55 protein-coding genes and 3 pseudogenes (2 of these 58 cut by a window edge) are annotated in these 57,671 nt (G+C 44.0%); 34 read left to right on the top strand and 24 right to left on the bottom strand.

Annotation, left to right across the window (positions count from 1 at the left end):
• On the bottom strand, positions 1–416 hold the start of the coding sequence (gene parE, locus AC4CU2_RS00515; protein ID WP_004978337.1) for a DNA topoisomerase IV subunit B. 1,465 nt of this gene lie to the left of the window's left edge; only the first 416 of its 1,881 coding nucleotides appear in the window; its start codon is at positions 414–416; its stop codon lies beyond the left edge, outside the window.
• A gap of 14 nt (positions 417–430) precedes the next feature.
• Positions 431–1,006 carry a YqiA/YcfP family alpha/beta fold hydrolase gene (locus AC4CU2_RS00510; RefSeq protein ID WP_201706918.1) on the bottom strand — a complete coding sequence of 192 codons (576 nt, stop codon included), beginning with the start codon at positions 1,004–1,006 and terminating at the stop codon, positions 431–433.
• A 240-nt stretch (positions 1,007–1,246) separates the two neighbouring features.
• On the opposite strand from AC4CU2_RS00510, the gene AC4CU2_RS00505 reads away from it, so the two are divergent.
• A complete protein-coding gene (locus AC4CU2_RS00505; RefSeq protein ID WP_078388291.1) occupies positions 1,247–2,578 on the top strand; it encodes a PGAP1-like alpha/beta domain-containing protein in 1,332 nt (443 codons plus the stop codon).
• A gap of 56 nt (positions 2,579–2,634) precedes the next feature.
• Here AC4CU2_RS00505 and AC4CU2_RS00500 read toward each other — a convergent pair whose 3' ends face one another.
• Both AC4CU2_RS00500 and gshA read right to left on the bottom strand, forming a co-directional pair.
• Positions 2,635–3,150, bottom strand: a complete 516-nt coding sequence (locus AC4CU2_RS00500; RefSeq protein ID WP_058870537.1) for a disulfide bond formation protein B — start codon at positions 3,148–3,150, stop codon at positions 2,635–2,637.
• A gap of 19 nt (positions 3,151–3,169) precedes the next feature.
• On the bottom strand, positions 3,170–4,747 hold the full coding sequence (gene gshA / locus AC4CU2_RS00495) for a glutamate--cysteine ligase (RefSeq protein ID WP_004691780.1): 1,578 nt from the start codon (positions 4,745–4,747) through the stop codon (positions 3,170–3,172).
• 225 nt (positions 4,748–4,972) lie between these two features.
• On the opposite strand from gshA, the pseudogene AC4CU2_RS00490 reads away from it, so the two are divergent.
• The 5 genes and pseudogenes from AC4CU2_RS00490 to AC4CU2_RS00470 all read left to right on the top strand — a co-directional run bounded on the left by AC4CU2_RS00490 (position 4,973) and on the right by AC4CU2_RS00470 (position 10,201).
• Positions 4,973–5,507, top strand: a pseudogene (locus AC4CU2_RS00490) (DUF924 family protein).
• 38 nt (positions 5,508–5,545) lie between these two features.
• On the top strand, positions 5,546–6,115 hold the full coding sequence (locus tag AC4CU2_RS00485; protein ID WP_279691142.1) for a CC0125/CC1285 family lipoprotein: 570 nt from the start codon (positions 5,546–5,548) through the stop codon (positions 6,113–6,115).
• A 16-nt stretch (positions 6,116–6,131) separates the two neighbouring features.
• Positions 6,132–7,439 (top strand): DUF445 domain-containing protein, encoded by a 1,308-nt coding sequence (locus AC4CU2_RS00480; protein WP_395474985.1) that lies wholly within the window; start codon positions 6,132–6,134, stop codon positions 7,437–7,439.
• 112 nt (positions 7,440–7,551) lie between these two features.
• Positions 7,552–8,709 carry a methionine aminotransferase gene (locus tag AC4CU2_RS00475; RefSeq protein WP_279663624.1) on the top strand — a complete coding sequence of 386 codons (1,158 nt, stop codon included), beginning with the start codon at positions 7,552–7,554 and terminating at the stop codon, positions 8,707–8,709.
• A gap of 124 nt (positions 8,710–8,833) precedes the next feature.
• On the top strand, positions 8,834–10,201 hold the full coding sequence (locus tag AC4CU2_RS00470) for an MATE family efflux transporter (protein WP_395474984.1): 1,368 nt from the start codon (positions 8,834–8,836) through the stop codon (positions 10,199–10,201).
• A gap of 99 nt (positions 10,202–10,300) precedes the next feature.
• Here AC4CU2_RS00470 and AC4CU2_RS00465 read toward each other — a convergent pair whose 3' ends face one another.
• Positions 10,301–11,140 carry an SDR family NAD(P)-dependent oxidoreductase gene (locus AC4CU2_RS00465; protein WP_005401472.1) on the bottom strand — a complete coding sequence of 280 codons (840 nt, stop codon included), beginning with the start codon at positions 11,138–11,140 and terminating at the stop codon, positions 10,301–10,303.
• A gap of 203 nt (positions 11,141–11,343) precedes the next feature.
• On the opposite strand from AC4CU2_RS00465, the gene AC4CU2_RS00460 reads away from it, so the two are divergent.
• From AC4CU2_RS00460 to phoR, 3 genes are all read left to right on the top strand, one after another.
• Entirely contained in the window at positions 11,344–12,042 is a 699-nt protein-coding gene (locus tag AC4CU2_RS00460; RefSeq protein ID WP_062031860.1) for a TetR/AcrR family transcriptional regulator, read from the top strand.
• A gap of 214 nt (positions 12,043–12,256) precedes the next feature.
• On the top strand, positions 12,257–12,967 hold the full coding sequence (gene phoB / locus AC4CU2_RS00455; protein WP_004691794.1) for a phosphate regulon transcriptional regulator PhoB: 711 nt from the start codon (positions 12,257–12,259) through the stop codon (positions 12,965–12,967).
• A 9-nt stretch (positions 12,968–12,976) separates the two neighbouring features.
• Positions 12,977–14,335 (top strand): phosphate regulon sensor histidine kinase PhoR, encoded by a 1,359-nt coding sequence (gene phoR, locus AC4CU2_RS00450; RefSeq protein ID WP_004691795.1) that lies wholly within the window; start codon positions 12,977–12,979, stop codon positions 14,333–14,335.
• Between the two features lie 95 nt (positions 14,336–14,430).
• On the opposite strand, the gene asd is transcribed toward phoR, so the two are convergent.
• The 3 genes from asd to pncB form a co-directional block, all read right to left on the bottom strand.
• A complete protein-coding gene (gene asd / locus AC4CU2_RS00445) occupies positions 14,431–15,282 on the bottom strand; it encodes an archaetidylserine decarboxylase (RefSeq protein WP_234963304.1) in 852 nt (283 codons plus the stop codon).
• Positions 15,279–16,127: a sulfurtransferase gene (locus AC4CU2_RS00440; protein WP_184117891.1), complete on the bottom strand. Its 849-nt coding sequence runs from the start codon at positions 16,125–16,127 to the stop codon at positions 15,279–15,281. The genes asd and AC4CU2_RS00440 overlap by 4 nt, the downstream gene beginning before the upstream one ends.
• 163 nt (positions 16,128–16,290) lie before the next feature.
• The gene (pncB, locus tag AC4CU2_RS00435; RefSeq protein WP_184117890.1) at positions 16,291–17,502 is read right to left on the bottom strand and encodes a nicotinate phosphoribosyltransferase; all 1,212 of its coding nucleotides are present in this window, start codon (positions 17,500–17,502) and stop codon (positions 16,291–16,293) included.
• 300 nt (positions 17,503–17,802) lie between these two features.
• Here pncB and dtd point away from each other — a divergent pair, with 300 nt between their 5' ends.
• On the top strand, positions 17,803–18,243 hold the full coding sequence (gene dtd / locus AC4CU2_RS00430) for a D-aminoacyl-tRNA deacylase (RefSeq protein ID WP_148825294.1): 441 nt from the start codon (positions 17,803–17,805) through the stop codon (positions 18,241–18,243).
• A gap of 104 nt (positions 18,244–18,347) precedes the next feature.
• On the opposite strand, the gene AC4CU2_RS00425 is transcribed toward dtd, so the two are convergent.
• From AC4CU2_RS00425 to serB, 3 genes are all read right to left on the bottom strand, one after another.
• On the bottom strand, positions 18,348–18,827 hold the full coding sequence (locus tag AC4CU2_RS00425; protein WP_004691804.1) for an SCP2 sterol-binding domain-containing protein: 480 nt from the start codon (positions 18,825–18,827) through the stop codon (positions 18,348–18,350).
• A 150-nt stretch (positions 18,828–18,977) separates the two neighbouring features.
• Entirely contained in the window at positions 18,978–19,313 is a 336-nt protein-coding gene (gene aciT / locus AC4CU2_RS00420) for a ciprofloxacin tolerance protein AciT (RefSeq protein ID WP_004691806.1), read from the bottom strand.
• Positions 19,314–19,723: 410 nt separating this feature from the next.
• Complete coding sequence (gene serB, locus AC4CU2_RS00415) at positions 19,724–20,944, bottom strand: phosphoserine phosphatase SerB (protein ID WP_005401465.1); 1,221 nt, start codon at positions 20,942–20,944, stop codon at positions 19,724–19,726.
• Positions 20,945–21,021: 77 nt separating this feature from the next.
• On the opposite strand from serB, the gene AC4CU2_RS00410 reads away from it, so the two are divergent.
• Positions 21,022–22,275 (top strand): hypothetical protein, encoded by a 1,254-nt coding sequence (locus AC4CU2_RS00410; RefSeq protein ID WP_078425126.1) that lies wholly within the window; start codon positions 21,022–21,024, stop codon positions 22,273–22,275.
• 54 nt (positions 22,276–22,329) lie between these two features.
• On the opposite strand, the gene ppk1 is transcribed toward AC4CU2_RS00410, so the two are convergent.
• The 3 genes from ppk1 to pncA form a co-directional block, all read right to left on the bottom strand.
• Complete coding sequence (gene ppk1 / locus AC4CU2_RS00405) at positions 22,330–24,393, bottom strand: polyphosphate kinase 1 (RefSeq protein WP_438330917.1); 2,064 nt, start codon at positions 24,391–24,393, stop codon at positions 22,330–22,332.
• 145 nt (positions 24,394–24,538) lie between these two features.
• Entirely contained in the window at positions 24,539–25,513 is a 975-nt protein-coding gene (locus tag AC4CU2_RS00400) for a bile acid:sodium symporter family protein (protein WP_490768148.1), read from the bottom strand.
• Between the two features lie 70 nt (positions 25,514–25,583).
• Positions 25,584–26,222, bottom strand: coding sequence for a bifunctional nicotinamidase/pyrazinamidase (gene pncA, locus AC4CU2_RS00395; protein ID WP_490768147.1), 639 nt, complete (start codon positions 26,220–26,222; stop codon positions 25,584–25,586).
• A 587-nt stretch (positions 26,223–26,809) separates the two neighbouring features.
• On the opposite strand from pncA, the gene dapA reads away from it, so the two are divergent.
• The 8 genes and pseudogenes from dapA (at position 26,810) to AC4CU2_RS00355 (ending at position 33,140) form a co-directional block, all read left to right on the top strand.
• Entirely contained in the window at positions 26,810–27,709 is a 900-nt protein-coding gene (dapA, locus tag AC4CU2_RS00390) for a 4-hydroxy-tetrahydrodipicolinate synthase (RefSeq protein ID WP_004691815.1), read from the top strand.
• Positions 27,710–27,722: 13 nt separating this feature from the next.
• Positions 27,723–28,331 (top strand): lipoprotein-34 precursor (NlpB), encoded by a 609-nt coding sequence (locus AC4CU2_RS00385; protein ID WP_490768146.1) that lies wholly within the window; start codon positions 27,723–27,725, stop codon positions 28,329–28,331.
• 36 nt (positions 28,332–28,367) lie between these two features.
• The gene (purC, locus tag AC4CU2_RS00380; protein WP_004691818.1) at positions 28,368–29,087 is read left to right on the top strand and encodes a phosphoribosylaminoimidazolesuccinocarboxamide synthase; all 720 of its coding nucleotides are present in this window, start codon (positions 28,368–28,370) and stop codon (positions 29,085–29,087) included.
• A gap of 244 nt (positions 29,088–29,331) precedes the next feature.
• The gene (locus AC4CU2_RS00375; RefSeq protein ID WP_490768145.1) at positions 29,332–30,012 is read left to right on the top strand and encodes a YrbL family protein; all 681 of its coding nucleotides are present in this window, start codon (positions 29,332–29,334) and stop codon (positions 30,010–30,012) included.
• A gap of 27 nt (positions 30,013–30,039) precedes the next feature.
• Positions 30,040–30,972, top strand: coding sequence for an IS5-like element ISAba12 family transposase (locus tag AC4CU2_RS00370; RefSeq protein WP_063454701.1), 933 nt, complete (start codon positions 30,040–30,042; stop codon positions 30,970–30,972).
• A gap of 52 nt (positions 30,973–31,024) precedes the next feature.
• Positions 31,025–31,645 (top strand): annotated as a pseudogene (locus AC4CU2_RS00365) (ABC transporter permease); the annotation flags it as partial.
• On the top strand, positions 31,642–32,355 hold the full coding sequence (locus AC4CU2_RS00360; RefSeq protein WP_159151826.1) for an ABC transporter permease: 714 nt from the start codon (positions 31,642–31,644) through the stop codon (positions 32,353–32,355). The pseudogene AC4CU2_RS00365 and the gene AC4CU2_RS00360, both read left to right, overlap by 4 nt.
• A gap of 8 nt (positions 32,356–32,363) precedes the next feature.
• Positions 32,364–33,140, top strand: coding sequence for an ABC transporter ATP-binding protein (locus AC4CU2_RS00355; RefSeq protein ID WP_130235499.1), 777 nt, complete (start codon positions 32,364–32,366; stop codon positions 33,138–33,140).
• Between the two features lie 158 nt (positions 33,141–33,298).
• Here the strand turns inward: AC4CU2_RS00355 and AC4CU2_RS00350 are convergent, their stop codons facing one another.
• Positions 33,299–33,757, bottom strand: coding sequence for an Lrp/AsnC family transcriptional regulator (locus tag AC4CU2_RS00350; protein WP_438330913.1), 459 nt, complete (start codon positions 33,755–33,757; stop codon positions 33,299–33,301).
• Between the two features lie 250 nt (positions 33,758–34,007).
• On the opposite strand from AC4CU2_RS00350, the gene AC4CU2_RS00345 reads away from it, so the two are divergent.
• On the top strand, positions 34,008–34,475 hold the full coding sequence (locus tag AC4CU2_RS00345) for a LysE family translocator (RefSeq protein ID WP_438330912.1): 468 nt from the start codon (positions 34,008–34,010) through the stop codon (positions 34,473–34,475).
• A gap of 98 nt (positions 34,476–34,573) precedes the next feature.
• On the opposite strand, the gene AC4CU2_RS00340 is transcribed toward AC4CU2_RS00345, so the two are convergent.
• Positions 34,574–35,851, bottom strand: coding sequence for a replication-associated recombination protein A (locus tag AC4CU2_RS00340; protein ID WP_438330911.1), 1,278 nt, complete (start codon positions 35,849–35,851; stop codon positions 34,574–34,576).
• A gap of 99 nt (positions 35,852–35,950) precedes the next feature.
• A complete protein-coding gene (locus tag AC4CU2_RS00335; RefSeq protein WP_039890724.1) occupies positions 35,951–36,403 on the bottom strand; it encodes a YcgN family cysteine cluster protein in 453 nt (150 codons plus the stop codon).
• A gap of 202 nt (positions 36,404–36,605) precedes the next feature.
• Between AC4CU2_RS00335 and AC4CU2_RS00330 the strand changes: the two genes are divergently transcribed.
• The 8 genes from AC4CU2_RS00330 (at position 36,606) to ahr (ending at position 41,772) form a co-directional block, all read left to right on the top strand.
• Positions 36,606–36,764, top strand: coding sequence for a DUF1328 domain-containing protein (locus AC4CU2_RS00330; RefSeq protein WP_004647174.1), 159 nt, complete (start codon positions 36,606–36,608; stop codon positions 36,762–36,764).
• A gap of 167 nt (positions 36,765–36,931) precedes the next feature.
• On the top strand, positions 36,932–37,672 hold the full coding sequence (locus AC4CU2_RS00325) for a dienelactone hydrolase family protein (protein WP_279733390.1): 741 nt from the start codon (positions 36,932–36,934) through the stop codon (positions 37,670–37,672).
• A gap of 74 nt (positions 37,673–37,746) precedes the next feature.
• Complete coding sequence (locus AC4CU2_RS00320) at positions 37,747–38,109, top strand: HIT family protein (protein WP_058951487.1); 363 nt, start codon at positions 37,747–37,749, stop codon at positions 38,107–38,109.
• A 107-nt stretch (positions 38,110–38,216) separates the two neighbouring features.
• Positions 38,217–39,251: an A/G-specific adenine glycosylase gene (mutY, locus tag AC4CU2_RS00315; protein WP_438330910.1), complete on the top strand. Its 1,035-nt coding sequence runs from the start codon at positions 38,217–38,219 to the stop codon at positions 39,249–39,251.
• A gap of 84 nt (positions 39,252–39,335) precedes the next feature.
• Entirely contained in the window at positions 39,336–39,878 is a 543-nt protein-coding gene (locus AC4CU2_RS00310) for a M23 family metallopeptidase (protein WP_224469376.1), read from the top strand.
• A 15-nt stretch (positions 39,879–39,893) separates the two neighbouring features.
• On the top strand, positions 39,894–40,139 hold the full coding sequence (locus tag AC4CU2_RS00305) for a hypothetical protein (RefSeq protein ID WP_438330909.1): 246 nt from the start codon (positions 39,894–39,896) through the stop codon (positions 40,137–40,139).
• A gap of 19 nt (positions 40,140–40,158) precedes the next feature.
• Positions 40,159–40,713 (top strand): DNA-3-methyladenine glycosylase I, encoded by a 555-nt coding sequence (locus AC4CU2_RS00300; protein ID WP_348957961.1) that lies wholly within the window; start codon positions 40,159–40,161, stop codon positions 40,711–40,713.
• A 36-nt stretch (positions 40,714–40,749) separates the two neighbouring features.
• Positions 40,750–41,772, top strand: coding sequence for an NADPH-dependent aldehyde reductase Ahr (gene ahr / locus AC4CU2_RS00295; protein ID WP_438330908.1), 1,023 nt, complete (start codon positions 40,750–40,752; stop codon positions 41,770–41,772).
• Positions 41,773–41,800: 28 nt separating this feature from the next.
• Here the strand turns inward: ahr and AC4CU2_RS00290 are convergent, their stop codons facing one another.
• Complete coding sequence (locus AC4CU2_RS00290) at positions 41,801–43,252, bottom strand: aminotransferase-like domain-containing protein (protein WP_125273784.1); 1,452 nt, start codon at positions 43,250–43,252, stop codon at positions 41,801–41,803.
• A 99-nt stretch (positions 43,253–43,351) separates the two neighbouring features.
• Here AC4CU2_RS00290 and AC4CU2_RS00285 point away from each other — a divergent pair, with 99 nt between their 5' ends.
• Positions 43,352–43,753, top strand: a complete 402-nt coding sequence (locus tag AC4CU2_RS00285; protein WP_438330906.1) for a hypothetical protein — start codon at positions 43,352–43,354, stop codon at positions 43,751–43,753.
• Between the two features lie 49 nt (positions 43,754–43,802).
• Here the strand turns inward: AC4CU2_RS00285 and AC4CU2_RS00280 are convergent, their stop codons facing one another.
• Both AC4CU2_RS00280 and dapB read right to left on the bottom strand, forming a co-directional pair.
• Positions 43,803–44,450 (bottom strand): START domain-containing protein, encoded by a 648-nt coding sequence (locus AC4CU2_RS00280; protein WP_004691844.1) that lies wholly within the window; start codon positions 44,448–44,450, stop codon positions 43,803–43,805.
• A gap of 58 nt (positions 44,451–44,508) precedes the next feature.
• Positions 44,509–45,330: a 4-hydroxy-tetrahydrodipicolinate reductase gene (gene dapB, locus AC4CU2_RS00275; RefSeq protein ID WP_062031806.1), complete on the bottom strand. Its 822-nt coding sequence runs from the start codon at positions 45,328–45,330 to the stop codon at positions 44,509–44,511.
• Between the two features lie 197 nt (positions 45,331–45,527).
• Here dapB and AC4CU2_RS00270 point away from each other — a divergent pair, with 197 nt between their 5' ends.
• Positions 45,528–45,767, top strand: a complete 240-nt coding sequence (locus AC4CU2_RS00270; protein ID WP_004978423.1) for a hypothetical protein — start codon at positions 45,528–45,530, stop codon at positions 45,765–45,767.
• A 63-nt stretch (positions 45,768–45,830) separates the two neighbouring features.
• On the opposite strand, the gene dnaJ is transcribed toward AC4CU2_RS00270, so the two are convergent.
• The 4 genes from dnaJ to AC4CU2_RS00250 form a co-directional block, all read right to left on the bottom strand.
• Positions 45,831–46,949 (bottom strand): molecular chaperone DnaJ, encoded by a 1,119-nt coding sequence (gene dnaJ / locus AC4CU2_RS00265; RefSeq protein WP_004978425.1) that lies wholly within the window; start codon positions 46,947–46,949, stop codon positions 45,831–45,833.
• Between the two features lie 104 nt (positions 46,950–47,053).
• Positions 47,054–47,431 carry a hypothetical protein gene (locus AC4CU2_RS00260; protein ID WP_004978426.1) on the bottom strand — a complete coding sequence of 126 codons (378 nt, stop codon included), beginning with the start codon at positions 47,429–47,431 and terminating at the stop codon, positions 47,054–47,056.
• 131 nt (positions 47,432–47,562) lie between these two features.
• Positions 47,563–50,700, bottom strand: a complete 3,138-nt coding sequence (locus AC4CU2_RS00255) for an efflux RND transporter permease subunit (RefSeq protein WP_490768144.1) — start codon at positions 50,698–50,700, stop codon at positions 47,563–47,565.
• Positions 50,701–50,702: 2 nt separating this feature from the next.
• Positions 50,703–51,803 (bottom strand): efflux RND transporter periplasmic adaptor subunit, encoded by a 1,101-nt coding sequence (locus tag AC4CU2_RS00250; RefSeq protein ID WP_490768143.1) that lies wholly within the window; start codon positions 51,801–51,803, stop codon positions 50,703–50,705.
• Between the two features lie 150 nt (positions 51,804–51,953).
• Here AC4CU2_RS00250 and AC4CU2_RS00245 point away from each other — a divergent pair.
• The 4 genes and pseudogenes from AC4CU2_RS00245 to AC4CU2_RS00230 all read left to right on the top strand — a co-directional run.
• Positions 51,954–52,580, top strand: a pseudogene (locus AC4CU2_RS00245) (TetR/AcrR family transcriptional regulator).
• 204 nt (positions 52,581–52,784) lie between these two features.
• Complete coding sequence (gene ppc, locus AC4CU2_RS00240; protein WP_490768142.1) at positions 52,785–55,469, top strand: phosphoenolpyruvate carboxylase; 2,685 nt, start codon at positions 52,785–52,787, stop codon at positions 55,467–55,469.
• Between the two features lie 301 nt (positions 55,470–55,770).
• Entirely contained in the window at positions 55,771–57,072 is a 1,302-nt protein-coding gene (locus AC4CU2_RS00235) for a solute carrier family 23 protein (protein WP_058951473.1), read from the top strand.
• A 160-nt stretch (positions 57,073–57,232) separates the two neighbouring features.
• Positions 57,233–57,671, top strand: partial view of a LysR family transcriptional regulator gene (locus AC4CU2_RS00230; RefSeq protein ID WP_490768141.1) — the 5' portion only. 467 nt of this gene lie beyond the right edge of the window; the window shows 439 of its 906 coding nt (coding positions 1–439); its start codon is at positions 57,233–57,235; the stop codon falls past the right edge of the window.

Here is a 57,671-nt window from a genome sequence, read left to right as displayed (position 1 = left end):
GCCATTTGGTAGAGGTTGCCTTGACGCTGAACTTCTACTTCGACTCGGCTAGATAAAGCATTCACCACGGAAATGCCTACGCCATGCAAACCACCTGAAAACTGGTAGTTGTCGGTACTGAATTTACCACCTGCATGCAGCTTGGTCAGGATGATCTCGATCCCGCTTTGACCATATTCGGGGTGAATATCGACAGGCATGCCACGACCATTGTCTTCGACTGAGAGTGAACCATCTTTATAAACGGTGACGGTAATTTTGTTGGCATGACCGGCCAGTGCCTCATCGACTGCATTATCAATAACCTCTTGCGCCAAATGGTTTGGGCGTGTGGTATCGGTATACATGCCGGGACGACGACGTACCGGATCTAAACCAGATAATACTTCAAGCGATTGAGCCGTATATTGAGACACGTTGTACTGTTTCCTTATTTTAAGCAGTCCGATAAAAACTGTAATGCCATCGGTATTTTGTCTGCGAAATCTTCCATCGCATGATTGCCTTGCGTTTCCGAGATCACGAGCGCTGCGCCATTATAATAGCGCTGTGCTTCACGATAATCCAAAACTTCATCGCCTTGTTGCAATAACACTAAAATTTTGTCTGCATCTTGCACAAATGGCAGTTCAATCTGTTCTAAATAGTCCAATTGCGCATCATCGAGCGTCCAATGTTCATTGACTCTATAGGGCAGTTGCGTCGCACCAAATAGATCTCGGAACAAATGCCATGGTTGCATAGCCGGATTGATCAGCACAGCCGGTACTGCCAACTTCGCGACCAGTTGTGTCGCATAAAATCCACCTAAACTACTGCCCACCAGCACTACCTGATCCAACTCCTGAATCAAGGCGGCCAATTTTTCTAAGGCCAAATGTGGCGGCATGTTCAAGTCTGGCAAATGCACGTTCCAGTGTGGACGAGATTCGCAATAGCGTTTCAGCAATTGACCTTTAATCGATAAAGAACTGCTTTGAAAGCCATGTAAATAAATAATATTCATGCTGTACATTTACTCTTCTACATCATTTTTATTGAACTCAAAAGAGGTGGCATCAGCCGACTGTATTATTTTGTATGGATATAAAAATTGTCAGACAAAAAAATAAGGTCATCTGTGTATTCATCGCTATTGTAAAAGTTGTTCGAGATGAATTAGATAAGCTAGAGTGCTAAGAATTTATACCGTGATCGTTGAAAAAAATAAAGTCCCTTTGGACACAGAAACACAAGGGTAGAAAAAATGCCAAGTTTAACGCCTCTGCACGAGACCTATTGTAAATGGGATCGTACTCCTCCCAGCCAAGCCGACCTGCTTGAAGGGATTGCTCAGTTGGTGACAACCCGCTTAGGCGATGTCGTCCACGATTTAATTCAGGCCATTCAACGAGAAATTTTAATCAGTATATTTGGGATGAATGAAACCAGTTCCAAGAAGTTTCTGTCGACACGGTCAATTGAAGAAATTTACCAGTTTTCCTTCAATACCTTGCAAAACTACGGTAGCTATTTATTGGCGCCAAGTTTGCGTCATATCATTGAAAAATTTCCAAATTTGCATCGCAAACCCTTAACCCCAACCATGCATTATTTAGTTGGTGCAATCAACGGCGTTTTGGGCGACTATTTACTGAAATATCACAACCCTGTGGCGCTACCGATGGTGTTTTATGATCATTACGGTGCTATCCAGCAAGGCGAGTTGTCTGGTCGCGTGGTGATTATGGTCCACGGTCTATGCATGAACCATTTGTACTGGAGCACGGCGCGTTATGGCGGTATAGGGGAAAAACTGCTGGCGCAACGTGCACAAAATACCATGCTATATCTCAACTACAACACGGGTCGTCGTATTTCAGCCAATGGGCGTAGCTTTGCCAACTCACTACAAGATTTACTCAACCGCAACCCACGGATTAGCTCGATTGATCTGATTGGGCACAGTATGGGCGGACTGGTTTCGCGCAGTGCGCTGTTCTACGGCAAACAAAATATGCAAAGCTGGATTCATGTGGTGGAAAACATGGTCTGTATTGGTTCTCCGCATCATGGTGCGGCTTTAGAACGTTTTGGCTTTCATTTGCAGGACAAATTGGGACGTTTCCCTTTTGTCAAAATTATTGGGCATATCGTCAACATTCGCAGCAACGGTATTTTAGACTTACGTCATGGCAGTGTGCGGGACGATGACTGGGAACATAATGAAGCGCGTATTGGTCATGTTGATGACAACCGTAAACCTGCTCCATTGCCCTCCCATATCAATACCTTCTTGGTGGCAGGTACCATTGAGTTTGAACATCGAAAATATCGTGCGCTCAATGTGATTGGGGATTATTTGGTCAGTGTGAAAAGTGCCTTAGGCGAGCATATGAATCCACGCTTTCAACTGAAAGTCCCCGATTCACATAAAGCCATTTTCTATGGCTTAAACCATTTTGAGCTACACACCCATGCCAGTGTTGCCGAACAAATCGTCAATTGGTTCTATCCAAATCCAACTGAAACGGAATATGGTCAAGTGCATGAATATATGATCGGGTTGGATGACTTAGAGGGCATTGCGCTCACCTAGGCCCCCTCATTCACCTCATAAAAAAGCCAACATCACGTTGGCTTTTTTTATCTTTATTATTTTTTCTTCGCGTGGCTTGGATATTTACGCAACAATTGCCACAGACTAATCAACGCCAGTGCCACAAAAAACACCAAAGACCACACAGGTAAAGACTGACCCAAGAAAGTCCAGTCTACCAGTGCACATTCACCTGAACCTGTTAAGACTTGCTCAAACACAGCACGCAGCGGCAACGTGTCTAACCAATAATCCAAGCCTGGGCCACAGCTCGGCACTTGATCAGGCGGTAAGCTCTGTAACCAAACGTGACGTGCTGCCACACCAGCCGACCATAAGATCGAGAGGCTGCCTAAAAATGCATAAAAGCGTTTAAAACCATTCGATGCTGGGTTATGCAAAAAGGCAATCAGCGAAATAATCCCCAGTCCAATCAGTCCCACACGTTGGAACACACAGAGTGGACATGGGTTTAACTGTAGCGGGCCATGCTCTAAATACAAGGCAAAGGCCATCCCGATGATACTGGCTAAAACCAAAACACCACTCACGAAGCGATAACTCCATTGCATGGTCAATCCTCTTAATTTTTTATCTAAATTGTGCAAGATACTGTTCAAAACTCAGTTGACTGTCTTGCTCTAATTGCTGTTGTTGTTGCAGTGATTGCGTAGCTAAATCGTCAAAATAAGCCCATGTCTCTGCACTCAACTGATGACGCTCATAACTCGATGCATGTTGTGCGGCCATTTGGCTACCAAAGCCCCATGTCCCACCCGCTTCCAGAGTATCTTCGATCATCTGCGCCGACAAAGTATCATCAACTTCAGCGACTCTCTGTTGCATGACTGTCATCGCTTTGCTATAGAGTGTGGTGCCATAGCACTGATCTAACAACACAACCAGTTCTTGCATCGCCTCTAAATGAGACTGACTCCATGCTTCAATTGGGAACGATTGCTCACCCACAGTAATTGCAGCATTCGGTGCACGACCACGATTGACCACTTCCGCTTGGTTTTTCTCGATTTGATCTTGCTCTGCAGGTAATAAATCTGGGCTATCCAGCAGTAAGCAATACAGCGCCAGCACTTCTAAGAAACCTGCGGTATCTTCATTGATCCCAATTGGGCTATACGGATTCACATCCACCGCACGTAGTTCCACATAACCGACACCACGATTGCTCAGCGCTTGTGATGGTGTTTCCCCTGCTTGCGGCACTTGCTTTGGCCGCACCAAACTGTAGTACTCATTTTCAATTTGTAGGACATGATCATTAATTTGAATCGGTTCGCCCTGCGCATCGTTGAGGCCTAAGCGACTAAACGGCGCATAAGCCGTTTTGACTGCTTTTTGTAGGCCTTCGAGATAACCGTCGATATTGTTGTAATGAATCCCGAGCTGCTTTTGTGCTGAGTTTTGATAACCAAAACGTCCCATTCGCAAAGCAGTTGCATACGGTAAATACAAGGTCCCGCGCAGCAATGGCAACAGATGATGTTCACGCCCTGTCATAAAACACTGGCAGACCGATGGACTTGCCCCGACCAAGAACATGACCAACGGTGTAAGGCGAATAAAGTTGCGGATCAAACCAAAATAGCGGTGACTACGATAGTCTTGTGCAGATAAAGCTTTTAGTGCCTCATCTGTTTCGTGTTGTTGTAATTGTTCAAACAGTTGATCAGGAAAAGATAAGTTATAGTGTAAACCTGAAATGGTTTGCATACGACGACCATAACGTACCCCTAAACCATGGCGGTACAAGGTCTTGAACTTCCCAATATTTGAGCTGCCATATTGGGCTAAACGGATTTTATCGTCATTGTCATCCAACATACATGGCATCGACAGCGGCCAGAGCTTTTCACCATGTTCCAAATGACGATGCGCCACGCTATGAATGTCTTTTAAATAATGCAACGCCTCGGTAATGCTAGGCTGGGGCGGTGTAATAAATTCTAATAAAGCTTCCGAATAATCCGTCGTGATATGTGGATGAGTCAGCGCAGAACCCAAAGCTTGAGGGTGGTCGGCTTGTGATAAAAAACCATCACTTTGCATGCGCAGACTTTCACGCTCAATCCCGCGTAACATCCCTTGCAAAAGTGATGAATTGACCCAAGTCGGTAACACAGCTGTAGATTTAGATGCGGGTTGACCCATTACAATCTCACTTTTTGGAAGAAACAATTACAACGACGAATAAAATAAAATCATCAGTTTATATCAGTATAACGTGATTTTAATTCGGCACATTACACCCAGTCCTATTTTCAAGTAAACCATCTGTTCTATTTTTTCGGAAAATATTTATCACAAAGTTACGCTATTAGACATGTCAAAAGTGTGATTGTATTGAAGAATAAATGCTAAAGAATTGTAAACTTTATGAATTATCAAGAAATTTTAGATTTTTGGTTCGATCCCAAAAACCAAAGCTGGTGGTTTAGCCAAAATGATGCGTTCGATGCACTCATCGAAGAAAAATTTAAGACAATTCATCAACAAGCGGCGCATGCTGAGCTATGGTCTTGGCGCAGTAGTGCTGAGGGGCGTTTGGCTGAAATTATTGTGCTCGACCAACTGTCGAGAAACCTGTATCGCAACAGTTCTTTGGTCTTTGCTCAGGACGCTTTGGCCTTGGCTTTGGCACAAGAAGCCATCACGCTAAAACTGGATGCAGCACTGCCACCCACGTAGTTTTTTATATATGCCCTTTATGCATAGTGAATCGAAACTTATTCATCAATATGCTTTAAAATTATTCGAAGACTTAGGCAATCCGATTAACCTCGATTTTGAACAGCGTCACAAAGAGATTATCGATCGTTTTGGACGCTATCCACATCGGAACCAAGTCCTTGGCCGCAACTCAAGCCAAGAAGAATTGGATTTTTTGACTCAGCCCAACAGCCATTTTTAACTGTTCGGCTTCTCCCTCTGTGCTAAGGAGTCTATCTCATGAAGAAAATTTTAATCGCCTGTGCACTGGCGACGGGTCTGAGTTTAGTAGGCTGTGCCTCTACCCCCTCAAAGCCCTTAACCTTCGACCAGTTAGGTCGGTTTAGTAATACGCCTTTAAACACTTCGACTTATCGCATCAGCTTCCAAGCGCGTCCAAATATGAGCTATGGCACGGCTGAAGAAATTACCTTGGTCAAAGCCGCGCAAACTACGGTGCAAAATGGTTATCGCTTCTTTAAAGTGCTGAATGACCCAAGCAACCAAAACCAACCCCCAAGGCAGGCCGTGGTGTATTCAAACCCAATGCCTTACTACCCATATGGTTATTATTCTCGCCATCCAGCCTTTTGGCCTGATCCGTTCTACGATGTACCACGTGTAGTCGACATTGACCCCGTACAAGTGTCATACAGCATTCAATGCTTTAAAGACCAAAAATCTGCACCAAGCGATGCCTTTGATGCCACGCTGATTTTAAAATCGCTGGGTGGAAAATACGGTTTGAGCCCAACTGGTGAAGTGCTCCCACCGCCTGAACCTGGCAGCCCCGCGTCGACCAGTAAATAAAGCATAGAGCCTGCCTATGAATGAACCTCAAGCCGTCCCATCGAGTCTGAAACGCAGCAAACGTTTTGCCACCATTGCCCTAATCACGGCAGTGGTGACATGGCTGCTGCTGATGGTCGTGGCCAAGTTTGTCCCCACAGACAAGGTTTGGATCATTCATATTTTAATGTTATCCGCAGAAGCAGGTGTGGTCGGTGGCTTGGCTGACTGGTATGCCATTACTGTGCTGTTCCGTAATCCCTTTGGAAAAATGCCGATTCCAAAGTTTTTACGCGATCACACCGAAATTATTCCTCGTAACAAAGACCGTATTGCAGAGTCTATGGGCCGCTTTGTACAAGAGAACTTTCTTTCTCCACAAGTGGTGGAAAAAAGCCTGCAAAGCACCGACCTGTCTTTGGCCGTTGGCCAATGGCTTGCCAACCCACAAAACAATCTGCAAGTCACCCAAGTCATTCAACAAACTGTGCCTAAAGTCTTTGAGTTTGTGGGCCAAGAACAAATCGGACGCTTTATTCAAAGTAACAGCGTGCAGTGGGTGCGTAACACTCAGGTCAATCATTTGGCCAGTGAAATGCTGCGTGCAGTGCTGGAAAATGATTTCCATCAAGATGTATTACAACGCGGACTCGACTTGGCACATGACTGGATGACCCAACATCCTGAACAAAGTCGTGAGTTGACCCGAACCTTGTTCAAAGAACTCGGGGTTTGGAAACTGGCCAAAGGGGCCAGTTGGATTGGCATCGATGTGCAGCAAAGAACCATCGACTCACTCATTCAACGAGTCGAATCGATGTTGGCCGATCCTGAGCATCCATGGCGTCAAAAGATTGAAGCAATAGGACACGCGCTTATGCTCGAACTGGCAGACAGCGACAGTAGGGCCAGTCAGCGTTTAAACCAGACCAAAGACGCCCTGCTAGATAGCCCACAAGTGCTGAATTTTATTAGCGGTGCAGTGGTCATTTTATGTGATGCCATTAAACAAGACTTGCAAAAACCAGACTCTGGTATTGCTCACAACATCCGTGTATCCATTCAACAAATCGGGGAAAACATCATCTCCAATCAAGCCGTCAGAGACTTGCTTAATCAACGCCTCAGCGGCATTGCGGTCAATCTCAGTGACCAATATAGTGAAAAAGTCATTCGTTTTATCAGTGAACGTATTCACGAATGGGACTCCAGTGTGATGATTGACAAGATCGAAAATGAAGTCGGTGGCGACTTGCATATGATTCGGGTCAATGGCGTCGTAGTCGGTGCATTTATTGGCTTAGCACTGGGGATTATTCGCGCGGCAGTTGAACAGCTCTTATAAAAGCAATCCACAAAAATGCATGCTTCACCCCTGCCCTACATGCAAAATTTGCATAAGTAAAAGGGGATGAATATGCTATTTTGGGCTGATATTTAGACACTTTTAAGCATTCATGATTCAGTTGCCTTCATCTAAACTGCCTGCACAAGGCGTCACTATTTTCAGCACTATGACTGCCATGGCACAGCGCTTAAATGCACTAAATCTATCCCAAGGTTTTCCAGACTTCGAAGCTCCTGCTGAACTGCTGGATGCTTTAGCACAGGCCACTCAAAGTGGTTTCAATCAGTATGCTCCAGGCGATGGAGTCTGGTTATTACGCGAGCAACTGGCGCAGCAATTTGCACACCGCGATCAGATTCAGCTCGACCCGATGACTGAAATCACCATCACTCCGGGCGCAACCATTGGCCTTTTTGCCACCATTCAAGCCGTAGTCCATGCGGATGATGAAGTCATCATTTTTGACCCCAGTTATGACAGCTATGCGCCAAGTGTGGCTTTGGTTGGGGGCAAAGCCATTCATATTGCGCTCCACCCCCCACATTTTTCGGTCGATTGGGAGCAGGTCAAATCAGCCATCACTGCCAAAACCAAACTGATCATTATCAACACACCACATAACCCAAGTGGTGCCATTTGGAGTAAGCAAGATTGGTTGATGCTGATTGAACTGATTTGCGACACCAATATTTTAGTCCTGTCCGATGAAGTCTATGAACATCTGGTATTTGATGGTCAACGTCACTATTCGGCGCTGTCTTTTCCTGAACTGCGTGAGCGTAGTGTAGTGGTGGGGTCCTTTGGCAAAACCTTTCATGTGACCGGTTGGAAAACCGGCTACTGCGTTGCTACACCTGCGCTGATGCAACTGTTCCGTCAGGTCTATCAGTTTGCCAACTTCTGCGGAGTCACCCCAGTACAACTGGCGTTAGCCAATTATATGCAGCAACATCCTGAGCATATTCAAAACTTAGCGGGCTTTTATCAAGCAAAACGCGATCGTTTTATTGAGGGTTTAACCGGTTCACGCTTTCAATGGCTGCCTTCGCAAGGCACTTACTTTCAAAATGTCGACTACAGCCACATTCGTCCCGATTTAAACGATGTTGAATTTTGCCGCTTTCTGGCAGAGCAGCATGGCATTGTTGGCATTCCTGTTTCCGTGTTTTATCAGCAGGCACCAGAGGCTTTGCGCATGATTCGTTTTTGCTTTGCCAAGACCGATCAAACCTTGGCTCAGGCAGCTGAAATTTTGCAAAGCGTTTAAACCTTTTTCAGCTTTACTTTTGCACAAGAACAGGCTTCGCTTACTGAAATACATCGGCTTTTCAGCACCGAACTATGCTAGGGTAAGCCTTAGAAATGTAATAAAAATAACCTCAGGATGACTTATGTCAGCACACCCCCCATTGGTGCAACAACAAAAGCTATGGAAAGCCTTTTTTATTTTCCTGATGCCTTTGATTGCCACCAATATTCTGCAAAATCTGTCGGGTACAATTAATACCATCTTTGTCGGACAGATGATGGGTGTGCAGGCGATTGCAGCGGTTGCAGTGTTCTTCCCCATCCTATTTTGCTTAATGGCCTTCGTAATTGGGCTATCTGCGGGTTCTACCGTCTTGGTTGGTCAAGCATGGGGCGCACAGAATATTGAAAAAGTCCGTGCGGTAGTCGGCTCCACTATTTTTATGACCCTCATTGGTGGCAGTTTTATTGCATTTTTAGGGGTGATTTTTGCGCGACCAATTTTATCGGCTTTGGGTATCGATGAAGATGTTATGCATCTCTCGCTACCTTATGTGCAATGGATGTTGGCAGGTAGTCCCCTACTGTTTGTATATATTATTTATACCTCAATTTTACGCGGTGTCGGAGACAGCACGACACCTCTGATTGCTTCTGGCATGACCATCTTGATTGGGCTTTGTGTCACGCCAGTTCTGATTGCGGGTTATTTTGGCTTTCCCAAACTGGGGATTGTTGCACCTGCCATTGCGACCATTTTAGGCTTTGTTTCTGTGCTGACCTTTTTGTATTTCTATTTGAACTATAAACAGCACCCACTCAGGCTTGATGCACAACTGCTACGTCATATTCGCTTTGACCGCCAGCTGAGTAAAATCATTCTCCGCTTAGGGGTTCCAACAGGCGTTCAAATGATCACCACCTCGGTTGCGGGTCTTGTGATTGTGGGCCTAGTCAACCGCCATGGGGCCGATGCGACCGCAGCCTATGGTGCGGTCAATCAGGTTCTGAATTATATTCAATTCCCCGCCCTGTCGATTGCCATTGCTGCATCGATTTTTGGTGCACAAGCCATTGGCGCAGGCAAGTCCGAGTTATTGGCCAAAGTCACACGTACCGCGCTCGGCATGAACATTATCATTACGGGCTCTTTGGTGGTTTTGGCCTACCTCTTCTCCAAATACCTCATGGCACTTTTTATCACGGACCATGCAGTCGTTGAGTTAGGGCAACAGCTGTTGTTTATTGTTCTGTGGTCCATTTTATTCTTTGGTGCAAGTGCCATTTTTGCCTCCATTATGCGGGCCAGCGGTACAGTCACCATGCCCATGATCATCAATATCATTGCGATTATTGCGATTGAAGTGCCCTGTGCCTACTTATTTAGTGAATGGTGGGGACTGCAAGGGATTTGGTATGCTTATGCGCTAGCCTTTGTCAGCTTATGCATTATGCAGGGGCTTTATTATCAATTTGTTTGGAAGAAAAAGACCATTGAAACGCTCATTTAAAGTTAAACGGATATTTAATAAAACAGTTTTTTGATCATGACACTCTTTAAAATAAAGTATAAAAAAACCCGCCAAAGCGGGTTTTTTTACATCACAACATTAAGACTTTCTTTGGCTTAATTTGGTCGCAAAAGCCGTCACTTTTTGGTAGCCCGTCGGTAAGATACGCTGAATCAAATCTAGCGTTTTCGCATCATTACCAATCAATAAACGACGCTTGTCTTTTTGTACCGCCTCTAAAATTTGACGTGCCGCTTCTTCGGGTGGACAGCGTAATAATTTATTAAAGGTCTGCGCAGATTTCTCAGGGTTCATCCCGATGCTACGCAAGCTGTCATTCACTTTGGCAGCATTGGCAATATTGGTTCGAATCCCACCCGGATGCACGCACAACGCGCTCACGCCAGAGTTTTCCATATCTAACTCTTGGCGTAATGACTCGGTAAAGCCACGCACCGCAAACTTAGTGGCATTGTAAGCAGACTGAGTCGGTTGAGCGGTTAGGCCAAATAAGCTGGAAATATTGATGATATGCCCATCGCCTGTTTTCTTAATATAAGGCAAAAACTCTTTGGTGCCATAGACCACACCCCAGAAATTAATCCCCACGATCCATTCCAGCTCTTCATAGGATGCACCTTCTACGGTTGAACCCAAAGCAACGCCAGCATTATTAAAAATCATATTTACAGAACCATGATTTTGTACAGTTTCTTCAGCCCACGCTTGCATCGCTAAACGGTCTGAGACGTCTAATTTTTTCGTGGTGACGCGTACATTGCTGCCTTGTAGCAGTTCAACTGTTTTCGCTAAACCTTGCTCATTGACATCACTCAATGACACATGACAGCCCGCCTTGGCCAATAAAAGTGCCAATTGTTGGCCAATACCCGACCCAGCGCCTGTAATGGCTGCAACTTTATTTTTAAAATTCTTCATGAGATTGTGGTTGTCCTTTATCTTTGTACATCGACTGTAGATACTTTTTTTATAATTGACAATATCAATTGTCATAAATTTAATAGCCAAAAGTGTCAAGTCCATGAAAACCAGATAGTGATTAAAGCCTACGCATAGGTAGAGTCATGGTTTATTGCTAAACTATACAAAACCTTGGCTTTAAAATAGGGCGATGAAATCTGATGACGGCATCTGAACCAGTACAAAAAAACAGCGACAACAATAAAATTAAAGAAAGACAATTCAAAGGCTTATCGCTTTCTGAACGTAAACAGCTGCGTCGTGAAAAACTCATTGAAGCAGGAATTGAAGCCTACGGCACTCACGGCTTTTTTGCCGTGACGGTGAAAGATATTTGTAATGAAGCCAAACTTACTGAACGTTATTTTTATGAATCGTTTAAAAAAAGTGAGCAACTGTTTCAAACTATTTTTTTAAAGCTGATTGATGAGTTACAGCACAATGTCATGCAAGCCATTATGCAAGCCTCTTCAGATCCACACAAAATGATTGATGCTGGACTGCGTGCCCTGCTCACCACCTTAAAAGATAATCCCCGCATGGCGCGTATTATTTATATCGATGCAATGTTGGTCCAAGAATTACATAACCAAGCCACCATTCATGAAACCATGACCCGTTTTGACCGAATGATTCAGGCCTTTGTGATGCTAATGATGCCGCAAATTAACCGGTCCGAACGAGAAATTTCGCTGGTCGCCACAGGTCTCAATGGCTATGTCACACAAATTGCGATCCGTTGGGTGGTTAGTGGGTTTAAACAATCCTTTGAAGAAGTTTTATCCTCCAGCCGTATTGTGTTTATTTCACTCCTAGAAACCTTTTCAGACCCGAATACACGGGCAAAATTGGATGTCTAAGACTTTTCATTTGGATGCAATCGGCATTTCCGAATGCAATTTAGATTAAACTTCCATTAATTTTGAATCCCAATATGACGATTTTTTGTCACATTTTTTTGCAAATTTCATCAATCGTCTGTTTTTTGCAATGATACTGTCATAATTAATCTTTGTAATAAGCCTGTCATAAAATTAAAACGGCCTGCCGTTACCTACAATAGGATATTGCGTTGTGAAAGATGACTACATTTTAATCGTCGATGATGAACTTCCCATTCGAGAAATGATTCACACCTCGTTGGATATGGCAGGCTTTCAATGCTTACAAGCAGAAGATGCAAAACAAGCCCACCAAATGATTGTGGATCAGCGCCCTGCTTTGATCTTGCTCGACTGGATGATGCCTGGTGGCGTCAGTGGCGTAGACTTATGTCGCCGTCTCAAGCGCGATGAAAATCTCTCTGAAATTCCAGTCATTATGCTCACGGCACGTGGTGAAGAAGACCATAAAGTACAAGGTCTGGACGCTGGTGCAGATGACTACATGACTAAACCGTTTTCGACCCGTGAATTGGTTTCACGCATTAAAGCCGTTTTACGCCGCGCTAATGCGCTCAGCGGTGAAAAATCGATTGATGCCAATGGCTTAATCTTAGACCCTGTCAGCCAACGGGTCAGCTTTGGCAATAATTTCCTCGACATGGGACCAACCGAGTATCGTTTACTGGCCTTCTTCATGACTCATCCTGAGCGTGCCTACACCCGTGCACAACTTCTTGACCAAGTCTGGGGTGGAAACGTGTATATTGAAGACCGTACCATCGACGTGCATATTCGCCGTTTACGTAAAGTGCTTGAGCCTTATGCGGCAGATCGCTTTGTGCAAACAGTTCGCGGTACAGGCTATCGATTCTCTACACGTGCGGATATCGCCCTAGGTTAATTTTGTTTTATGTATGAACCCTACCCGGTCCCTGAACTTGCGCGCGAGCATAAAAAAACGCGATACAGCAGTTTATGGGGCTTTGCCAAACAGGACTTACGTCTCCTTGCCTTTTTCTTGCTGATTGCAAGCTTGATTGGTTTTGGCGTTGGTTATTTTTGGACGTGTATCTCCTTTGCCTTTGCCGTTTTTTTCATTCTGCAAATGCGCTCTTTGTATTTGGTCAATGACTGGATTTCCAATCGTCCCTACGAAGTTCCACCCAACCTTGGGGGCATTTGGGGGGCATTATTGTTCAATGTTTATCGTGCACAGCGCCAAGAACGGATTGTACAAGCGGAAATGGTCGGGTTGATTGATCGGGCACAGTCATCATTGGTCGCTTTGCAAGAAGCCGTGGTGCTGATCGATGACATGCAACAAATTGAATGGTGGAACCCTGCCGCAGAACGATTATTAGGCATCGAACAAAATGACCGTGGCCGTAATATTTTGACTTTATTACGCCAACCGAGTTTTGTGGATTATTACAATAATATTGATGCGGCACCAGATGGCTTAAAAATGAAGTCATCCAGTTTTGATGAACATTATGTTCAAGTCAAAATGACCCGATTTGGGGGTGAAAGTCGCTTACTAGTCGCCTATGACGTGACCCGTATGCATAATCTCGAACAAATGCGTAAAGACTTTGTCGATAACATTTCACATGAACTACGCACACCGCTCACAGTACTCAGTGGTTATATTGAAACCTTTACCGACCAAGAAGATCTCAACCCACGTTGGAAGCGGGCCTTTGACCAAATGCAGGCACAGGCCAAACGCATGAATGCCTTGGTGAATGATTTGCTATTACTGTCACGCCTAGAAAATGACAAGCAAATTGCTAAAAATCAAATCATTGATATGCCTAGCTTAATGAACCAACTTTATGACGATGCGCATGCCTATAATATTGATTATGGGCATACGCTCAATCTCGATATCGACAGTCACTGCGACTTAATCGGTTCAGATATGGAGTTAGCCAGCGCTTTTAGTAATCTGATTACCAATGCCATCAAATACACGCCGAAAGGTGGAACGGTGACCATGGGTTGGCATGACAATGGTGAACAGGCTTATTTTACTGTGGAAGATACTGGTATAGGCATTGATCCTAAGCACCTGCCCCGTTTAACCGAACGCTTCTACCGTGTTGACAGCGCGCGCAGTCGACAAACGGGTGGCACAGGCTTAGGACTCGCAATTGTGAAACACGTATTAATGCAGCACCAAGCACATTTAGAAATTGAATCCAAAGAAAATCAAGGCTCTATTTTTAAAGTGATTTTCCCCAAAGAACGCACCTATAATCCTGAATAAACCTTTCTTCAAAAGCATGAAAAAAGCACCGATATCGGTGCTTTTTTGTCTCTCACCGTCCCTTTAACAAGGACGGTGACCGAGAGCTGAAACGATTAAACTGTATGTCCCATCACTTCACCCATCACCACAGTCGAGTTGGCTTTAAAGGCTGCATCCCACGTCATTTTGTCTTTTTCAAACAGTACCACAGCGGTTGAGCCTAAGTAAAAGCGACCCAGTTCAGCTCCTTTGTCCAAGAATAAATTATGCTGATTTAATTCTAAACGGCCAGTAGGCTTCACTTTTCCTGTTGCAACAGTTTCAATCCCCGCCACAATCATGGCGCCAACGAGAACTACGGCCATACGGCCGATTTCTGTATCAAATAAACAGACCATACGTTCATTTCGGGCAAACAAGCCTGGAATGTTTTCAGCAGTGGTTTGATTGACAGAGAACAATTCACCCGGCACATATAAGGTTTCCGTCAATGTGCCTGCAAATGGCATATGCACACGGTGATAATCTTTAGGCGATAAATACACCGTTGCAAACTGACCATTTTTAAACGGTTCAGCCAACTGCGGATCTGCAATTAAGTTATCAACGGTGAATTTTTGCCCTTTGGCTTGGAAAATATCACCTTCCACAATTGGACCCAACTGTGAAATCGCACCATCCGCAGGCGATACAATACTGGTCGCATCGGTATCAATATCACGTACACCCTCTTTTAATGCACGGGTAAAGAATTCATTAAAGGACTTAAACTTCAGTGCATTGCTCTGCTCAGCAATCGACATATCAATGCCATACTGCGCTTTAAACGCAGTGATGACCGCATTTTTCACAATCGGATTTTCGCTGGCTGCGACTCTGCCCACGACACGTGATAACTGATGTTGGGGTACAACACGTTGAGCTTGAATGAAAATTTGTTTTTTTAAGCGTGATGTGAGGCTCAAGACGGCATCTCTCCGGTAATGATAGGACTGTCGAGGCGGTTGCCCCATTCACTCCACGCACCGTCATACGCCTGAATATTCCAACCCAATAAACGACCTAAAATATAAGCCAGTCCTGAACGGTGATGTGACTGACAGTACACCACCACAGGTTCATTTAAGTTAAAACCCAATTGTTCTAAGCGTTGCTGCGTGCGTTCTAAAGGGTGCAATCTTAAATGATTTTCACGGTTAAGGGCAGTACTCCATTCAAAATGTAGTGCATTTGGAATGTGACCGCCGCGTCGCGCTGCAAGACGCAGGCCGGTATATTCGTCTTCTGTGCGGCAGTCCCAGAGTTGGACTTGGCTGCTTTGAACTTTCTCTAATAACTCAGCATATTCAATTCGATACTGCTGTATTTTGGCTTGATCGACCTGTACTAAAGCACTGACAGGTTCAAACTGTTCCACTTCAGAAGTGGTTGGAAGTCCTGCTGCAAGCCATGCATGAATTCCACCATTCAGCAGACTGGTATTTTCAAAACCTAAGCAGTGTAAATTCCAAATCAAACGCCCCGCCCAAGCGCCACCTTCATCATCGTAAACCACCACATGATGCTCGGGTGAAATATTCAGATAACGAATCAGTTCCTGTAAACCTTCTACATCGGGAAGTAATCCCGTAGCTTGTTCATCTTGGCGCACCAAAAATTTCGGCTTTAAATGCAAAGCATGTGGAATATGCAATTGGTCATAGACTGAAGCACGGCTTAAATCGACGATGCGTAATTTGTCATTCCCTAAATGCGGAATCAACTGCTCTGTGTCTATCAACAAGCCAAAATCAAAGGCAGAATGTGTCATATTATTTCGTATGTTTTCAGATCATGCTTTGATCTTAGCACAACTCATTTTTACAATTATTCTGATTTTTTGCATTCTTTTAGCAGAATTATAGATATCACTATTCGCCAGTTTTTGAATACAACAATGCCAGAATGGATTCTGGCATGGTATATATTCTGGATTAATTGGTTTCTGCTTCAGCAATCTCAAAAACCTGACGTAAATACGCCAAAAAGGTATCGTTATCGGTCATGGTTTTACCCGGACTGTCTGAGATTTTCGCAACCGACTGGCCATTACATTCGACCAGTTTGAGCACAATATTTAATGGTGTTTGTCCCATATCATTGGTCAAATTGGTACCAATTCCGAAACTGACTTGGAAACGGTCTTTGAAATAGTTGTGCAGATCCCATGCTTTCTCTAAATTGAGTCCATCACTAAACGTTAGCATTTTGGTTTTACTGTCAATTTTCAACTTTTTATAGTGAGCATAGGCTTTATCGCCCCATTCATACGGGTCGCCACTGTCATGGCGTAAGCCATCGAACAATTTGGCAAAGTACAAGTCAAAATCACGCAGGAATGCATCCATCCCCACCACATCCGTCAAAGCAATACCTAAATCACCACGGTACTCTTGTACCCAGGTTTCCAGTGCTGATTTTTGGAAATTACGTAAACGTACATCCAACGCTTGGAATGCTTGTAGGAATTCATGTGCCATGGTCCCAATCGGGGTCAGACCCAATTGCTTTGCAATTAAGACATTGCTGGTGCCACGGAAAATATGCGGTGCAGCTTGATTAAACACTTCAATCACATGTTTTTGCCACGCCAAACTATAGCGACGCCGTGTACCAAAATCAGAAACTAAAAATGGGGGATCATTTGGCGTTTGCGATGTTTCATAGTGTTTTAATAAGGCCACTTTAGCCTGTAGTCGACGTTCACCTTCAGCCATCACCTCATCAGTTCGAATACGGCTGAAATACAACTCGTTGACGATGGCAAGCACAAAGATTTCAAACATCATGGCTTGAACCATCGGCCCTTCAATTCGAATGTCTAAACGGCCTTGGTGATCGATACTGGCCACAATAAAACGGCGTTTGAGCTGAAACAACTCTAAATAATCGACAAAATCACTTTTGATAAAGCGCAAACCACGCAGGTATTGCAGCTCATCGTCTTGAAAACGTAATTGGCAGAGCAAATCTAATTGGTGATTTAAATCATCAAGAATGTCGACCAAAGGATAGACCGTGTCATCCAAATTGCGACAACGGAACTGGTACACACTATGCGCTTGGGGAAACTTATGCAGGACCACCTGTAGCATCGTAAATTTGTACAGATCAGTATCTAATAAGGATTGGATGATGGCAGACATATCATTTTCGGTTTTTAGCAACTTATTGCATTAAAGCACATTTTTTTAAACTGCATAGCCATGTTTTGGTAATTCGCTCTTGCTATTCGACCAATTACTCGATAGATCCTTGTTTCTCTTGATTCAGAATCCAACTGTTGCTGTCTTTGCTGTTATCGCTCTTAGCTTATGCTCTTTTCCTTAAACCTTGCAATGAATATCAACGCAATTGCCTTGTTTTTTCAATCGATATCTCTCCTGTGCGGCACTTGGTTTGCTACAATTTCAGTCTGCACAATCAAATAGTAGATAGAATCAGTCATGCGGGCCTTATTACAACGCGTTCTCGAAGCCAAAGTGGTGGTCGATGGTGAAACCACAGGCGAAATTCAACACGGTATCTTGGTTTTCTTAGGTCTTGGGAAAGAAGACACTTTAGACAAAGGCAAAAAAATGATCGATAAAATTTTAAAGTATCGTTTTTTTGACGACGAACAAGGCAAAATGGGCTGGAATGTCAGCCAAGCCGGTGGTGGGATTCTTCTAGTTTCTCAATTCACCTTAATGGCGCACACCCAAAAAGGTTTACGCCCTGACTTTGGACCAGCCATGTCACCAAATGATGCCCAAGCCTTATACGAACAACTGGTTGAATATGCCAAGACCCAGTTTGAGCATGTGCAAACCGGTATTTTTGCTGCCGACATGAAAGTACATTTGGTCAATGATGGACCCGTGACTTTCAATTTAGAAGTCGAATAAAAACACCATGCATAAAAAAGCCCTCGATAGAGGGCTTTTCGATTTCATCACTCTCAATCTGCCTTTTATAAAGGAGACGAAATCGAGACGTTTAAAAAATCTTTTTACTTACCTGTTTTTTCTTTTAAAAATGCGCGAGCGGCTTTAATTTTTGCTTTCACAGGCTTTGGTAGCTTGGGTGGAACCAATTTTGCAACTTGATTAAACCAAACCAAGAGACCAAAATCACCTTCCATTTTAATGCTGCCGTTTTGCATGCCCGTCATAAATGCGGTTGGGTCACCTTTGATTAAAGTTTTCACACCCTGCTCACTGTCCGCAAACTGTAAAATAAAATCGGCTTTTTCAGCATCACCTGAAACGGTATCAATCTGACCATTGTTCACAATAATTTGGCGTGCCATACCCAGATCCGTACCAATTTGAATACGGAACTGACGTTCATGAACTAATTCAATAAATTTTGGACTGGTACGCGCCAGCTGTTTCATACGAAGTGCCAAACCTGTAACCATTAAATCCAGCGGATCCGTGCTGACATCAACCAATGGAAGTTTAACCACAGGAATTGAAGATAGTTTCATGACATGAAAGCCTATTGTAATTGTTGATAAATTGACTGTTTTCAATGCTACCACAAGTTGCCATTTTTACCGCTAGGCTTTGTATAACAATCATGTAAGAACGTAAAAAAGATGCTCTAGGCATCTTCTTTTACGGTATGAGGTTATGACTTAGCGGCTAGAACACTGCTGTTGGTCATCTTCATATACAGGTGTATGTTCAATACAACGGCGCTGCGCCAGTGCACGTTCTGCGCGACGGTCTTCACGTAGAAGCAACATCGTCACAATAAGCATCGCTGAAGTTAAAGCAGTTAAGTAGCTATAAGTGATCGGCATTTCAAACACTGCTTGCACACCTAGGCGAATGACTTCCAAGATTCCCCAAAACACCATACCCGCCACCATAAAACTCAACCAGCGACGATAAGGCGAAAAGAAAACAGCAATTAACGCAGCGGCGACTAAACTTAAGCCAACGATGGTTGCTAAATTCGCTGTTACCATAAAAACCTCCGTCTAAGATAAATTCAGGCGACTGATACACTGTGCTGAACTCATCCCCGATACCGTTAAAAATTAATGGATTGTGTAGCTTTCAAACTCTATGCATGCATTATGAGCAGTTTTGAAAAGAAAAAAAGGCTTGTATTTTTAGAATGCGACATACCTTGTCGCCATATTATATTGTCATTACATTTTTTTAGATTTGAACTTTTCCAAAACAAAGACGCGCTCAGTCTTGGCGTGTCATTACAAAATAAAACCCGTATTTTCAGCGCTTAAAAATATTTTTTCCAATTCTGTTGATCGTTGTTTTTATCGACATTTTTCACTAACCGCTCATCGTTTTTCGCTTAAATTTGCAACAAAAAAACGCAGCTCAAAGGCTGCGTTTTTGATAACACCGAGATGCTTTAAGCACGATTTAGGTCTTTATCGTGCACACCCAATAAATACAACACCCCATCTAAGCCGACACTTGAAATGGCTTGATTGGCGTTTTGTCTCACCAGCGGTTTCGCACGGAAAGCGACACCTAAGCCAGCAATCGACAGCATCGGTAAATCATTCGCACCATCGCCCACCGCAATCGCTTGCTCAAGAGAAATGCCCATCTTATCGGCTAACTCACGTAATAATAATGCCTTACGCGCACCATCCACGATGTGACCTTTAACTTCGCCCGTCACCACGCCATTTTCAACGTCTAAGACATTGGCATGGACTTCATCAATACCAAGTTTGGCTTGTAGATACTCTGCAAAGTACTGAAAACCACCCGATAAGATAGCCGTGCGGTAGCCCAACGCTTTTAAAGTCGAAATTAAGCGTTCAGCACCTTCTGTAACGGTCAGACGTTCTGCAATTTTAGGTAGGACAGAGGCATCCATCCCTTTGAGCAGTGCGACACGTGCACGGAAGCTTTGCTGGAAATCTAGCTCACCCTGCATTGCACGTTCGGTGATTTCAGCGACTTGTGCGCCGACACCCGCTTCAATCGCCAACTCATCAATCACTTCTTGCTCGATTAAAGTCGAGTCCATGTCAAAACACACCAAACGGCGGTTACGACGGTAGGCATTGTCTTCTTGTACCGCTACATCGACATTTAGTTCATGTGACAAACGTAAACAAGCTGCACGCATGGCTGCGGCATCCAGCATTTGACCACTTAAACCGAATTGAACACAGGCGCGTTTCGGCCCATCGACTTCGCCATTTAAGACTGGACGACCAGACAGACGGGTCACGGTTTCGATGTTGAAACCTTGGTTGGACACAATATTTGTAACTGCTTGTAAGTGAGACGCTTCAAGCTCTGGCGCCAAAGCCGTGACGATATAACGCGTCCGTCCACCTTCACTCACCCACTGGTCATATTCAGTTGTAGTGATTGGTTTAAAACGTACAGTTAAACCAATATCATGTGCTAAAATTAGAATTTCCTTCATGGCCAAAGCTGTTGCAGTTTGGTCATCTGAAGAAATAACAATACCTAAGGTCAATTGGTTATGAATAACTGCTTGTCCGACATCTAAAATTTGTAATGAATGAGTGGACAATACCTGCATTAATCGAGTGAACTGATTAGGTTGGTCTGGTCCTAAAAATGAAATAAGAATGATTTCTCGCATGAATTGACTCGGGTCTGAGCTACGACTATTGTTAGAATCATAATCGAAATTGAATATATTTTCTTTGGAAGTTTACGTTGAATGCGCCTAGACAAGGGCTATTTGCTAGCCTATTAATTGTAAGTTTTGCTTTACATACCTTTTTATTGGTATTGGCAACGACTCATCAACTGAATGAAAACCGTGCCAACCAAGGCCAACTGATGACCTCTCAATTGGTCACAGACAGTCTTGCAGAGCTGGAGCCTGCCAACACGGTTTCCCTTGCGCTTTTGGTGGATCGCTATGCGACCAATCCAAGTGTAGCTTCCATTCGTATTTTGGATGCCAATAATCAAGTCTTGGCGACAGGTGGCCAAGTTCGAACACGTGATGGTGAAGTATTTGTCCGTGATGCGCTGCAAAATGAAAAGAAAGTGGGTAGCATTGAAATCACGCTCATTAAACCAAGTATGGGTGAGATTTTACGTACTCAGTGGTTAGCGATTTTATTGTCCTTAGCGATTCATGGTTTACTGTGGTTAGCTTATCGCGCCATTGCGCGCCCAAGCCGTACCGAATATTTGGCACGGATCAATAACGAATCCCGCTTAAAACACGAAATTCAAGTTTTAACCCAAACCCTTGAACAGGAAAAACACCATACCGCGGTCGCGATTGCTCAAGCACAACAACAAATCAAAACCAGTGCGAAGCCTAAAGAACAAAAACCCGTGATCGTGGACAATCATTCGGTTGCGCTCAATATTCAATTCTACGACCCGAAACAGTTGATGGACTCGGTGAATACAACCGTGTCTATTCCATACTTTAATTTGTGTCAGATTTTCCTCAATAAAAGTACAGAACTGTGTTTAAAACACTACAAACTCAACAGCTCGGACATCACTACAGTTCAATCCTTTAATGAGCATGGTGCCACCCTCAGCATGTCGACAGACACACCTAATGCAGTGCCATGTTTAATGATGGTCAGCAGTGTATTCCAACTGCTTTCTGAGGTTTTGTATAAACGTTACCGCGAAGAAAAGCGCTTTGTTTTGCAAACACGTTGTGGCATTTCAACTGCAGTCGATGCAATGCAACTGTCTGCGAATCAAGCTGCTGAGCGTTTGGTCCAACAGTTGTCTGCCAAAGAAAGTGCCGTACATTTAAGTAACGAATTATTGAAAGACATCTCTGAAAGTTACCAATTGGTAAATTTACCTAATCCAACCAATGTCTTGACCCGTCATGCCTTTATGGTCAATGGCATGGGTGCGGAGTCTGCAGAGTTGGCGCAAAGCTTAAGAACGGAAATTTTAAAAGCAAAACAATCTAAAGCCTCTTAATTAGGTTCAATCATAAAAAAGCCTGACGCATGTCAGGCTTTTTTATGACAACTGTTAAATTTTAAGTTGTTTCTGCGCAATCAAATGTTGCTGCGCACTATACCTTTGCTCTGGATCGGTACAAGCTACTTTAAGCCAATGACCATCAGCTTGTAGCTCCCAAGCATTCAAACAATCATTTAAGTAACTGATTAATCCGTCTTTATAAATCTGCTTTTTCAAAGCGCGATCTAATATTGGAAAGCAGGTTTCAACACGCGAAAATAAATTACGTCCCATCCAGTCTGCGCTGGCACAGTACAGCTTTTTCTCACCGCCATGCTCAAAACAATACACACGGGTATGTTCAAGAAAACGGCCCACAATCGAACGCACACGAATATTCTCAGACATGCCTTGGACCTGTGGAATCAAACAACAGATCGAACGGATAATCAGATCGACCTGTACCCCCGCTTGTGACGCACGATACAGTGCGGCAATTAACTGAGGTTCCGTTAAAGCATTGACTTTAATGATGATACGCGCCTTTTGACCGGCTTGCGCAAACTGAATTTCTTGCTCAATCAGTTTTAACAGTTCACTGTGTAACGTAAAAGGCGCATGTAACAACGCCTTCAACTTGGCCATTTTGCCCATTCCCGTTAGTTCTTGGAACATACGGTGTACATCTTCACAAATGTCAGGCTGTGTGGTCATCAGGCCATAATCGGTATACATACGGGCATTGCCCGCATGATAATTGCCTGTGCCCAGATGGGCATAGCGGATCAACTGGGCATTTTCACGGCGTACAATCAAAATCATTTTGGCATGGGTTTTATAACCGACAATGCCATACACCACCACCGCCCCAGCTTCTTGCAAAATATTGGCCACGGTAATGTTCGACTCTTCATCAAAACGCGCCCGTAACTCAATCACGGCTGTGACTTCCTTGCCATTTCGTGCTGCTTCTGCCAAGACCTGTACAATTTCAGAGTCAGGCCCACTGCGGTAAAGGGTTTGTTTAATTGCCAGTACATTCGGGTCTTTCGCTGCTTCTTTTAATAAACCAATCACAGGCTGAAAAGAATCAAAAGGATGATGCAATAACACATCCTGTGCTTTTAAGGTATCAAAGGTACTTTTTTGTTTACGCAAAACTTTGGGAATGACTGGGATAAAAACTGGATGCTTTAATTCAGGTCGGTCACAACTGGTACTGAGACGTGAAAGATTGATCGGCCCATCAATGCGATAAAGTTCCTGCTCAGTTAAATCAAACTCCTTGAGCAAATAATCAATCACCGCTTCGGGACAATCATCTTCGATTTCTAAACGCACCGCACGACCAAAACGGCGTGAAGACAGCTCATCTTTGAGTGCAACCGCCAAATCATCAACATCTTCCGACAAAATCAGATCAGCATTACGCGTCACACGAAAAGCATAACAACCCGTGGCTTTCATCCCTGGAAACAGATCACTGATGTGCTGCTGAATCATTGCGGTTAAAAAAATCTGCGTGTCGATATTGCCTGCCACGTTTTTCGGCATCTGAATTAAACGCGGTAATGAGCGCGGTGCAGGGACAATCGCCATCTCAATACTTCGTCCAAAAGCATCTTTACCTTGTAAACTCACAATGAAATTCAGACTTTTATTCACGAGGCGAGGAAAAGGATGTGACGGATCTAAGCTGATGGGGGTCAAAACGGGTTGAATTTCTTTGGCAAAATATTCTGCAATCCACGCTTTATGTTTTTCTAAAATATCTTGGAACTGGATGAACTGAATGCCTTGTGCTTGTAACTCAGGCAAAATCGAATGATTTAAAATTTCAAACTGTTTTTTGACGGCACGATGAATGGATTGGGACAGGTCTTCTAATATCACTTCAGTGGGAACAGCATCAGGGGTTCGTGCTATCACATTCATATCGCGTTGTTTCATCAAGCCCGCAATACGAATTTCAAAAAACTCATCTAAATTACGTGAAAAAATAATTAAAAAAGTTAAACGCTCCAGCACTGGCAAACTCGGATCTAATGCTTGTGCTAAAACTCGCTGATGAAACTCAAATAACGATAACTCTCGGTTAAAATACGTCGCCGATGAATGCTGAAAATTATCCATACCCTCTCAATGCTGTTTGCAACAGTCTGTTATGAAGTGTTTGGCAGGGATGTTAGGTAGTCTTTATGACAGTTTAGTTACAACCTCATGCCAAATAGAAAATTCATCCTGACTTTATGCTTAAAGCTGCAACAGCGTACAGTATTCAAACCGACATATGTTCCTTTTCACTTTTTTCCTTGGCTGTGGCTTCTGCTTTCGCGGCCCAATAGCTGGCTAATATTGGCCCTGAAATGTTATGCCACAAACTAAAGATCGCGCTGGGTACTGCCGTAATTGGTGAAGCAGCAAAATGCACGGCAGCCAAAGCCACGCCTAGTCCTGAGTTTTGCATACCGACCTCAATCGAAACCGCTTTACAGTCGGCATGTGGCAAGTGAAACATTCGTGCAGCTGCAAAGCCAAGTAAATAACCAATCGCGTTATGTAGCGCCACCACAGCTAAAATCAATAAGCCTGATTCTAAAATTTGTGCTTTTGAGCCGCCAATAATCGCTGCCACAATCAGCACAATCGCCACTACAGAAATTAAGGGCATCACCGAAATATAGCTTTCGACTTTATGTTTTAGCACGGCGCGTACCACCAGCCCTAAAATAATCGGGAACAGGACCACTTGCAAAATTGAACTCAGCATCGACCATGCATTAATTTCAATCCATTGGCTGGCCAAAAAATAGAAAATCGCGGGAGTCAGAACAGGTGCCAATAAGGTCGATACCGTAGTACATGCGACAGACAAAGCCGTATTGCCTTTCGCCATATAAGTAATCACATTGGATGCGGTGCCGCCCGGACAGCAACCTACCAAAATCACCCCGATCGCAATTTCAGTCGGCAAGCGAAACAATAAACACAGCAGATAAGCCAAGCTTGGCATCACCACAAACTGAGCCGCTACCCCAATTGCAACCGCTTTAGGACTTTGCATCACCCCTTTAAAATCATCTAGTGTCATGGTCATGCCCATACCAAACATGATTAGACCCAACATCCACGTGATATAAGCTTTCAACCAAACAAAAGTTTCAGGGCTCAGGAGCGCAATGCCTGCAAATAACACGACCCACAGAGCAAAGGTTTTTTGAATCCAAGCGGTAAATTTTAAAAAAGTGCCCATGACCTTTCCCCACTGCATGTTTTTATAATGTCGATATTGGTAATTGAAGTGAGCCGATTGGTTCAGCGCATCAGTTCACGGCATATTGTTGCACAATATCTTTGCAATACAGACGTTTCACACCATAGGCCAGCATCTCTTGCCATGCATGTTGTAAAGAACCATGTAAATCAATGCCTTTGGTGGCATCGGCAATCACATAAGTTTGAAAACCGAGTTTGCAGGCATCTATTGCCGTCCATGCCACACAAAAGTCAGTTGCAATCCCAACAATAAACACGGTATCAATCCCACGCTCTCTTAAATAGCCTGCGAGTCCCGTCTGGGTCTTATGATCGGCTTCTAAAAAAGCAGAATAACTATCAATATGCGCATGACATCCTTTACGAATGATCAACTGCGCTTTGGCAAGATCGAGATCGGGATGCAATTCCGCATCCTGTGTGCCTTGTACACAGTGACGTGGCCAGAGCACTTGTGTGCCGTAGTCTAATTCAATGGTTTGAAAGGCTTGTTGATCGGGGTGATTGTCTGCAAAAGAAATATGATTTTCAGGATGCCAATCTTGAGTGAGTACAATAGTGTCAAAATAATCGCCAAGCTGATTAATTTTAGGAATAATTTGATCTGATCCTGCTACCGCTAAATTTCCACCAGGCGTAAAACCATTTTGTACATCCACCACAATCAATGCCATATTCTTCTGCATTATTCTCTGTCCTTTTTGTTCTGCGCTCGAAGGCCAAGCTTAGCTTAATTTATAAAACAGTATTCACCCTCGCGGGTCAAAATTAAATGACCGCAGCCTTTAGTGCAATGGGTATTGTGGCAAATTGAAGCGAAGATAGAATATAGAACAAAATACTGGACATTGATCTATAAGGTTAAAAGGACATGTCATCGCTGTTTAGAGAAATTGTGTAAGCGTTAAAATCCTGACCTTATATCCCAATATTTAGTTTGATCGACGTCTAATGCTCGATTGAGATGAAGAGCCTCTTTTTTTTAAATGCGTTAATCCATGGCCATAGGTTATGCAAAACGCTCTTTTCAGATGCAAAATAAGATGCATTTCTTTGTCTACCATTTGAACAAGCTGTATTTTTGTAGCGAATGATAAAGTTTTTATACACTTTGACTAAAGCATATTGTTCTTCATGTTGTGTTCGTTCATAATTTGCATAAGCATTATTCAATGCATCAGCGCTTTGAAAATGCTATAAATTAAAATACGCACCCATCCAATCTTATGTTTTTCTGGCCTAACTGGATGGACAAATAGGATATTTTTTTAAAATGACTCAGCAAGCACAGACCATCCAAGGCTCAATTGTCGCAATCGTCACCCCTATGTTTGAAGATGGCAGCGTAGATTGGAAGGGTCTAGAGAAGCTCGTTGAGTGGCACATCGCACAAGGCACAAATAGCATTGTTGCTGTCGGTACAACGGGTGAAGCGTCTACTCTAAGCATGAAAGAGCATACACAAGTGATTAAAGAAATCATTCGTGTCGCAAACAAACGCATCCCTATTATTGCGGGTACTGGCGCGAATTCAACGCGTGAAGCCATCGAGTTGACTAAAGAAGCCAAAGAACTCGGTGCAGATGCTGCTCTTCTGGTTACCCCTTATTATAATAAACCGACCCAAGAAGGCTTATATCAGCACTATAAAGCTATTGCTGAAGCTGTTGATCTTCCTCAAATTCTGTATAACGTACCTGGTCGTACAGGTGTCGATATGGCGAATGAAACAGTTATTCGTTTGGCCGATATTCCTCAAATTGTGGGCATCAAAGATGCCACAGGTGATGTCCCGCGTGGTCAAGCACTGCTCGAAGGCCTTGCTGGCAAAGCGATGACCGTCTATTCAGGTGATGATGCAACGGCTTATCAACTGATTCTGTCGGGAGCAAAAGGCAATATTTCTGTGACTGCAAACGTTGCACCAAAAGAAATGAGCGATGTTTGCGCGGCAGCACTGGCAGGCGAAGCTGAAAAAGCTGAAAACCTAAATACCCAAGTTGCAAATTTACACGAAATTCTATTTTGCGAATCAAACCCAATTCCTGTGAAATGGGCACTTCATGAAATGGAGTTAATCGAAACGGGTATTCGTTTACCATTAACACCACTTGCAGAACAATATCGCACACCGCTCCGTGAAGCACTCACAACGGCGGGTGTCATTAAATAAAGAGCACATCAATATGCAATTACGTTTAGGTCTTACTCTCGCACTTTCAGTTGTCAGTTTAGCGGGTTGTAGTTCCCTTGCAGTCAATAACGGTAGTTTGGACTATAAAGAGACAGCAACCTTAGAACCTCTTAAGTACCCTGAAGGCTCTATGGTTCGACCTGCAACGCCGTTGTATCCAGCTCCAACGGTTGAAGCGCTCGCTCTTGAACATGCACCTGTACTTGAAAATAAGCGCGGAAACCGTTTTGCAATGCCGCGCCCTCAAGCAGCTCAAGTCATGCCGAATGCCGAATCAACGGAAATAGTTGATACAGCTGTGAGTCGCCCTCAATTGATTATTGACGGAAATAAGAATCCGCTGCTCAAAATTGAGGGAAATTCTGCTACAATTTGGCAATATACGCTTGCCACCCTCAGCAGCCTCAACCATCAAATTGTTGGTCAAAGCAAAAATGGTTATGAAGCAACCATTAAAATCGATCAACAGGTCTATGTGTTAAGATTGACCGCGGTCGGCAGCAGCAACAACCTCGCTGTGTTCAATGCCGATAACAGTTTTGCAGCGCCTGAAAAAGCCACAGAATTGTTAACCCAGATTTACCAAAATTGGCCAGCCTAGTCGTACTAGGCATTTTTTTTTGAAAAAGGTTCCCTCATGTTAAAACAAACCTTGCTCTATACTGGTAAAGCGAAATCTGTCTATGAAACAGACAGTGCAGACCACCTGATTTTAGTCTTTCGTGATGATGCTTCGGCATTCAATGGTGAAAAGATCGAACAACTAGATCGTAAAGGTAAGGTGAACAACCGTTTTAACGCCTTTATCATGGATAAATTGGCTGCGGCTGGCATTGAGACTCACTTTGAAAAACTTCTTTCTCCAACAGAAGTTCTAGTGAAAAAACTCAGCATGATCCCTGTTGAATGTGTAATTCGTAATTATGCAGCAGGTTCTTTATGCCGTCGCTTAGGTGTAGAAGAAGGCAAAGAATTAACCCCGCCGACTTTCGAATTATTCTTCAAAGATGATGCGCTTGGCGACCCAATGGTCAATGAGTCTCAAGCAATTGCTTTAGGTTGGGCAACTGCTGAGCAACTTGAGCAAATGAAAGTCCTCACTTACCAAGTGAACGAAGTGCTTAAAAACTTATTTGACCAAGGTGGGATGCTACTTGTGGACTTCAAACTTGAGTTTGGTGTATTCCACGACCGTATTGTTCTTGGTGATGAGTTCTCTCCAGACGGTTGTCGTCTATGGGACAAAGAAACCAAGAAAAAACTCGACAAAGACCGTTTCCGTCAAGGTTTAGGCGGTGTGGTTGAAGCTTATGAAGAAGTTGCTGCACGTTTAGGTATCGACCTTTCTGATATCTAATCAGTTACAGATTCAAGAAAACCGAGCTTAATCGCTCGGTTTTTTTATTCTTTACATTTTAGACCAATGTCTTGTTATAACTGCAATACAAGCCTATAAGTTCTTTTTTAATCCCCCCTCTACAACATAAATATTAAAGTTTCATGAAATTTTATTTATTTTTTTGTAAAATAGTCATTTCAATCACATGAAATGTCACATTTCTAATGATGCTTTTCTTGTATATCTCCTGATAGAAGGCCCTATGATTTATCAATTAGATGAACTGCAATGTATCGGACAAGGCTGTTCAAAAATGGTGTTTAAGCATCCTGAGGATGAAAACAAAATCATCAAAGTCATGAATCCAAATCGAGTGGATGAAGATGGTGGCTGGAAAGGACATGGCAAACTTAAACGTAGAATGTCGCAAGGCGTTTATCGCCAATTCCGCCGTGAATTATTGCAATATCTACAGCTATGTAAAAATCATTATAAAAATAATATCTTTAGCTTTCCTGTCGAAATGCCTTATGGTTTTGTGAAAACTTCTGTAGGCTTGGGTTTTGTGACTGAAAAAATTGTCTGCCCAAGTGGTGAAGGTATGACTTTATTTGAGTTATGCAAATCACATCAATTTGAGGAAAAACACGCCAAAGCTCTAGATGACTTTTTTCAGCTTTGCTGCGACTTACACATTATCTTCGGTGAGGTAAACATCGCAGGAATTATGTATACAGAGCAGCGAAATAATAAGCCCGAATTTGTCTTGGTCGATGGTATGGGTGAGAAATTATTTATTCCAATCCGGGCTATGAGCAAAAGAATTAATGCACATAATGTACGAAAAACTGAGCGAAAAATTCGCGCCCAAATGCAGCAAATGCTGAACTTAAAAGATGAGCTTCTTCCTCTAAGCGGCTTTGTTGCACAAACCTATCTGTAAAGGGTTTTTCAGCGATATAATTTTCAAATGAAGAAGCCTACACACAAAATCTACCGCACAACCAATTGGCCCGCATATAACCGAGCACTCATGAGTCGCGGAAATATTGCCATTTGGTTTGATCCTGCTACGCAATGGTATGCGCCATCAAAAGGCAAACAAGGGCGAAATCAAACCTACTCTGACGCAGCCATCCAATGCTGCTTAATGATTAAATCCTTATTCCGTCTGTCTTTACGTATGGTCACTGGCTTTGTGCAAAGTCTGATTAAACTTTGCGGATTAAATTGGATAGCTCCAGATTACACCACGCTTTGTAGAAGACAAAAGCATATTGATATTGTAATCAGCTACCAAAAAAGTAGCGATGGGCTGCATCTACTCATGGACTCTACAGGCATGAAGTTTCTAGGTGAGGGCGAATGGAAACGCAAGAAACATGGACCTGAATATCGTCGCCAATGGCGTAAACTTCATATTGGTATAGATGCTAAAACCCTACAAATACGAGCAGTTCAGCTTACAACCAATAATGTCAGTGATTCACAGGTGCTTGGTGATTTACTTAATCAGATTCCACAAGATGAGCAGATTAACTCTGTTTATACCGATGGAGCTTATGACACCAAGCAATGCCGTCAGGTCATTGCAGATCGGCAAGCGCATGCGGTGATTCCACCTAGAAAAAATGCGAAACCATGGAAAGATACAAAGAGTAGCTCGCTAGAGCGAAATGAATTACTTCGAACAATTAAACGTTTAGGCAGGACACTATGGAAAAAATGGTCAGGCTATCATCGGCGAAGTTTGGTTGAAACTAAGATGCATTGCATCAAATTATTAGGAGATAAACTCAGCGCAAGGAGTTTTGATAGCCAAGTGAATGAAATCCATGCACGTGTAGCAGTCCTTAACAGATTTACGGAATTAGGTCGACCACTTACCCAAGTTACGCCTTAAATTTAGCTCAATTAGGGGCGCTTTGCATTTCAAATCTTTGTGCAACAAAGCCTCACTGGTACTTTCGATCATTATTGGATTGTTTGGGGCAAGTGCCAAACTCTCTCGTATTCAAATCTTACGTCATGTTGCAACCCTCTATACCACGCTCATTCGTAGTGTTCCTGATCTGGTAATCATGTTGTTGTTGTTCTATAGCCTGCAACTTGGATTGAACTCGATTACCGAATCGATTCATATGGAGCAAATTGACATCAATCCCTTTGTAGCAGGGGTGATTACCTTAGCCTTTATTTATGGGGCTTATTTTACGGAAACCTTCCGTGGCGCATTTCAAGCCGTCCCCAAAGGGCAACTTGAAGCTGCATATGCCTATGGCATGACCCCATTTCAAGTCTTCAGGCGTGTCCTCTTTCCACAAATGATGCGCTTTGCCTTACCGGGGATTGGCAACAACTGGCAAGTCCTCATCAAAGCCACTGCCTTGGTGTCCTTAATTGGTTTGACCGACATCGTCAAAATTACCCAAGATGCAGGTCGAAGCAGCATGCAAGTGTTCTATTTCAGTATTGTTGCAGCCGTCATTTATCTGGCCATCACCACCCTTTCGAATTTGATTCTCATGTGGCTGGAACGTCGTTATTCTGCTGGTGTGAAAAAGGGACAACTATGATTGAAATTATTCAACAATACTGGCAGTCCTATCTGTGGACCGATGGTTTTCAAATGACTGGGGTCGCCATGACCGCGTGGCTACTGGTCTTATCGATTGCGATTGGTTTTGTTCTGGCTGTGCCTTTGTCAATTGCTCGAGTTTCTGAGCATACTTTTGTACGTGGACCTGTTTGGTTTTTTACTTATATTTTCCGTGGTACCCCCTTATATGTGCAGCTACTGATTATCTATACTGGAATTTATAGCCTTGAATTTGTGCATGCCCATGAACGGCTCGATGAGTTTTTTAGAGAAGGGCTTAATTGCACCATTTTAGCGTTTGCACTCAATACAGCAGCTTATACCACTGAAATTTTTGCAGGGGCGATACGTTCGATTCCCTACGGCGAAATTGAGGCAGCAAAAGCCTTTGGAATGTCGCCTTGGAAACGCTATACCCGCATTATTATTCCGTCGATGCTACGCCGAGCATTGCCATTTTATGGCAATGAAGTCATTTTGATGCTGCATGCAACCACCATTGCCTTCACTGCAACCGTGCCTGATATTCTCAAAATTGCACGGGATGTCAATGCTGCCACTTATGCCACGTTTGATGCCTTTGGCATTGCCGCTGTGCTGTATGCCTGTCTGGCATTTATCCTCATTTGGATCTTTCGTAAATTGGAACAACGCTGGTTGGCGTTTTTAAAACCATCGAATCATTAGGAGAAACAATGGAAAATTCAGCAAAACTGGTGATTCGAGACCTTTGTAAAAGTTTTGGCGATCATGAAGTCTTAAAAGGGGTTTCACTTGAGGCACGCGCAGGTGATGTGATTAGTATTATTGGTTCCTCAGGTTCAGGTAAAAGTACCTTTCTTCGTTGCATCAATTTTCTAGAGCAACCGAGCCAAGGTAGCATTCAACTCAATGGTGAGCAGTTAGAGACTAGCTTGGATAAAAATGGCAATCTCAAAGCAAAAAATCCCAAACAACTACAAAAAATGCGCACCCAACTGATGATGGTGTTTCAACATTTCAATTTGTGGTCGCATATGACGGTATTAGAAAATATTATTGAAGGACCCATTCATGTCTTGGGACTAAAGCGAAGTGAGGCGGAAGAGCGTGCACGAAAATATTTAAGAAAAGTTGGGCTCGCAGAAAGTGTCGAAAAGAAATATCCGTCTTTTTTGTCAGGAGGACAGCAACAGCGTGTCGCAATTGCCCGTGCCTTAGCGATGGAACCTGAAGTGATGTTGTTTGATGAGCCAACCAGTGCTCTAGATCCTGAACTGGTGGGTGAGGTGTTGAAAGTGATGCAAAGTTTGGCTGAAGAAGGCCGAACCATGATTGTGGTCACCCATGAAATGGGCTTCGCACGCCATGTGTCCAATCATGTCATTTTCTTAGATCAAGGCAAAATTGAAGAACAAGGTGATCCAAAAGAAGTTTTGATTCACCCCAAAAGTGAACGCCTGCAACAGTTTTTAGAGGGTAACTTTAAATAATTGAATAGCTTTCAAGAGCTTGTCTCAGCAATGATTCAGCATTCAATGCTCTGTTGAAAAGATAAAGCGCCTTGTTTGATCTGATCCCGCGAAACTATATGCACTCAGATAAAAAACCGACCCATTTCGCTCGGTTTTTTACCTTTCCACCTAAGCTTTTATAGATTGGTATATCGATTTTTAGTGGTATCCATCACCAAAAAACTGGTGATCGAGCTAATGGAAGGGATCGTTCCCAAAACATCAGTATGAAACTTTTTATAAGACTTAATGTCAGCCACTTCAACCCTGAGTAAATACTCGACCGAGCCTGTAATGGTATGACACTCTGTGACTTCATCCGTTGCAGTGATCACATCCTCAAACTGACTCAAGCTTTCTTTTGAGTGACAGGATAGCCCGATGGTCACATAAACCGTTAAGCCGATACCCAAAAGAGAACGGTCAATCACCGCTTTATAACCTCGAATCACACCTACTCTTTCTAACTCTTGCACACGTCGTAAACAGGCCGAAGGTGACAAACCCACGCGTTCTGCCAGTTTAATATTGGTTAAATGTGCATCGCGCTCAAGCTCGCACAATATTTTTCGGTCTAATCGATCTAATTCAATCATTTATTGCATAAAATTCAGTATTAACAATCAATATACAACCAAATTGTGATAGATCAACAATAAAATGATACTTATTTGATTAACCCATCCCCTTTATGAACGCTTCACTGTTTGTCTCTTATCTGCTGTTCTGTGTCGTGATGACCTGCACACCTGGACCCAATAATGCACTGGTCATGCTGTCTGGTGCACGATTTGGCATCAGTAAAACCCTCTACCTCTGGTTTTAGGCATTGCCTTTGGTGTGGCCGTGCAACTTTTCGCCATCGGCATCGGGTTAAATCAGGTGTTTCTGGCCCTACCCCAACTCCAATTTATTTTAAGTTTAATCGGCACAGCTTATATTCTGTGGCTCGCATGGAAAATCGCGTCCAGTGGGCCACTCAACATCGAATTAGAACAAAAACCATCGATGGGTTTTCTACAAGGGGCTCTTTTTCAGTGGGTCAATCCCAAAGCGTGGATTATCTCCATCAGCACCATTGCCACTTATTTTGCTTTAAACCATCATGTCAGTGATATTCTTTATGCGGCCCTGATTTTAATGGTGATTTCCATTCCATGTGTCGGGGTTTGGGCTGTCGGTGGCCTTTTCTTACGTCAATATTTGATGAAACCGCGCTTTGCCTTGAGCTTTAACATCACGATGGCAATCGCCTTGTTAGTCGCTGTGTTACCTGCGACATTAAAATTGATGAATACGCATATGGGAACATAAAAACGCTACAGTGCTTAAAGAAAAAACTGCTCAATGAATGTGACTAAATCCTAAGCCCCAGAAACAAAAAAGCCTGATTTGTGAATCAGGCTTTTTTATTACTGCTGCTGTTGCTGCTCTTGTTGCCAACGGCGTTGCTGTAAACGCTCACCCTCAACCTCACGCTTATTGCGTGCCGACTCATACAGCTTGGCGCCTTTGAGCTCAGGGGGTAAATATTCTTGCATCACAAAATGCTCTGGATAGTTGTGCGGATACAAGTAGTCGACGCCATAGCCCTGCTCTTTCATCAACTTGGTCGGTGCATTTCTTAAATGCAGCGGCACAGGTAAATTCGCTGTTTTCTCGGCCAAATCCAACGCTTTGTTGATCGCAAGATAAGTACTGTTACTTTTGGCACTGGTCGCCAAATACACCGCACACTGCCCAAGAATAATTCGACACTCTGGCATGCCCACCGCTTGAACAGAACGGAAGCATTCTCCAGCAAGCAGCAGTGCATTGGGGTTTGAGTTACCAATGTCCTCAGAGGCTGCAATCAACATCCGACGGGCAATAAAAACAGGATCTTCACCGCCTTTGAGCATTCGTGCCATCCAATACAAAGTGGCATCAGGATCACTCCCTCGAATTGACTTAATAAAAGCCGACACCAAATCATAGTGCTGCTCACCCGATTTGTCATAACGGGCGATATTTTGCTGTGCAACTTTGACTACCATTGCATTGGTCACGATATTTTCAACATCCGGTTCGAAGGTGCCCGCAATCAGTTCAATTAAATTCAAGGCTTTGCGGGCATCACCTGCGGCAAACTGCACCAGTGCTTCAAATTCTTCAATTTGAATATAACGTTCTTTTAAAAACGGATCGTTCTTAATCGCTTGCAGTAATAAAGTTTGAATCGCATCGGCATCGAGCGAATTTAAGGTATAGACCTGACAACGCGACAACAATGCACTGTTGACTTCAAAAGAAGGATTTTCGGTGGTGGCACCAATGAGGGTAATTTTGCCTTTCTCCACAGCATTCAGTAAGGCATCTTGCTGTGATTTGTTAAAACGATGAATTTCGTCAATAAACACCACAGGTGGCATTAAATCTCCGCCATCAGCAATGATCTCACGGAGCTCTTTAACCCCCGTATTGAGCGCAGATAGACTGACAAATGGTCGGTCGATTGCTTGCGCCAACAGTAAAGCAATCGTGGTTTTCCCCACACCTGGCGGCCCCCAAAAAATGATCGATGGCAAATGCCCTTGATCGATCATTTGGCGGAGCGGTGCCTGCTCACCCAATAAGTGATCCTGCCCAATAATTTCAGATAAATCACGCGGGCGTAAACGTTCAGGCAGTGGAATATTGCTATCAGACATAGGGCTAGGACTTATCATGCGTTCATCGAATGCTTATGTTATGGCAAATTCAGGCAAATGACACAAGCTTTTCATGCAATTTGATGGTGCTTTTATGGACTAGCGAACCCAACGCACAATATAGTCTTCAATGTCGTCATCCTGAATCTCTTCTTCAGAAATACAACGTCCTGCCGCAGACTTTTTCGCTTTCAGAATACTTTGCCGTGAGCCCGTGTTCAAATAGTGCCATCTGGGCAAATTTTTACCTTCATGCAGACGGCGGTAAGCACAGCTCGGAGGTAACCAATGAATCGTGTCTAAAAGTTCGGGCGTGAGCTGGATACAATCGGGCACATGCTGCTTTCGGTTCGGATAATCCCGACAACTTGCCGTTTGACAGTCCAACAGTTTACAGGCCACTTTGGTATAGGCGACTTCTTGGCTTTCTTCATCTTCAAGTTTCACCAAACAGCACAGACCACAACCATCACATAACGCTTCCCACTCCGCTGAGCGTAGCTCAGTGAGCGCATAATGCTTCCAAAACTCTGGTCTTAATTCGTTGGACATAACCACTGCCAATAAAACTGAATGCACTATTATAACCTATAGTCACATGGCTTTCAGAGCTATCTAAAGTGTCAATATTTACATCATATTCATAAACTTAAAATATAAACAGAACACTTTTTAAACAAAAGCAACACAGTGTGTCCGAACGTTGTTTCTATACTAATAGAGTAATAAATAAGAACATCTATGGAGAAAAATTATGTTTCGTTGGGCGATTATCTTCGCAGTGATTGCACTGATTGCAAGTTTACTTGGTTTTGGCGGCGTAGCAGGTTTATCCAAAGACTTTGCGATTATTTTATTGGTGATTGCTGTGATTCTAGCGATTGTCGGATTTTTATCCCGTGGCAAAGTCTAAAGTACACAACTCTTAATAAAGAAAAAGAAGGATTCAGATCCTTCTTTTTTTATATGTGCCTTTAAAAAATAATTTCTCACATTTCTCATGTACATCGGAATATTTTTCAAATCCTTGTAAAAGTTTTTATGCTTTAATCAGAGCAGATCATCTATCAGGATTTGAGCATGACAATCAGTATTCAAACTCGAGAAATTCAATATAACGCAGCCGATGGACAACGCTTAGTCGGTTATTTTGCAGCACCAAGCTCTCAAACACCGCATGCAGGTATCATCGTTGCACCCGAATGGTGGGGCCGAAATGAATATACTGAACAACGTGCTCGCGAACTGGCTGAACACGGTTATGCCGCACTGGCGATTGATATGTATGGTGATAAAAATGTCACCACAGATGCGAAACAAGCCTATGAATGGATGATGCAAACTTTTGCCGATGCAGACACCATCGTCAACCGGGCTAAAGCAGGTTTAGATACGCTTGCTGCCCAGCCTGAAGTGAATGCAGATCAACTGGCGGCGATTGGTTTTTGTTATGGCGGTAAAGTTGTTTTAGACTTAGCGCGCTCAGGCGCACCACTTAAAGCTGTGGCGACTTTCCATGCAACATTGGCACCGAAAGCCCCTGCGGTCGAAGGTCAAATTCAAGGTGAAATTTTAGTTTTACATGGTGAGTTAGACAGCATGGTCACTTTGGATGATGTTGCCAGCTTCCGTGAAGAAATGCATGCTGCAAAAGTGGACCATGAAGTCATCATTTTTGAAGATGCGAAGCACGGTTTTAGCAACCCATTGGCCGATGAGCGTGCCAAAGCCAATGGCGTAGACTTGGGCTATAACCCAGAAGCAGAAAGACAAGGGCTAGATGCAATGTATGACTTGCTAGAACGCAATCTCAGTGCTTAACTAGAGCTGAGAATTCAACTGTTTGATTTTTCAGATCCAACAAGATACATAATTAGATTTTAGAGGAGATAACAATGACTGAGACCAACTGCCAATATTGTAATTTTGATGAATATGACGTGCTTGATAAAAATGACTTTGGGGTGATTTTGCCCGAACCCAATGCATTGTCTAAAGGTCACTGTGTCATTATCCCTCTACGTCATGTGAGCTCATTTTTTGACATTACCGACAAAGAACGTAAAAGTTTAATGTCTTTACTAGAACTGGCACGTAATGAACTCCAATTGCGTCATCAACCTTCAGGCTTTCATATTGGTTTTAATGATGGTGAAATATTTGGGAATGTGTCTGAACACTTACATATCCATATTATTCCACGCTACAAAGACCAAGAGCTAAAACTCGATGCACGTTGGGGCATGACAAAAGACTAAGTTTTATGGTTTTAAATGGCGCGTAAGCGCCATTTTTTATGCGCAAAAACTCGGGCTCAGAAAAGACATTCAGTTATACTAAGCCGAATTTCTTGCTTGTGCCTCCGATGTCTCCTTTCTCTTTTTCAGATGCGTTACTGACTTGGTTCGATGTTCATGGTCGACATGATCTGCCATGGCAAGTAGCCGATGATCCCTACAAAGTCTGGGTGTCTGAAATTATGCTGCAACAGACCCAAGTCAAAACCGTGCTGCAATACTTCGAGCGTTTTATCGAACGCTTCCCAACGGTTGCAGCTTTAGGGACAGCATCATGGGATGAGGTCGCACCTTACTGGGCAGGTCTGGGCTACTATGCCCGTGCACGTAATCTGCATAAAGCCGCAGGGGTTGTGGCACGTCAGGGACACTTTCCTCAAACTTTAGAGGACTGGATTGAACTGCCAGGCATTGGTCCATCTACCGCAGGGGCGCTGATGTCTTTGGGTTTACGTCAGTACGGCATCATTATGGATGGCAATGTAAAACGCGTGCTCGCGCGTTTTTTTGCCATTGAGGATGATCTAAGCAAACCTGTGCATGAACGCAGCATGTGGCAACTGGCCACTAAACTCTGTCCAACTGAACGTAACCACGACTATACCCAAGCCATCATGGATTTGGGGGCAACCGTCTGTACCCCTAAAAAACCACTGTGTTTATACTGCCCAATGCAGCAACACTGTAAAGCCCATGCACAAGGGCTAGAAACTGAATTGCCTTTTAAAAAGCCCAAGAAAGCTGTGCCTGTGAAGTCTGGCCAAGTTTTGGTACTGCGTCATCACAATCAATGGCTGTGGCAACAGCGTCCCAATAGTGGACTGTGGGGTGGTTTATGGTGTTTACCTATTTTTGAAAATCGTGATGAACTCACGCAACTGTGCCAAAGTCTAGGACTAAAACAAGTCTCGCAACGCGCTGAAATTTCGCATAGTTTCACCCATTTCACTTGGCAACTGGAAGCGCTTTGTTTTGAGGTCGATGCCGATCAACTCGAACATTTAAGTATAGAATTGGCCAGCACATGGATAGACATACAAAACGTCACAGAAATGGGCATCCCAACCGCGATGAAAAAATTGATCTCGGCAATTCAACTGTGACATAGTTGGGTGATGCATTGGGTTCACCCTGACACTTTAAAATTAGATCACTGAAATAATAAAGGATTGTTCGTGCGTAATTGTTTGCCCAGCCTTTCTGCGCTTGCCAGTTTAAGTTTTGTGATTCTGTTACTCGCAGCTTGCCGCACCACGCCGCCTGCGCCGAGTGGAAGTCAATTACCGGCCTCACAAGTCCAACAGCTGAAAAACATGCGTTTAGCTCAGCAGCTGCCTGTACCCGTTCAAGGCATTAAACGTCACGGGCTCACAGATACTTGGGGAGCGTCCCGCAGTAGCGGACGGACGCATGAAGGCATCGACATTCTGGCTCCACGTGGAACAAAAGTTTTTTCTGCCACAGAAGGTCTCGTTGCAGACTTACGCAATAACAATTTGGGTGGTAAAGTGGTTTGGATTATGGGGCCAGCAGGCACTTGGCATTACTACGCTCATCTTGATGACCATAAACGCGGCTTAAGTGTCGGCGACTATGTCAAAAAAGGCGACCTGATTGGCTATGTTGGCAATACAGGCAATGCACGGCACACAGCCCCACATTTGCATTATGGACTTTATTTACAAGGTAAAGGCCGTGGTGCAGTAAATCCCTATCCTTATTTACGTTAACTTTAGGAATTTTTCATGTCAGAAGCGTTGATCAACCGTCTGGTCGAATTTGCTGAATCAGGCAATCAACAAAAAATCATCTTGGCTGGACAAAACCACCAAGGTTGGATCATGGAAATTACTGAAGATGCGCTTTTAATCAGCACTGGATTTGCTGAAAAAACAGGAAAAGATGTTTGGATTAACTTTTCCGACCTCGAACAAGCCCAATTGTTTTATTGGGACAATCAACACGACCAATGGGCCCCTTTTACCCTATAAAAAGATCAGGAGCATGTTCATGACCACTCAACGCTGCGGATGGTGCTCCTCAGACCCACTTTACATCGACTACCATGATCATGAGTGGGGTAAACCACTACATGATGAAAAGCAATTATTTGCGATGCTCTGCCTCGAAGGTCAACAAGCGGGGCTGTCATGGATTACTGTCCTGAAAAAGCGTGAACATTATCATCGCCAGTTTTTTCAATATTCTATTGAACAAATTGCGGCTTTGAGTGATATAGACTTAGCCGAAAAAGTCCAAGATATCGGCTTAATTCGCCATATCGGGAAGCTGACCGCCATTCGTGACAATGCGATTGCATGGCAAGCCCTGAAACAACAAGGCATCAACCCCGTTGAGTGGCTCTGGAACTTTGTCGAACAACACGCAATCAACAATGATGTCCCAGACTACCGCACAGCACCTGCACAGACACCTCAAAGCCAAAATATGTCTAAAACCCTAAAAAAACAGGGCTTTAAATTTGTCGGACCCACCACCTGCTATGCCTTTATGCAAGCGGTCGGTATGGTCAATGACCATGAAAATAGCTGTCATTTTAAATAAAAGTACATAAAAAACAGGAAAATAAGGATATAGAATATGTCGGATAACACCATTCGTGCCTATGCGGCAATGCAAGCAGGCGCAGCGTTACAACCCTATCAATTCGATGCGGGTGAACTGCAACCACATCAGGTCGAAGTCCAAGTCGAATATTGTGGATTGTGCCATTCCGATGTTTCGGTCATTAACAATGAATGGAACTCCTCGGTCTATCCCGTTGTCGCTGGTCATGAAATTATTGGCACCATCAGTCGCTTAGGCTCAGAAGCCAAAGGACTTAAACTTGGACAGCGCGTCGGTATAGGCTGGACGGCAGAAAGCTGCCAACACTGTGACCCCTGTGTTTCGGGCCAACAAGTGCTCTGTACAGGAGGGCCGACAGCAACCATCGTCGGTCATGCAGGCGGCTTTGCCGACAAAGTTCGCGCAGGTTGGCAGTGGATTATTCCTTTACCTGAAGAGCTAGATCCTGAGTCAGCGGGTCCTTTATTGTGTGGCGGTATTACCGTTTTTGATCCAATTTTAAAACACCGCATTCAAGCCATTCACCATGTTGGAGTGATAGGCATTGGTGGTTTAGGGCATATAGCCATTAAGCTACTTCGAGGATGGGGCTGTGAAATCACGGCGTTCACCTCGAACCTTGACAAAACTGAAGAGCTCAAGGCCATGGGCGCAGATCATGTGGTGAATAGCCGTGATGTGGATGCGCTTAAAACCCAGCGGGGCAAATTTGATCTCATCCTCAGCACCGTGAATGTCACGCTCAATTGGCCTGCATATATCAGTACGCTGGCACCGAATGGCACGATCCATTTGCTAGGCCTGCCTCTAGAGCCCATCAAGTTAAATGCAGGTAGTCTGATTGGTGGAGCAAAGTCTATCACGGGTTCACCCACTGGCTCACCTGCGGCATTACGTCAGCTACTCAAATTCGCTGCACGTAAAAACATTGCGCCACAAATTGAACTGTATCCTATGTCACAGTTGAATGAAGCACTGGAACGGTTACATTCTGGAAAAGCCCGTTATCGTATCGTCCTCAAAGCCGATTTTTAATCCATAAGCGCCTCAAAAGAGGCGCTTTTTATACCGCTTGTTTGACCAACGTCGAACTGCTGAGTTGCGCTTTCACCCAATCGGCCAACAAAGTGACCGCTGCGCGAATATCTGTTGAAATTTCATGACCTGCATTGAGGCGGATACAGTTTTTATAACGCTGCCCTTCACCAAAGACTTCACCCGGCACTATATTGATGCCGTGCTGCTGAGCAAAATAGTACATATCCAAACCATCGATACACTCGGGTAGCTGCAACCACAGTGCATAGCCGCCTAAGGGCTGGTTGATACGTAACTCAACTCCGTTAAAGGCATGCTGAATCATGTGTCGGTATTGCTCAACTTGCTGTTTCAAAATCGGCTTTAACTGCTGTAAATGCTCTCGATAAGCACGACTATAAATCAGATCGGCCAGTGCCAACTGCAAGGGTGTATTCACTGTAATATTTTGCATCAATAACGTAGCTTTCAAATGCGCTAAGCGCTGCGGAATACAGAACCAACCTACGCGATACGCAGTTGAAAGGGACTTGGAAACTGAACCACAGAAAATCACATAACCCTGCTGATCCCAATATTTAATCGGCAACGGACGACTCGAACTGAAACTACATTCACCATAAATATCATCTTCAATCACATAGCACTGATAGCGCGCAGCCAGTTGTGCAATTTTTTCTTTTTCTGCATTGCTTAAGCAAAACCCCAATGGATTTTGATAATTGGCCGTGAGTAAGCACGCTTTTGCGCCTGAACTTTGCATGACCTGCTCTAAGCGTTCAAGATCAAAGCCTTGAGTATCGGCTGGAATTTCAATAATTTTTCGCTTTAACCCCGCCAACATTTGCAACTGACCATTAAAATTTGGGGTTGGTACAATTACGCTGTCGCCTTCCTTGCTGAGGTGTTGAATCATCACCGACAACGCAGGCATACAGCCATTGCTGATGTAGATATCATCCTGCGAAATATAAAAGCCATCTTCAGCCCAATGCTCAGACAAAGCCTGCCGCAAGCGAATATGGCCCTGCTTATCGCTATATAAAAAATCTTCAGGTTGGCTGTGTTTTAAGGCACGTTGAATGGAACGGCGGAGCGCTTCTACAGGCACATGTTTTGGCGAAAGCTGAATCGCTCCCAAATGGATGAGACGGCTATTAATGGAAGACTGTTGAATTTCCAACTGTAGCTCTAAATTAGAAATATCACGGGCTTGAGACTGAAAATCAGGATGCTGCGGTACAGGAATAGATGGGCTGGTATTCTTCTGATAACTGACAAAATAGCCCGACTTATTTTTCACATGAATATACCCCTGCGACTCGAGTAGCTCATAACAGCTCTTGGCCGTATTCAAGCTGACCTTTTGTAAGTTGGCAAACTGGCGTAACGACAACAGCTTTTGCCCTGCGGGTAATTCAGCATTTTGAATTTTTTCAAGCAATTGTGCAGCCAAGCTTTGATACTGAAATGCCATTTATCTGTACCTATTTTTTTAACTTTTATGTATCTGTATCCATTATGCCAACAGAATTATGCTTCTGTCATTCGTTCACAACCATAAATAGGCACTTTTATGAAAAAAATAATCATATCTCTCTTTTGCTTATTGAGCTTATCGGCTTGCCAACCGCCACATGTTTCGCAGCAAGTACAACAGCAGCATTTTATTTGTAAAGCACTGATTGAAGGGTTTCTGAAAATGCAAAATTTAACTGATTATCAGTTTTTAAGTTTAGCGCCGAGCTTGACTGAAACCTCGACCCAACGAACCTATCAATATCGGTTGAACAATGAACGTGAAATGCAGATGAACTTGCCCCACCAGAAAAATTTACAGTTCCAATGTGACCAAAGCAGTGCTGAAAACTTCAAGATCTCGCTCGCTGGTGAAGGAGATGCCATGCTCAGTTTAATCCAGTTAGACCTGCCTAAGGCTTCAACCTTAGAGATGCTGAGCGCCTATCAACAGCCTTAAGTTTTAAAACATAAAAAAGCCTGCATTGCAGGCTTCTTCATCTTTAAAATTAACGTAAGGCAACTGGTAAATGGGCAGGAGTGTCTTCTTGTTCCAGCAATTGATTTTTCATTTTTTGCAGCATTTGATAGGGTTGTTGTTGGACAAACATATTCACAAACTTCAGTGGTATCGACCCCTCAGGGTTAGCATAACCTGAGGTCGAAACCTTGACTTTATTTGATCCCAGTTTCTGAAAGGTCCAATCGCCCTCATAATGATTTAGGCGCACATAATCTGGATTTTTAAGGATGTTTTTATCAATCGCTTTATTTTTAATGCTAATAATGCCCTGACTGTCCTTGGTCATTTTTCCCTGCACCACCAAGTCGCGGTCTTTTAAAGGAAAAGGAAAATCCAGCACCATATACAGTTGAAACTCGCCTTTTTTATCATCGCGCGACAAGACTTTCACACTGCCCATATACGGCACCCATTTCACCGCATGGTCAACATCTAAGATCAATGACACTGCTTTTTCAATCGGCACATCAAACGTGGTTTCAGCCTTATATAAAAAAACTGGGTTTTGTGCATTTTGATAGGTCCAAACTTTAATATTATTTTTATGAATACTGAGTTTGGCTTGATCCATAGGTTTGGCCTGTGCTGTCGTCATCACGGCAACAACACAAGCCATATATATGACTTTTTTCATTCTATTCTTCGTCTTATTTTAGTTTTTTATCTTGTTTTTATGGCGAATGAAACAGGTTTTAAACTTGAATGTCGTTAAAACCCAGTACATCTTTCATGTCATATTTACGTGCTTCACGTCCTACCACCCAAGCCGCAGCGCGTACCGCACCCGAAGCAAAGTTCATACGGTTGGTCGCTTTATGGGTAATTTCAACACGCTCACCATCAGCAATAAACATAGCCGTATGTTCACCGACAATATCGCCGCCACGAATGGTTTGGAAACCAATACTTTGACGCTCACGTGGTCCTGTATGACCTTCACGGCAATACACTGCATCGGTTTTCAAGTCACGACCTAAAGCACCCGCAATCGCCTCACCCATCATCAACGCTGTGCCTGATGGTGCATCGACTTTATGACGGTGATGCGCTTCAATCACTTCAATATCCACTGTGTCGCCAAAGACTTTAGACGCCAATTCCAACAGTTTAATCGAAACATTGACCCCCACAGAATAGTTGGCTGCATAGACCACAGGTGTTTGAGTCGCAGAGTCATCCAAATAAGCTTTTTGTTCGTCATTCATGCCCGTGGTGCCAATGACAATGGCGACCCCAGCTTCACGACAAATTTTTAAATGCTGAACGGTCGCTACTGGTGCAGTGAAATCAATGATCACATCACAATCTTTCACTACCGCTTCCAGACTACCCACCACCTTCACGCCTAGGCTGCCAATACCTGCAAGCTCACCTGCATCTGTACCAACCAGTGAGCTTTCAGGGCGTTCCACTGCCGCAGCCAGTTGATAGCCTGCTTCATGTACCGCTTGAATAAGGATGCGACCCATACGACCGCCGGCACCTAAGACACCAATGCGTGGAGCTGCTGACATAACATATTCCTAATCTAGCTTCAAAATTGCTCTTACTATAGCAAAACTGATTGCACAGACTAAGGTTTGTTGGGCATTTTCATCGAAAAAATCGCTTTATTTTCAAACATGATTTCTCCAGCTTTTCACAAATTTGCAATCAATCTTACGCAGACTAGGTTCGCGTTTAAAAACAACTTTAAAATGAGGAAAATAGAATGAAAGCAAAGGTACTTTTTCTAGCGATGGCCTTTGGGGGCAGTTGGGCACAAGTTCAGGCTGAACCCGCTGTTCAAGCGGGCGATACCTTAGAAAGTTTGTCGCAGGTAAAGATCACCACCAGCACACATCCCAAAGCACAGGCCGAGCAACAAGTACCAGCCACTGCACCTATGGCCGAAGAAATGGTATCGGTTGAAGAGATCGATCAACCTGAGTTGCCCGCAGAAGCGCAATAACATAAAAAAAGCGGGAAAATCTTCCCGCTCTTTTCAACACCAATTCAGACGTACTGTATTCAATTAATCAAACAGTCGGTCAAAGAAAGACTTTTTCTTTGGTGATGATTTGTGATCATCTCCATCTAAAGTTTCTTGCAACTCTTTCAACAGTTCACGTTGACGTGCTGTTAAGTTGACTGGCGTTTCAATCACGATACGGCAGAGTAAGTCACCTTGCATACTGGTACGTACAGGTTTAACCCCTTTGCCACGTAAACGGAACATTTTACCTGTTTGTGTGCCTTCAGGAATTTTCAAACTCACACGACCTTCGAGTGTCGGGATTTCAATTTCTTTACCCAAAGCAGCATCGGCAATGCTCACAGGGACATCCATATACAGGTCTGCACCATCACGTTGGAAGATTTCGTGCTCACGCACCACCACTTCTACGTACAAGTCGCCTGACTGACCATCACGAATCGCTTCGCCTTTACCCGTTAAACGAACGCGGTCACCGTTGTCGACGCCCGCAGGAATCGTCACTTCTAAGGTTTGTTGACGGTCTTTAACGCCTGAACCATGACAGGTATTACATGGATTCTTAATGATCTTGCCCTGACCGCGACAGGTACTACAGGTCTGCTGTACAGAGAAGAAACCTTGCTGCATGCGAACCTGACCTGCACCATGACAAGTTTTACAGGTTTCAACATCGTTCGGGTTTTTAGAGCCTTTACCATCACAGGTTTCACATGGCGCTGGTGCAGTAAAAGTAATGGTTTTTTTCACCCCTCTTACTGCTTCTTCCAACGTCAGTTCCATCACATAACGTAAGTCAGAACCACGACGTGCACGCTGTTGACCACGACCGCCGCCGCCGCCAAATGCGCCGCCGAAAATGTCACCGAATTGACTGAAAATGTCTTCTGCGCTGAAACCACCACCGAAGCCGCCTCCGCCGCCCATACCACCTTCAAAGGCTTGATGCCCCATACGGTCATACATGCTACGCTTTTCGCTATCCGATAAAATTTCATAAGCTTCAGCCGCTTCTTTAAATTTCTCTTCAGCTTCAGCATTGTCAGGGTTGCGGTCCGGATGATATTTCATCGCCAACTTACGGTAGGCTTTTTTAATTTCATCATCACTAGCGGTTTTAGCAACACCTAAAACCTCATAATAATCACGTTTAGCCATGTCTGGCGATGCTCCTCACGGAATTTATTTAATACTCAACTGTGGTCTGAAATTGGGTTCAAACCAAGTTTTACAAGGGGGTGTTTGAAAAAAAATCAGTAGAATTAGAAAACTGCTTTATTTTTCAAAAATTTAGACAGGCCTTTAAACCATGCATTTAGAAGGAAGAGAAATGCAATACAGCTAAAAACCACACCTGCAACCGTGCATGCAGTCACCCATAATGCGCTGTCCCAAGTGAAGAAAATAAGAGGAATAAACCACAGTGCTGCAAATAAAGCCAAAATACTATAAATCACAATATTGCGCATGACCCAAAGTGCTTGCGCTTGTAGCCACACTTCGGCATGATCAATTTGCGTGACTTTTCGGGCATACCAGTAGGAAAATGCGCCGCTAATCACAGTAAACAAAGCCAAAAACATGAAGACATAAGAAATCGCGATAGAGCGGCGATACTTAGTTACATTGTCTTGCATCATGCGTTTAACCCCATTTGCCACATCGTTTATTTTTTAATGTGTAGCAAAAAACTGCTTTATAAAAATGCCATAAATTTCAGGTGCTACTATATTGAAATTTTCAACGTTTCGCACCTGATATTGGCATAAATTTACGGCTTATGGCTAATTTTTTTTACTTTAAACCACTGCGCGTACAAGGCTGGTAAAAAGAACAGGGTTAATAGCGTCGCCACAATCAGTCCGCCCATGATCGCAACGGCCATAGGTCCAAAGAAAATACTTCTAGATAGTGGGATCATCGCCAGAACAGCTGCCAATGCCGTCAGCACAATTGGTCGACAACGTCGCACCGTCGCATCGATGATCGCATCCCATGATTCATGCCCCGCTTGAATGTCTTGCTCAATCTGATCAATCAAGATCAGCGAGTTACGCATGATCATGCCCGACAAGGCAATGGTGCCCAACATCGCAACAAAGCCAAAAGGTTTATTAAACAGTAGCAGGAACAACACCACGCCGATCAAACCTAAAGGTGCGGTGAGCAAGACAATCGTGGCACGAGACATACTGCGCAGTTGAATCATCAGCAAAGTCATGACCACGGCCAAGAACAAAGGCATGCCTGCTGCGACCGATTTACCCCCACGTGCAGACTCCTCCACTGTGCCGCCCACTTCAACCAAATAACCATTCGGTAGTTCCGCACGCAGCTGATTCATCTGCTCCGCCATTTCATCCACCACAGTGGCCGGTTGTAACTTGGTCCGAATATCCGCACGTACCGTAATGGTCGGTAGGCGGTTACGATGCCAAATCAAACCTTCTTCAAAGCTATAATCAATTTTGGCAATTTGTGCCAACGGTACTGTTCCGCCATTTGAGGTTGGAACGGCAAGGCTCGCCAGTGATGCTACTTCAACCCGCTCAGCTTGATCGCCACGTAAACGGATTTCAATCAGTTCTCGTTTCTCACGGTACTGGTTAATGGTGGCACCTGAAATTGAGCTGTTCAAGAAATTGGCCAAATCTAAACTCGACACCCCCATTTGGCGGGCACGGTCTTGATCAATCTCTAAATTGATCATCTTGCTTGGTTCACCCCAGTCCAAATGCACATTGGTGGTGTTGGGGTTAGCACTCAGCATCGCCGCGACTTTATCCGCCCAAGCACGCACTTGGGTCAAGTCTTCACCCGACACGCGATATTGAAGTGGATAACCGACAGGTGGGCCATTTTCAAGTAAAGAGACGCGAGTACGCACATCGGGCAATAACTGGCGGATTTGGGTATCTAAGGATTTACGAATTTCATTGCGATCATCCAGTGAAGAAGCCAAGACCACAAACTGAGCAAAGCTGGCTTGTGGTAGCTGCTGATCGAGCGGTAAATAAAAACGTGGCGAGCCTGTGCCCACATATGCCACATAATTATCTATGCCTTCCTGCTTCGACAGGAACTGTTCAACTTTTTTCACCGCATTTTCAGTTGCCGTTAAAGATGCACCTTCTTCAAGCTTTAAGTCGACCAAAATTTCGGCACGATTCGAAGGCGGGAAAAACTGCTGTGGTACTAACTTAAACATCAACACCGAGAGCACAAAAATAGCCACCGTCGTCGTAATGACCGTTTTGCGATAGGTCACACACAGATCGACCCAACGGCGAAAACCTTGATAGAACTTGGTTTGATAAGGATCGTGTTGCTCACCTGCATGATGCACCATCGGCTGAGGTTCTGGCTGTTTGCGCAAACGTGCCCACAAACGGCTATACCACGGCGCTTTTTGAATCAGCTCTTTATTAAAATCGGGCAGGAGTTTGTCACCCAAATAGGGTACAAAAAGCACCGCTGCAAACCACGACACAATTAAGGCAATGGTCACCACTTGGAAAATAGAGCGAGTGTATTCGCCTGTGCTGGACGCTGCCGTGGCAATCGGTAAAAAGCCCGCAGCGGTAATCAAAGTTCCCGTCAACATCGGAAAGGCAGTGGTTCGCCATGCATGCCCCGCTGCTTGTAGTCGACTGTAGCCTTGCTCCATTTTGATTGCCATCATTTCCACAGCAATAATAGCGTCATCGACCAAGAGTCCCAGCGCCAAAATCAGCGCACCTAAGGAAATTTTATGGAGACCGACATCAAAAATATTCATGCCTGCAAAGGTCATGGCCAAGACCAGTGGAATGGAGAATGCCACCACCAGTCCAGTACGGAAACCCAGCGAGAAAAAGCTGACTAGCAGTACAATAATCACCGCTTCAGCCAAAACTTTCATGAACTCGTTGACACTACGCTTCACCGCCACAGGCTGGTCGGAAACTTTTTTCAGCTCCATACCTAAAGGTAAGGTTTTTTGCAGCTTGGAAAACTCAGTTTCTAAATTTTTACCCAAAGCCAAGATGTCGCCACCTTTACGCATCGACACCGCAATGCCAATGCCATTTTCCCCCATAAAGCGCATACGGGGTTGAGCAGGTTCACTAAAGCCACGATAGACGTCGGCAACATCGCTGAGCTGGATGGTTTTTCCATTCACCAATAAAGGCATACGTTGCAGTTCTTCAACGCTCTTAATTTGCCCTGTGACTCGGAGTTGAATACGATCCGACTCTGTTTCAAAAAAACCTGCACTGGCCATGGTATTTTGCTGTTGCAAAGCTTGTTGTACCGCTGTCACAGGAATGCCTAACTGCGCCGACTTGGTGTTGGAAATTTCAATCCAAATCTTTTGATCTTGCAGCCCAACCAAGTTGACCTTGGCGACATCTTTGACGCGTTGCAGTTGTAACTGTAGACGGTCGGCATATTCTTTCATCACCGCATAATCAAAGTCTTTACCCGTCAGCACATAAATGTTGCCGAAAGTATCGCCGAACTCATCATTAAAGAATGGTCCTTGTACCCCATTGGGCAGCTGATGTTTGATGTCTCCAACCTTCTTGCGTACGTCATACCACACATCCGGTATCTCACTGGAGCGCATGGCATCTCGTGCCACAAAAGTCACCATCGACTCGCCGGGTCTGGAGTAGGCCATAATGCGCTCATACTTACCCGTGGTCATCAGCTCTTTTTCAATACGGTCGGTCACCTGTTCAGACACCTCACGCGCCGTTGCGCCCGGCCAATAGGTCTGTACCACCATCACTTTGAAGGTAAAAGGTGGGTCTTCGCTCTGTGCTAGTTTGGAATAAGACACCACACCCACGATGCCCAGTAACAACATCAAATAAAGGACCAAGCCCTTATTCTTTAAGGCCCATTCCGACAGGTTATAGTTCATGCTTAACTCCCTGTCGCAATCTTGACCGTTTTATTGTCACGGCTAATCGGCTGAATTTTTTGTTTTTCACGCAGTAAATGCACCCCACCCACCACGACATAGTCCTTTGGCTGTAAACCTGAACGAATGGTAACGCTGTTTCGACCATACTCCCCCACACTGACAGGGACTCTACGAATGCTGTTGTCAGCATTCACCACCCAGACATAAGCATTTTTACCTGCAGCGGAAACACTGGCTAACGGTACACTCAACACATTGCTTTCAGTTGAGCTGAAAAACACCCGAGCACTCTGTCCCAGTTGAATCGTATTTTGTCCTTCACGCAAAGCCACTTTGACACTAAAAGTACGTGACTGATCTGCGGCAGGCGAAATTTCACGGACGTAGGCAGCAAAACGTTCATCGGGTTTGGACCACAAAGTGACGATTGCATCTTGTCCAACTTTAATCTGAGCAATGGCTTGTTCAGGCACACCAATCACCACTTCACGATCACCTGAAATGGCCAATTGAAACGCGGGTTGCCCTGCTGAAATCACCTGTCCAATTTCAATATTACGCTCGGTAATCACGCCGTTTTTATTGGCAATCAGTTGGTTATAACTGGTTTGGTTTTGCGTAACGTTATAATTGGCTTGTGCTTGTTTCAAGCTCGACAGTGCGGCTTTGTATTGATTTTCAACACTGTCGTACTGTGAACGACTCACTGCATTACTCGGTAATAATTGCTTAAAGCGTTTGAGTTCATCCTGCGCATTTTTTTCAGCCGCTTGGGCACTCTCTAACTGTGCTTTTGCTGCATTGAGTTCTAACTGGGCATCTTGTACATCTAAGCGTGCTAAAACTTGTCCGACTTTGACTTGGTCTCCCACATCGACCAGACGCTCCGTGACTTGTCCCCCAACACGAAAGGACAGTGCAGTTTGTTGGCGGGCTTGCACTTCGCCTGCATAGCTTTTTTGTTCTAGATGCGTGGTATTCGGTTGGCTCACCATTACCAAAGGCACCGACTCTGGTTCGGTCGTGTCTTTGCTACATCCCCACAAGGTGATACTACACACCACCATCATACTTGCCACAAGGGTCTGAATTTTGCTCATGAAGTCTGCTCTTCTTCCATAACCACCAATTAATCAGGCACAATATCCAGACTTAACTTGGTTATTTTTTAATTAATATACTGTGTAGTACACTAATTAAAGATATGCTCAGATGTAAATGACTTTTTGAACTTTTTTTTAGGAAAATGTGTGCAAGCTTCAGCAGGACGTCCCAAGGATTTAGAAAAACGGCAACGTATTTTGGAGGTGGCACGTCAGTTGTTTTTACAACATGGCTACCACGGCTCCAGCATGGACCATATTGCCAAGGAAGCGCACGTCACCAAACTCACGGTGTATAACCATTTTCAGGACAAAGCCAATCTGTTCAGCTGTGCGATTGAGGAAACCTGTGAAAAGCTGATGCTGGGTCGTTCATTTCAATTGCAACGTGCCGAAGACTTTGTGCCTATGCTCAAACAGATCTGTGCGTTATCAATGCATATTATTAACCTGCCTGAGGCCATCAAGCTGGAGCACCTGTTATTACAGCTGGCCGCTGAACAAAACCCATTGCTAGAGAACTTCTATAAAGCCTCCCACCTCAAAATGCGGGCGATTTAGGAACAGTTCTTTGCCCAAGCTCAAGCCTTAGGCGTTCTTCGGTTTGAACAAGTCAACGAGGTCATCACCTTATTAATGTCTTTGCTGTTTGGATATCGTCACCAAGAAATGTTACTGGGGATGAATGAAGTGCCCAATGCCGAACAACGCGAGCAACTGATTCAAGAAGCCATTGCGATTTTTTTATTAAAATACCCCTTACAAAAACCTTAAGATTCGGTTAATTAAATTTATATTTTTATAATTAATTCAAATGCTTGAAATTAAAAACCCTCTTTCCTTTAAAACAATTTCTTGCCCTAAGTTGTTCATTTGCTTCTAAATTCAGCAATTAATCCCCTACTTTTGTCTGCCCCTACTTGGATTGTCATCGAATCGGGGTATAGTCAAATTAAGAACAACGAGGGAATAATAATCATGATTCAACAAATTGATGCTCCACTACGTGAAGATGTCCGATTACTCGGTAACCTATTGGGTGAAACCCTCAAGGAGCATGCAGGACAAGATTTGTTTAATCAGGTCGAGCAAATTCGGGCCTTATCCAAAGGGGCGCGGGATGGTCAAGTTGAAGCCGAAAAAAAGCTGGAACAACTGTTTTTCAGCCTTGAAGATGATGAAATTCTGCCGCTGACGCGTGCCTTTACCCACTTTTTGAACTTTGCCAATATTGCGGAGCAATACCATGTGGTCCGTAGCCGTCGTCAAAGTGAATTTGATGAGACCGCACCCTCTCCAAATCCGCTCGACCACCTCTTTGCTAAATTTAAAAATAACGACATTTCAACCGATACGCTGTTCCAGCAAATCTGTGATTTAAATATTGAACTGGTTCTCACCGCTCACCCCACTGAAGTTAGCCGCCGTACCCTGATCCAAAAATATGATGGTATCAACGATGCCTTATTTAAAATGGATCAGCAAAAACTGACCCCTCGTGAGCGCCAGACAGTCCTTGAAGACTTAAAACAACTGATCTGTTCGGCATGGCAGACCGATGAAATTCGTCAACACCGTCCAACCCCAGTCGATGAAGCAAAATGGGGCTTTACTACTATTGAGCAAACCTTATGGAATGCCGTGCCGAAGTTCATGCGTGAACTAGACGACATGGTGATTGAGCACTGTGGGCAACGTCTGCCTTTACATGTGGCACCTGTACGTTTCGCTTCATGGATGGGTGGTGACCGTGACGGCAACCCGAATGTGACACACAACATTACTCAAGAAGTCCTGTGGCTATCGCGTTGGAAAGCGGCTGATCTTTATTTACGTGACATTGAAGATTTACGTTGGGAACTGTCGATTCAAAGCTGTAGCGATGAACTGCGCCAAGCCTTGGGTCAAGACCATCCTGAACCCTACCGTGAATATTTACGCGATACCCGCGAACGGCTAAAAGCTACGCGCCATTGGCTCGCAGAAAAACTGCGCGGTGCCGATGCCGATGACAGCTTGGTGATTAAAGCCAAAGATGAACTGCTCCAGCCTTTACTGCTGTGCTATCGCTCTTTGATTGCCAGCAATCTGCCTGAAATTGCCAATGGGAAACTGCTGGACTTTATCCATCGGGTGAACTGTTTCGGGATTGAACTGCTAAAACTGGATATTCGTCAAGAGTCAGGCCGTCATCGCCAAGCAATTTCGGCCATTACTGAATATTTGGGTCTGGGTAATTTTGAAACGTGGACCGAACAAGCGCGTCAAAACTTCTTATTGCAAGAGCTACAAAGCAAACGTCCACTGTTGCCGAAGCATTTAAATGAACCTGCGCAAAGTTTAATTGAACAACCTGAAGTGCAAGAAGTGTTTGCCACCATGCGTACTTTGGCAGCGCAGCCTCAAGAAAGTTTAGGTGCCTACATTATTTCGATGGCTGAATATCCAAGTGATGTGCTGGCGGTACTGCTTTTGCAAAAAGAAGCAGGCATCCAACATCCACTACGTGTAGTGCCATTGTTTGAAACATTGAAAGACCTAGATGGCGCCGCAGCCACCATGAATACCCTATTCAATATGCATTGGTATAAACAGCATATTCAGGGCAAGCATGAAGTCATGATTGGCTATTCTGACTCGGCAAAAGATGCAGGTTTTATGTCAGCCAATTGGGCACAGTACCGTGCGCAAGAAGAATTAACCGCAATTGCGAAAACGCATGGCATACAACTCACACTATTTCATGGTCGTGGCGGTTCCATCAGCCGCGGCGGTGCGCCAACGCAACAAGCCCTGTTTTCACAGCCACCTGGTTCGATTTCAGGTGCAATTCGAGTCACTGAACAAGGTGAAATGATTCGCTTCAAGTTTGGCTTAGAAGGCATTGCGCTGCAAAACTTAGAGATTTATACCGCTGCCACTTTAGAAGCCACTTTACTTCCACCGCCCGTCCCAAAACCTGAGTGGCGCGAATTAATGCACAGCATGACCGATTTGTCGGTACAGGTGTATCGCCAAACCGTACGAGAAAACCCGCACTTCGTCAAATATTTACGCACCGTCACGCCAGAACTTGAACTACAAATGTTACCGCTTGGCTCACGCCCTGCAAAACGTAAAGTCACTGGCGGCATTGAGTCCTTACGTGCCATTCCTTGGGTATTTGCGTGGACCCAGATTCGTTTGATGCTACCCGCTTGGTTAGGTACAGGCGCAGCAATTAACCAAGTGATTGATCAAGGACATAAAGCCACTTTAGATGAAATGCTGGTGGCATGGCCGTATTTCCAAACCCTGATTGATATGTTGGAAATGGTGCTTTCGAAATCTGATGCTCATGTGGCGTTGTATTATGAGTCGCATCTGACCGATGATGAAGACTTGAAAGTGCTCGGTGAACATCTGCGTCAGCGCTTAAAGTATGCGGTGCAAACCCTGTTAGCGCTTAAAGGTGAGTCTAAACTCCTCAGCAGTAACGAGGTTTTAGATCAGTCGATGAGAGTGCGCAAACCGTATTTATTGCCGCTGCATTTACTCCAAGCAGAGTTAATGAAACGTCGCCGCCGCTATCTAGAAGAGCGTCAGGAAACAAATACACCTGTAGATCATGCACTTATGGTGAGTATTGCCGGCATTGCAGCGGGTCTTCGTAACACAGGATAAAGTTTTAAGCCCGCCCCATTTAAAGCACATCACTATGATGTGCTTTTTTATTGAACGCATGGTCAAACCTTTTATAATTTTTTTTATCAATCCAATCATAAATATTTATGAATAAGCGATTGGCTAAATTTACCAATTAAACCTTGATTTATCATTATTTTTAAAAATAAAAAGTTTTACCATGCGGTAAAAAGTTCTGAAAAGTCATAAGATTAGTTTGAACAATTTTTTGTATCACTGATTAAATCTTCTAAAAAACAAGAGTATGATGTGCACAATTTATCTTTAGAGTGCTCAAAAAATGTCCAACTGGTTTCCCAAATGGCGCCCGTACGAAGGCAATATCGATGCACGTCCTGTTGGCACAAGTGAATACCTCCCTGCTTCACAAAGTGCAATTTTAGGTGTGCAGCATGCCTTTGCCATGTTTGGAGCAACGGTTCTTGCACCTTTCTTAATGGGCTTCGATCCCAACCTTGCTATTTTAATGTCCGGGATTTGTACCATCTTGTTCTTTATTATGACGGGTGGGCGTGTTCCAAGCTATTTAGGTTCAAGTTTTGCATTTATTGGGGTCGTGATTGCAGCAACGGGCTATACCGCATCGGGCACAGGCGCACTCAATCCAAATTTAGCTATGGCGGGCGGCGGTATTATTGCCTGCGGCGTGCTCTATACCTTGTTTGGTTTTATGGTCATGGCAACGGGCACCAAGTGGATTGAAAAACTGATGCCGCCTGTGGTGACAGGTGCTGTGGTGATGATTATTGGTCTCAACCTTGCCCCAGTGACGGTCAAAGGCGTTGCGGGCAATTCCTTTAATATGTGGATGGCACTGGTTACCGTATTATGTATGGGCTCGATTGCCGTCTTTACCCGTGGTTTATTGCAGCGTCTCTTATTATTAATTGGTTTGTTACTGTCTTACTTGGTCTATTTCATCGTGACCAATGTTATGGGCTATGGCACAGCGATTAATTTTGCCCCGATTCAACAAGCCGCTTGGTTTGGTTTACCAACTTTTCATGCGCCTGAATTTAATGCCAATGCCATGATGATCATTGCACCGATCGCGTTAATTTTGGTCGCAGAAAACCTCGGTCACATTAAAGCCGTGAGTGCAATGACTGGTGAAAACCTTGATCCACACATTGGTAAAGCGTTTGTTGCCGATGGTGTTGCAACGACTTTAGCAGGGGGTGTCGGCGCACCAGGCATGACCACCTATGGTGAAAACATTGGGGTCATGGCGGTCACTCGGGTTTACTCGACCATCATTTTTGCCATTGCAGGTGTGTTTGCCATTTTCTTGGGTCTGTCACCGAAGTTTGGTGCCATCATCCATACCATTCCGACCGCAATTTTAACCGGTGCGTCAATTGTGGTGTTTGGTTTGATCACCATCGCAGGTGCAAAAATCTGGATTGAAAACAAAGTCGATTTTTCACAGAACAAAAACCTGATGGTCGCTGCAGTCACCATCATTTTAGGTACAGGTGATTTTGCCTTACAAATTGGCAACTTTAACTTGGGTGGTATTGGTACTGCTACGTTTGCAGCATTGTTCTTGAACTGGTTCTTCAGCTTAGGGCAAAAAGATTAATCCGCCTTATCTTTTGAGAGTCCATTTTTGATCGCAGCCTTCGGGCTGCTTTTTTTGCTCTGATACTCTGGCTCCGATTACACACGCCGCTACGCTAAAAGGATGTCTCAAAGCGCAAAAAAGACTAAGATAAAGCAACATTTTCCGCTTTGACCCTGCCATGCGCCTTGATTTTTTTGATCTGCAATTGTTTATCAATATCCTGAGTACAGGCAGTCTGACCAAGGGCGCAGAACGCTCCGCCATTTCTTTACAGGCCGCCAGTGAGCGAATTAAAAAATTAGAACAGCATTTTGAAGTCAGTTTATTTACCCGCCATGCAACTGGGGTAAAAGCGACCCTTGCTGGACAAACCTTTGCGGAACATGCGCAGCACTTACTGCAACAACAGCAGCAATTACAACAAGCCATGCTGCCCTTTGCTCACAGTGCAACGAGCAACATTATATTGTGGTGCAACTCATCGGCGCAGAGTGAGTATTTACCTCATTTATTGCCGCAGTATTTAATGGAAAATCCGAAGATTCATATTGAATTAAAAGAAGCCGAAACCAATGACATCATTCAGGCCCTCAGTACAGGTACGGCGCAGTTGGGGC

The sequence above is a fragment of the Acinetobacter sp. 797_lipA genome, assembly GCF_058243025.1.
Note: the sequence above shows the minus strand (reverse complement) of the source record. Positions and strands in the feature narration are given on the sequence as shown.

Bases quoted from the DNA above. Each gene is read 5' to 3' on its own strand.
- AC4CU2_RS00510 (WP_201706918.1), bottom strand. From the start codon at position 1,006: ATGAATATTATTTATTTACATGGCTTTCAAAGCAGTTCTTTATCGATT.
- AC4CU2_RS00505 (WP_078388291.1), top strand. From the start codon at position 1,247: ATGCCAAGTTTAACGCCTCTGCACGAGACCTATTGTAAATGGGATCGT.
- AC4CU2_RS00500 (WP_058870537.1), bottom strand. From the start codon at position 3,150: ATGCAATGGAGTTATCGCTTCGTGAGTGGTGTTTTGGTTTTAGCCAGT.
- gshA (WP_004691780.1), bottom strand. From the start codon at position 4,747: ATGGGTCAACCCGCATCTAAATCTACAGCTGTGTTACCGACTTGGGTC.
- AC4CU2_RS00485 (WP_279691142.1), top strand. From the start codon at position 5,546: ATGAAGAAAATTTTAATCGCCTGTGCACTGGCGACGGGTCTGAGTTTA.
- AC4CU2_RS00480 (WP_395474985.1), top strand. From the start codon at position 6,132: ATGAATGAACCTCAAGCCGTCCCATCGAGTCTGAAACGCAGCAAACGT.
- AC4CU2_RS00475 (WP_279663624.1), top strand. From the start codon at position 7,552: ATGATTCAGTTGCCTTCATCTAAACTGCCTGCACAAGGCGTCACTATT.
- AC4CU2_RS00470 (WP_395474984.1), top strand. From the start codon at position 8,834: ATGTCAGCACACCCCCCATTGGTGCAACAACAAAAGCTATGGAAAGCC.
- AC4CU2_RS00465 (WP_005401472.1), bottom strand. From the start codon at position 11,140: ATGAAGAATTTTAAAAATAAAGTTGCAGCCATTACAGGCGCTGGGTCG.
- AC4CU2_RS00460 (WP_062031860.1), top strand. From the start codon at position 11,344: ATGACGGCATCTGAACCAGTACAAAAAAACAGCGACAACAATAAAATT.
- phoR (WP_004691795.1), top strand. From the start codon at position 12,977: ATGTATGAACCCTACCCGGTCCCTGAACTTGCGCGCGAGCATAAAAAA.
- AC4CU2_RS00440 (WP_184117891.1), bottom strand. From the start codon at position 16,127: ATGACACATTCTGCCTTTGATTTTGGCTTGTTGATAGACACAGAGCAG.
- pncB (WP_184117890.1), bottom strand. From the start codon at position 17,502: ATGTCTGCCATCATCCAATCCTTATTAGATACTGATCTGTACAAATTT.
- dtd (WP_148825294.1), top strand. From the start codon at position 17,803: ATGCGGGCCTTATTACAACGCGTTCTCGAAGCCAAAGTGGTGGTCGAT.
- AC4CU2_RS00425 (WP_004691804.1), bottom strand. From the start codon at position 18,827: ATGAAACTATCTTCAATTCCTGTGGTTAAACTTCCATTGGTTGATGTC.
- aciT (WP_004691806.1), bottom strand. From the start codon at position 19,313: ATGGTAACAGCGAATTTAGCAACCATCGTTGGCTTAAGTTTAGTCGCC.
- serB (WP_005401465.1), bottom strand. From the start codon at position 20,944: ATGCGAGAAATCATTCTTATTTCATTTTTAGGACCAGACCAACCTAAT.
- ppk1 (WP_438330917.1), bottom strand. From the start codon at position 24,393: ATGGATAATTTTCAGCATTCATCGGCGACGTATTTTAACCGAGAGTTA.
- AC4CU2_RS00400 (WP_490768148.1), bottom strand. From the start codon at position 25,513: ATGGGCACTTTTTTAAAATTTACCGCTTGGATTCAAAAAACCTTTGCT.
- pncA (WP_490768147.1), bottom strand. From the start codon at position 26,222: ATGCAGAAGAATATGGCATTGATTGTGGTGGATGTACAAAATGGTTTT.
- dapA (WP_004691815.1), top strand. From the start codon at position 26,810: ATGACTCAGCAAGCACAGACCATCCAAGGCTCAATTGTCGCAATCGTC.
- AC4CU2_RS00385 (WP_490768146.1), top strand. From the start codon at position 27,723: ATGCAATTACGTTTAGGTCTTACTCTCGCACTTTCAGTTGTCAGTTTA.
- purC (WP_004691818.1), top strand. From the start codon at position 28,368: ATGTTAAAACAAACCTTGCTCTATACTGGTAAAGCGAAATCTGTCTAT.
- AC4CU2_RS00375 (WP_490768145.1), top strand. From the start codon at position 29,332: ATGATTTATCAATTAGATGAACTGCAATGTATCGGACAAGGCTGTTCA.
- AC4CU2_RS00370 (WP_063454701.1), top strand. From the start codon at position 30,040: ATGAAGAAGCCTACACACAAAATCTACCGCACAACCAATTGGCCCGCA.
- AC4CU2_RS00360 (WP_159151826.1), top strand. From the start codon at position 31,642: ATGATTGAAATTATTCAACAATACTGGCAGTCCTATCTGTGGACCGAT.
- AC4CU2_RS00355 (WP_130235499.1), top strand. From the start codon at position 32,364: ATGGAAAATTCAGCAAAACTGGTGATTCGAGACCTTTGTAAAAGTTTT.
- AC4CU2_RS00350 (WP_438330913.1), bottom strand. From the start codon at position 33,757: ATGATTGAATTAGATCGATTAGACCGAAAAATATTGTGCGAGCTTGAG.
- AC4CU2_RS00340 (WP_438330911.1), bottom strand. From the start codon at position 35,851: ATGTCTGATAGCAATATTCCACTGCCTGAACGTTTACGCCCGCGTGAT.
- AC4CU2_RS00335 (WP_039890724.1), bottom strand. From the start codon at position 36,403: ATGTCCAACGAATTAAGACCAGAGTTTTGGAAGCATTATGCGCTCACT.
- AC4CU2_RS00330 (WP_004647174.1), top strand. From the start codon at position 36,606: ATGTTTCGTTGGGCGATTATCTTCGCAGTGATTGCACTGATTGCAAGT.
- AC4CU2_RS00325 (WP_279733390.1), top strand. From the start codon at position 36,932: ATGACAATCAGTATTCAAACTCGAGAAATTCAATATAACGCAGCCGAT.
- AC4CU2_RS00320 (WP_058951487.1), top strand. From the start codon at position 37,747: ATGACTGAGACCAACTGCCAATATTGTAATTTTGATGAATATGACGTG.
- mutY (WP_438330910.1), top strand. From the start codon at position 38,217: ATGTCTCCTTTCTCTTTTTCAGATGCGTTACTGACTTGGTTCGATGTT.
- AC4CU2_RS00305 (WP_438330909.1), top strand. From the start codon at position 39,894: ATGTCAGAAGCGTTGATCAACCGTCTGGTCGAATTTGCTGAATCAGGC.
- AC4CU2_RS00300 (WP_348957961.1), top strand. From the start codon at position 40,159: ATGACCACTCAACGCTGCGGATGGTGCTCCTCAGACCCACTTTACATC.
- ahr (WP_438330908.1), top strand. From the start codon at position 40,750: ATGTCGGATAACACCATTCGTGCCTATGCGGCAATGCAAGCAGGCGCA.
- AC4CU2_RS00290 (WP_125273784.1), bottom strand. From the start codon at position 43,252: ATGGCATTTCAGTATCAAAGCTTGGCTGCACAATTGCTTGAAAAAATT.
- AC4CU2_RS00285 (WP_438330906.1), top strand. From the start codon at position 43,352: ATGAAAAAAATAATCATATCTCTCTTTTGCTTATTGAGCTTATCGGCT.
- AC4CU2_RS00280 (WP_004691844.1), bottom strand. From the start codon at position 44,450: ATGAAAAAAGTCATATATATGGCTTGTGTTGTTGCCGTGATGACGACA.
- dapB (WP_062031806.1), bottom strand. From the start codon at position 45,330: ATGTCAGCAGCTCCACGCATTGGTGTCTTAGGTGCCGGCGGTCGTATG.
- AC4CU2_RS00270 (WP_004978423.1), top strand. From the start codon at position 45,528: ATGAAAGCAAAGGTACTTTTTCTAGCGATGGCCTTTGGGGGCAGTTGG.
- dnaJ (WP_004978425.1), bottom strand. From the start codon at position 46,949: ATGGCTAAACGTGATTATTATGAGGTTTTAGGTGTTGCTAAAACCGCT.
- AC4CU2_RS00260 (WP_004978426.1), bottom strand. From the start codon at position 47,431: ATGATGCAAGACAATGTAACTAAGTATCGCCGCTCTATCGCGATTTCT.
- AC4CU2_RS00255 (WP_490768144.1), bottom strand. From the start codon at position 50,700: ATGAACTATAACCTGTCGGAATGGGCCTTAAAGAATAAGGGCTTGGTC.
- AC4CU2_RS00250 (WP_490768143.1), bottom strand. From the start codon at position 51,803: ATGAGCAAAATTCAGACCCTTGTGGCAAGTATGATGGTGGTGTGTAGT.
- ppc (WP_490768142.1), top strand. From the start codon at position 52,785: ATGATTCAACAAATTGATGCTCCACTACGTGAAGATGTCCGATTACTC.
- AC4CU2_RS00235 (WP_058951473.1), top strand. From the start codon at position 55,771: ATGTCCAACTGGTTTCCCAAATGGCGCCCGTACGAAGGCAATATCGAT.